This window comes from Priestia sp. 40, assembly GCF_049368575.1.
GTDB classification, from domain to species: domain Bacteria; phylum Bacillota; class Bacilli; order Bacillales; family Bacillaceae_H; genus Priestia; species Priestia zanthoxyli.
Genome location: NZ_JBMPZA010000023.1, coordinates 1 through 57671 on the forward strand (window position 1 = coordinate 1; position 57671 = coordinate 57671).

Annotated in this window: 52 protein-coding genes, 13 tRNA genes, 4 rRNA genes and 2 riboswitches (1 of these 71 running past the window's edge); of the genes, 9 read left to right on the top strand and 60 right to left on the bottom strand. The window is 39.6% G+C overall.

The features are described 5' to 3' along the window. The 8 genes from ACO1DI_RS23300 to groES form a co-directional block, all read right to left on the bottom strand. Positions 1-929: ribosomal RNA gene (locus tag ACO1DI_RS23300) — 16S ribosomal RNA — on the bottom strand; the annotation flags it as partial. A 371-nt stretch (positions 930-1300) separates the two neighbouring features. Beyond that, positions 1301-2626, bottom strand: a complete 1326-nt coding sequence (locus ACO1DI_RS23305) for an NCS2 family permease (protein ID WP_013055032.1) — start codon at positions 2624-2626, stop codon at positions 1301-1303. 133 nt (positions 2627-2759) lie between these two features. Continuing rightward, a riboswitch (purine riboswitch) is annotated at positions 2760-2861 on the bottom strand. Between the two features lie 97 nt (positions 2862-2958). Next, the gene (gene guaA / locus ACO1DI_RS23310; protein ID WP_028412703.1) at positions 2959-4488 is read right to left on the bottom strand and encodes a glutamine-hydrolyzing GMP synthase; all 1530 of its coding nucleotides are present in this window, start codon (positions 4486-4488) and stop codon (positions 2959-2961) included. A gap of 123 nt (positions 4489-4611) precedes the next feature. Next, positions 4612-4713: riboswitch (purine riboswitch) on the bottom strand. A gap of 76 nt (positions 4714-4789) precedes the next feature. Beyond that, complete coding sequence (locus ACO1DI_RS23315; RefSeq protein WP_423145645.1) at positions 4790-6946, bottom strand: transglutaminase TgpA family protein; 2157 nt, start codon at positions 6944-6946, stop codon at positions 4790-4792. Next, positions 6943-8133, bottom strand: coding sequence for a DUF58 domain-containing protein (locus ACO1DI_RS23320; RefSeq protein WP_423145646.1), 1191 nt, complete (start codon positions 8131-8133; stop codon positions 6943-6945). Before ACO1DI_RS23320 ends, ACO1DI_RS23315 begins: the two co-directional genes overlap by 4 nt. Positions 8134-8143: 10 nt before the next feature. Continuing rightward, entirely contained in the window at positions 8144-9094 is a 951-nt protein-coding gene (locus tag ACO1DI_RS23325) for an AAA family ATPase (RefSeq protein WP_423145647.1), read from the bottom strand. Between the two features lie 158 nt (positions 9095-9252). Then, positions 9253-10884: a chaperonin GroEL gene (gene groL, locus ACO1DI_RS23330; protein ID WP_013081432.1), complete on the bottom strand. Its 1632-nt coding sequence runs from the start codon at positions 10882-10884 to the stop codon at positions 9253-9255. A gap of 67 nt (positions 10885-10951) precedes the next feature. Then, positions 10952-11236 carry a co-chaperone GroES gene (gene groES, locus ACO1DI_RS23335; protein ID WP_013055026.1) on the bottom strand — a complete coding sequence of 95 codons (285 nt, stop codon included), beginning with the start codon at positions 11234-11236 and terminating at the stop codon, positions 10952-10954. A 299-nt stretch (positions 11237-11535) separates the two neighbouring features. Between groES and ACO1DI_RS23340 the strand changes: the two genes are divergently transcribed. Further along, positions 11536-12264, top strand: a complete 729-nt coding sequence (locus tag ACO1DI_RS23340) for a CPBP family intramembrane glutamic endopeptidase (protein ID WP_014461957.1) — start codon at positions 11536-11538, stop codon at positions 12262-12264. Next, on the top strand, positions 12261-12488 hold the full coding sequence (locus tag ACO1DI_RS23345) for a YdiK family protein (RefSeq protein ID WP_013055024.1): 228 nt from the start codon (positions 12261-12263) through the stop codon (positions 12486-12488). Before ACO1DI_RS23340 ends, ACO1DI_RS23345 begins: the two co-directional genes overlap by 4 nt. A 26-nt stretch (positions 12489-12514) precedes the next feature. On the opposite strand, the gene tatC is transcribed toward ACO1DI_RS23345, so the two are convergent. The 3 genes from tatC to ACO1DI_RS23360 are packed head-to-tail and all read right to left on the bottom strand — an operon-like array spanning position 12515 to position 14163. Further along, positions 12515-13270 carry a twin-arginine translocase subunit TatC gene (gene tatC, locus ACO1DI_RS23350; protein ID WP_014461958.1) on the bottom strand — a complete coding sequence of 252 codons (756 nt, stop codon included), beginning with the start codon at positions 13268-13270 and terminating at the stop codon, positions 12515-12517. Between the two features lie 15 nt (positions 13271-13285). Beyond that, on the bottom strand, positions 13286-13471 hold the full coding sequence (gene tatA, locus ACO1DI_RS23355) for a twin-arginine translocase TatA/TatE family subunit (RefSeq protein WP_014461959.1): 186 nt from the start codon (positions 13469-13471) through the stop codon (positions 13286-13288). A gap of 53 nt (positions 13472-13524) precedes the next feature. Further along, on the bottom strand, positions 13525-14163 hold the full coding sequence (locus ACO1DI_RS23360) for a redox-sensing transcriptional repressor Rex (protein WP_013055021.1): 639 nt from the start codon (positions 14161-14163) through the stop codon (positions 13525-13527). Positions 14164-14621: 458 nt separating this feature from the next. Here ACO1DI_RS23360 and ACO1DI_RS23365 point away from each other — a divergent pair, with 458 nt between their 5' ends. After that, entirely contained in the window at positions 14622-16556 is a 1935-nt protein-coding gene (locus tag ACO1DI_RS23365; RefSeq protein WP_014461960.1) for an ABC-F family ATP-binding cassette domain-containing protein, read from the top strand. 255 nt (positions 16557-16811) lie between these two features. Here the strand turns inward: ACO1DI_RS23365 and tsaD are convergent, their stop codons facing one another. The 21 genes from tsaD to ACO1DI_RS23470 all read right to left on the bottom strand — a co-directional run bounded on the left by tsaD (position 16812) and on the right by ACO1DI_RS23470 (position 26486). Further along, positions 16812-17828, bottom strand: coding sequence for a tRNA (adenosine(37)-N6)-threonylcarbamoyltransferase complex transferase subunit TsaD (tsaD, locus tag ACO1DI_RS23370; protein WP_423145648.1), 1017 nt, complete (start codon positions 17826-17828; stop codon positions 16812-16814). Beyond that, entirely contained in the window at positions 17825-18274 is a 450-nt protein-coding gene (rimI, locus tag ACO1DI_RS23375) for a ribosomal protein S18-alanine N-acetyltransferase (protein ID WP_013055018.1), read from the bottom strand. The genes tsaD and rimI overlap by 4 nt, the downstream gene beginning before the upstream one ends. 14 nt (positions 18275-18288) lie before the next feature. Further along, a complete protein-coding gene (gene tsaB, locus ACO1DI_RS23380) occupies positions 18289-18987 on the bottom strand; it encodes a tRNA (adenosine(37)-N6)-threonylcarbamoyltransferase complex dimerization subunit type 1 TsaB (RefSeq protein WP_014461962.1) in 699 nt (232 codons plus the stop codon). Further along, positions 18984-19454 carry a tRNA (adenosine(37)-N6)-threonylcarbamoyltransferase complex ATPase subunit type 1 TsaE gene (gene tsaE, locus ACO1DI_RS23385; RefSeq protein ID WP_014461963.1) on the bottom strand — a complete coding sequence of 157 codons (471 nt, stop codon included), beginning with the start codon at positions 19452-19454 and terminating at the stop codon, positions 18984-18986. Before tsaE ends, tsaB begins: the two co-directional genes overlap by 4 nt. Before the next feature lie 220 nt (positions 19455-19674). Then, a tRNA-Asp gene (locus ACO1DI_RS23390) sits at positions 19675-19750 on the bottom strand. 4 nt (positions 19751-19754) lie between these two features. Next, positions 19755-19831 (bottom strand) — tRNA-Met (locus ACO1DI_RS23395). 24 nt (positions 19832-19855) lie between these two features. Beyond that, a 5S ribosomal RNA gene (rrf, locus tag ACO1DI_RS23400) occupies positions 19856-19971 on the bottom strand. Positions 19972-20040: 69 nt separating this feature from the next. Beyond that, positions 20041-22976, bottom strand: a 23S ribosomal RNA gene (locus ACO1DI_RS23405). A 225-nt stretch (positions 22977-23201) separates the two neighbouring features. Next, positions 23202-24753: ribosomal RNA gene (locus ACO1DI_RS23410) — 16S ribosomal RNA — on the bottom strand. A gap of 81 nt (positions 24754-24834) precedes the next feature. Next, positions 24835-24908 (bottom strand) — tRNA-Gly (locus tag ACO1DI_RS23415). A gap of 4 nt (positions 24909-24912) precedes the next feature. Then, positions 24913-24989, bottom strand: a tRNA-Arg gene (locus ACO1DI_RS23420). A 90-nt stretch (positions 24990-25079) separates the two neighbouring features. Next, positions 25080-25165, bottom strand: a tRNA-Leu gene (locus ACO1DI_RS23425). Positions 25166-25187: 22 nt separating this feature from the next. Further along, a tRNA-Leu gene (locus ACO1DI_RS23430) sits at positions 25188-25270 on the bottom strand. Positions 25271-25282: 12 nt separating this feature from the next. Continuing rightward, positions 25283-25355, bottom strand: a tRNA-Lys gene (locus ACO1DI_RS23435). 4 nt (positions 25356-25359) lie between these two features. Next, positions 25360-25434: transfer RNA gene (locus tag ACO1DI_RS23440), tRNA-Gln, on the bottom strand. Between the two features lie 11 nt (positions 25435-25445). Continuing rightward, positions 25446-25521: transfer RNA gene (locus tag ACO1DI_RS23445), tRNA-Asp, on the bottom strand. A 28-nt stretch (positions 25522-25549) separates the two neighbouring features. Beyond that, positions 25550-25625 (bottom strand) — tRNA-Val (locus ACO1DI_RS23450). A 24-nt stretch (positions 25626-25649) separates the two neighbouring features. Beyond that, positions 25650-25724, bottom strand: a tRNA-Glu gene (locus ACO1DI_RS23455). Positions 25725-25733: 9 nt separating this feature from the next. Beyond that, positions 25734-25824: transfer RNA gene (locus ACO1DI_RS23460), tRNA-Ser, on the bottom strand. Between the two features lie 3 nt (positions 25825-25827). Then, positions 25828-25902 (bottom strand) — tRNA-Asn (locus ACO1DI_RS23465). 134 nt (positions 25903-26036) lie between these two features. Next, the gene (locus ACO1DI_RS23470) at positions 26037-26486 is read right to left on the bottom strand and encodes a SprT family protein (protein WP_115652917.1); all 450 of its coding nucleotides are present in this window, start codon (positions 26484-26486) and stop codon (positions 26037-26039) included. A gap of 109 nt (positions 26487-26595) precedes the next feature. On the opposite strand from ACO1DI_RS23470, the gene cmpA reads away from it, so the two are divergent. Then, positions 26596-26712 (top strand): cortex morphogenetic protein CmpA, encoded by a 117-nt coding sequence (gene cmpA, locus ACO1DI_RS23475; protein ID WP_013055014.1) that lies wholly within the window; start codon positions 26596-26598, stop codon positions 26710-26712. Positions 26713-26769: 57 nt separating this feature from the next. Here cmpA and ACO1DI_RS23480 read toward each other — a convergent pair whose 3' ends face one another. From ACO1DI_RS23480 to acpS, 14 genes are all read right to left on the bottom strand, one after another. Then, positions 26770-28944, bottom strand: coding sequence for a Tex family protein (locus tag ACO1DI_RS23480; RefSeq protein ID WP_115652916.1), 2175 nt, complete (start codon positions 28942-28944; stop codon positions 26770-26772). 84 nt (positions 28945-29028) lie between these two features. Then, positions 29029-29634 (bottom strand): PP2C family serine/threonine-protein phosphatase, encoded by a 606-nt coding sequence (locus ACO1DI_RS23485; RefSeq protein WP_014461966.1) that lies wholly within the window; start codon positions 29632-29634, stop codon positions 29029-29031. Further along, a complete protein-coding gene (gene sigB / locus ACO1DI_RS23490; protein ID WP_013055011.1) occupies positions 29634-30428 on the bottom strand; it encodes an RNA polymerase sigma factor SigB in 795 nt (264 codons plus the stop codon). Before sigB ends, ACO1DI_RS23485 begins: the two co-directional genes overlap by 1 nt. After that, positions 30394-30879, bottom strand: coding sequence for an anti-sigma B factor RsbW (gene rsbW / locus ACO1DI_RS23495; protein ID WP_014461967.1), 486 nt, complete (start codon positions 30877-30879; stop codon positions 30394-30396). The genes sigB and rsbW overlap by 35 nt, the downstream gene beginning before the upstream one ends. Beyond that, on the bottom strand, positions 30876-31208 hold the full coding sequence (locus ACO1DI_RS23500; RefSeq protein WP_014461968.1) for an anti-sigma factor antagonist: 333 nt from the start codon (positions 31206-31208) through the stop codon (positions 30876-30878). Before ACO1DI_RS23500 ends, rsbW begins: the two co-directional genes overlap by 4 nt. 59 nt (positions 31209-31267) lie before the next feature. Further along, on the bottom strand, positions 31268-32278 hold the full coding sequence (locus tag ACO1DI_RS23505) for a PP2C family protein-serine/threonine phosphatase (RefSeq protein ID WP_013055008.1): 1011 nt from the start codon (positions 32276-32278) through the stop codon (positions 31268-31270). Positions 32279-32291: 13 nt separating this feature from the next. Next, positions 32292-32693: an anti-sigma regulatory factor gene (locus ACO1DI_RS23510; protein ID WP_013055007.1), complete on the bottom strand. Its 402-nt coding sequence runs from the start codon at positions 32691-32693 to the stop codon at positions 32292-32294. Positions 32694-32696: 3 nt separating this feature from the next. Continuing rightward, a complete protein-coding gene (locus tag ACO1DI_RS23515) occupies positions 32697-33053 on the bottom strand; it encodes an STAS domain-containing protein (RefSeq protein WP_013055006.1) in 357 nt (118 codons plus the stop codon). A gap of 2 nt (positions 33054-33055) precedes the next feature. After that, complete coding sequence (locus ACO1DI_RS23520; RefSeq protein WP_014461969.1) at positions 33056-33892, bottom strand: RsbT co-antagonist protein RsbRA; 837 nt, start codon at positions 33890-33892, stop codon at positions 33056-33058. Between the two features lie 157 nt (positions 33893-34049). Continuing rightward, positions 34050-34400, bottom strand: coding sequence for a type II toxin-antitoxin system endoribonuclease NdoA (ndoA, locus tag ACO1DI_RS23525; protein WP_013055004.1), 351 nt, complete (start codon positions 34398-34400; stop codon positions 34050-34052). 4 nt (positions 34401-34404) lie between these two features. Then, the gene (locus ACO1DI_RS23530) at positions 34405-34686 is read right to left on the bottom strand and encodes a CopG family ribbon-helix-helix protein (RefSeq protein WP_013055003.1); all 282 of its coding nucleotides are present in this window, start codon (positions 34684-34686) and stop codon (positions 34405-34407) included. A 200-nt stretch (positions 34687-34886) separates the two neighbouring features. Continuing rightward, positions 34887-36128, bottom strand: a complete 1242-nt coding sequence (gene alr, locus ACO1DI_RS23535) for an alanine racemase (RefSeq protein WP_372462488.1) — start codon at positions 36126-36128, stop codon at positions 34887-34889. Between the two features lie 62 nt (positions 36129-36190). Beyond that, the gene (locus ACO1DI_RS23540; RefSeq protein WP_014461972.1) at positions 36191-37249 is read right to left on the bottom strand and encodes a LolA family protein; all 1059 of its coding nucleotides are present in this window, start codon (positions 37247-37249) and stop codon (positions 36191-36193) included. Between the two features lie 58 nt (positions 37250-37307). Beyond that, positions 37308-37673: a holo-ACP synthase gene (gene acpS / locus ACO1DI_RS23545; protein WP_042992604.1), complete on the bottom strand. Its 366-nt coding sequence runs from the start codon at positions 37671-37673 to the stop codon at positions 37308-37310. A 64-nt stretch (positions 37674-37737) separates the two neighbouring features. Here acpS and ACO1DI_RS23550 point away from each other — a divergent pair, with 64 nt between their 5' ends. Then, positions 37738-38340, top strand: a complete 603-nt coding sequence (locus tag ACO1DI_RS23550) for a rhomboid family intramembrane serine protease (RefSeq protein ID WP_014461974.1) — start codon at positions 37738-37740, stop codon at positions 38338-38340. Between the two features lie 8 nt (positions 38341-38348). Here ACO1DI_RS23550 and uvsE read toward each other — a convergent pair whose 3' ends face one another. The 4 genes from uvsE to ACO1DI_RS23570 form a co-directional block, all read right to left on the bottom strand. Next, positions 38349-39320 (bottom strand): UV DNA damage repair endonuclease UvsE, encoded by a 972-nt coding sequence (gene uvsE, locus ACO1DI_RS23555; protein WP_042992385.1) that lies wholly within the window; start codon positions 39318-39320, stop codon positions 38349-38351. Between the two features lie 95 nt (positions 39321-39415). Continuing rightward, a complete protein-coding gene (locus ACO1DI_RS23560; protein ID WP_042992387.1) occupies positions 39416-40927 on the bottom strand; it encodes a DEAD/DEAH box helicase in 1512 nt (503 codons plus the stop codon). Positions 40928-41123: 196 nt separating this feature from the next. Continuing rightward, positions 41124-42506, bottom strand: a complete 1383-nt coding sequence (locus ACO1DI_RS23565) for a UDP-N-acetylmuramoyl-tripeptide--D-alanyl-D-alanine ligase (RefSeq protein WP_243550134.1) — start codon at positions 42504-42506, stop codon at positions 41124-41126. Positions 42507-42602: 96 nt separating this feature from the next. Beyond that, positions 42603-43685, bottom strand: coding sequence for a D-alanine--D-alanine ligase (locus ACO1DI_RS23570; protein ID WP_013054995.1), 1083 nt, complete (start codon positions 43683-43685; stop codon positions 42603-42605). 293 nt (positions 43686-43978) lie between these two features. On the opposite strand from ACO1DI_RS23570, the gene ACO1DI_RS23575 reads away from it, so the two are divergent. The 3 genes from ACO1DI_RS23575 to ACO1DI_RS23585 are packed head-to-tail and all read left to right on the top strand — an operon-like array spanning position 43979 to position 46306. After that, positions 43979-44491: an FMN-binding protein gene (locus tag ACO1DI_RS23575; RefSeq protein WP_208732796.1), complete on the top strand. Its 513-nt coding sequence runs from the start codon at positions 43979-43981 to the stop codon at positions 44489-44491. Positions 44492-44505: 14 nt separating this feature from the next. After that, on the top strand, positions 44506-45435 hold the full coding sequence (locus ACO1DI_RS23580; protein ID WP_316911705.1) for an FAD:protein FMN transferase: 930 nt from the start codon (positions 44506-44508) through the stop codon (positions 45433-45435). Beyond that, positions 45419-46306: an RnfABCDGE type electron transport complex subunit D gene (locus tag ACO1DI_RS23585; RefSeq protein WP_014461981.1), complete on the top strand. Its 888-nt coding sequence runs from the start codon at positions 45419-45421 to the stop codon at positions 46304-46306. The genes ACO1DI_RS23580 and ACO1DI_RS23585 overlap by 17 nt, the downstream gene beginning before the upstream one ends. Before the next feature lie 16 nt (positions 46307-46322). Here the strand turns inward: ACO1DI_RS23585 and ACO1DI_RS23590 are convergent, their stop codons facing one another. From ACO1DI_RS23590 to mscL, 10 genes are all read right to left on the bottom strand, one after another. Beyond that, entirely contained in the window at positions 46323-47558 is a 1236-nt protein-coding gene (locus ACO1DI_RS23590; RefSeq protein ID WP_209368126.1) for a sensor histidine kinase, read from the bottom strand. Next, positions 47551-48228, bottom strand: coding sequence for a response regulator transcription factor (locus tag ACO1DI_RS23595; RefSeq protein WP_013054991.1), 678 nt, complete (start codon positions 48226-48228; stop codon positions 47551-47553). The genes ACO1DI_RS23590 and ACO1DI_RS23595 overlap by 8 nt, the downstream gene beginning before the upstream one ends. 145 nt (positions 48229-48373) lie before the next feature. After that, the gene (locus ACO1DI_RS23600; RefSeq protein WP_042992388.1) at positions 48374-49486 is read right to left on the bottom strand and encodes an acyltransferase; all 1113 of its coding nucleotides are present in this window, start codon (positions 49484-49486) and stop codon (positions 48374-48376) included. Positions 49487-49704: 218 nt separating this feature from the next. Next, entirely contained in the window at positions 49705-50778 is a 1074-nt protein-coding gene (locus ACO1DI_RS23605) for an ABC transporter substrate-binding protein (protein WP_042992389.1), read from the bottom strand. After that, positions 50775-51581: an ABC transporter permease gene (locus ACO1DI_RS23610; protein ID WP_014461984.1), complete on the bottom strand. Its 807-nt coding sequence runs from the start codon at positions 51579-51581 to the stop codon at positions 50775-50777. Before ACO1DI_RS23610 ends, ACO1DI_RS23605 begins: the two co-directional genes overlap by 4 nt. 1 nt (position 51582) lies before the next feature. Then, positions 51583-52383, bottom strand: coding sequence for an ABC transporter permease (locus ACO1DI_RS23615; protein ID WP_013054987.1), 801 nt, complete (start codon positions 52381-52383; stop codon positions 51583-51585). After that, entirely contained in the window at positions 52373-53482 is a 1110-nt protein-coding gene (locus ACO1DI_RS23620) for an ABC transporter ATP-binding protein (protein ID WP_014461986.1), read from the bottom strand. Before ACO1DI_RS23620 ends, ACO1DI_RS23615 begins: the two co-directional genes overlap by 11 nt. 20 nt (positions 53483-53502) lie before the next feature. Continuing rightward, positions 53503-54045 (bottom strand): helix-turn-helix domain-containing protein, encoded by a 543-nt coding sequence (locus ACO1DI_RS23625; RefSeq protein ID WP_013054985.1) that lies wholly within the window; start codon positions 54043-54045, stop codon positions 53503-53505. A 195-nt stretch (positions 54046-54240) separates the two neighbouring features. Next, complete coding sequence (locus tag ACO1DI_RS23630) at positions 54241-56310, bottom strand: LTA synthase family protein (RefSeq protein ID WP_423145649.1); 2070 nt, start codon at positions 56308-56310, stop codon at positions 54241-54243. Positions 56311-56505: 195 nt separating this feature from the next. Further along, the gene (gene mscL, locus ACO1DI_RS23635) at positions 56506-56901 is read right to left on the bottom strand and encodes a large conductance mechanosensitive channel protein MscL (protein ID WP_013081402.1); all 396 of its coding nucleotides are present in this window, start codon (positions 56899-56901) and stop codon (positions 56506-56508) included. 281 nt (positions 56902-57182) lie between these two features. Here mscL and ACO1DI_RS23640 point away from each other — a divergent pair, with 281 nt between their 5' ends. Then, positions 57183-57671 carry the 5' portion of a L,D-transpeptidase gene (locus ACO1DI_RS23640; RefSeq protein ID WP_423145650.1) on the top strand. The gene runs 48 nt beyond the window's last position, so the window shows 489 of its 537 coding nt (coding positions 1-489); it begins with the start codon at positions 57183-57185; its stop codon lies off the right edge, out of view.

Genomic DNA, 57671 nt, shown 5'->3' on the forward strand with positions numbered 1-57671 from the left:
ATTCCTTTGAGTTTCAGTCTTGCGACCGTACTCCCCAGGCGGAGTGCTTAATGCGTTAGCTGCAGCACTAAAGGGCGGAAACCCTCTAACACTTAGCACTCATCGTTTACGGCGTGGACTACCAGGGTATCTAATCCTGTTTGCTCCCCACGCTTTCGCGCCTCAGCGTCAGTTACAGACCAAAAAGCCGCCTTCGCCACTGGTGTTCCTCCACATCTCTACGCATTTCACCGCTACACGTGGAATTCCGCTTTTCTCTTCTGCACTCAAGTTCCCCAGTTTCCAATGACCCTCCACGGTTGAGCCGTGGGCTTTCACATCAGACTTAAGAAACCGCCTGCGCGCGCTTTACGCCCAATAATTCCGGATAACGCTTGCCACCTACGTATTACCGCGGCTGCTGGCACGTAGTTAGCCGTGGCTTTCTGGTTAGGTACCGTCAAGGTACGAGCAGTTACTCTCGTACTTGTTCTTCCCTAACAACAGAGTTTTACGACCCGAAAGCCTTCATCACTCACGCGGCGTTGCTCCGTCAGACTTTCGTCCATTGCGGAAGATTCCCTACTGCTGCCTCCCGTAGGAGTCTGGGCCGTGTCTCAGTCCCAGTGTGGCCGATCACCCTCTCAGGTCGGCTATGCATCGTTGCCTTGGTGAGCCGTTACCTCACCAACTAGCTAATGCACCGCGGGCCCATCTGTAAGTGGTAGCCGAAACCATCTTTCAATCGTCTCCTATGAAGGAGAAGATCCTATCCGGTATTAGCTTCGGTTTCCCGAAGTTATCCCAGTCTTACAGGCAGGTTGCCCACGTGTTACTCACCCGTCCGCCGCTAACGTCATAGAAGCAAGCTTCTAATCAGTTCGCTCGACTTGCATGTATTAGGCACGCCGCCAGCGTTCATCCTGAGCCAGGATCAAACTCTCCGAAGAAATGTTTGACTTGCTCATTTAAAAATAAAAATTAACGTTGACGTTTGTCGCTTTGTTCAGTTTTCAAAGTTCAACCGTTGCTCTCAAGCAACTTTATTAGTATAACATTCTATCATTTTGATGTCAACATCTTTTTTAAGATGTTTCTCTCAACCGCGCTGTTCATCAGCGACATTTAATAATTTACCATATATAACATACGGAGTCAATCGTTTTTCTAAAAAACTTTATAAACAAAAAAGTTAATGAAGTAAACCTTCAGTAAAGTAACCAATTAACCTCTATTACAATAGCAATCTAGCAGCTATAGAGTTTTCTTATCTTACCATAAAAAAAAAGCCCAGTCATTAAACTGAGCTTTTTTATTTAAACTATTCTGCTAAGAATGCAAAATAGAGTATGAAGATAATACAGAGAGCATACATAATTGGATGAACTTCTTTTCCACGCTTGCTGCATAACATTGTAATAGGATAAAAGATAAAGCCAACCGCAATACCTGTTGCAATACTGTATGTTAATGGCATCATAATTACGGTGAAAAATGCAGGAACTGCTACTTCGAACTCTTTCCAATTAATTTCTCCTAAATTTGACACCATCAGAGCTCCTACCGTAATTAAAGCTGGCGCAGTAACAGCTGGTGTTACAACCGCTAATAATGGAGAAAAGAACAGTGCAACTAAGAAAAACGCCGCCGTTACGATTGCAGTGAATCCTGAACGTCCCCCCGCTGCTACTCCAGCTGTAGACTCTACATAAGCTGTTGTTGATGAGGTACCAAGAACAGCACCAACTACAATCGCACTAGAATCTGCCAATAACGCTCTGCCCGCTCGCGGAAGCTTATTATCTTTCATAAGTCCAGCTTGACTCGCTACAGCAACCATCGTACCTGCTGTATCGAAGAAATCAACAAATAAGAACGTTAAAATGACGACTAGCATCTTTACAGTAAAGATATCACCGATATTTTGAAAAGCTGCCCCAAACGTCGGGTCAAGACTAGGAACTGATGAAACAACTGCTTTAGGTGTATCAATTAAACCAAAAGCCATACCTGCTACAGCCGTTACAATCATACCGATAAATACAGCTGCATTTACTCGAAGCACCATTAATACAATAGTAATAACAATACCAAAAACCGCAAGTAACGTTGTTGGGTTCGTTAAATCACCCAGTCCAACAAATGTGGCATCATCTTTGACGATGATTCCGGCACCTTTCATACCTATAAAACTAATAAATAAACCAATACCTGCTCCAACAGCCATTTTTAATTCAATAGGAATAGAATTAATAATTTTTTCTCGCAGGCTTGTTAATGTTAAAAGAATAAAAATAACACCTGATATCATAACACCCGTTAAAGCCGTCTGCCATGGAATTCCCATTGTCAGAACAACTGTATAAGCAAAAAATGCGTTTAATCCCATACCTGGAGCTAATGAAATTGGATATCTACCAAGCACTCCCATAACAATTGATCCCAAAGCTGCCGCTAAAGCAGTAGCTGTAAATACAGCCCCTTGGTCCATTCTCATACTGTCAGGTAGATCCTTTACATCACTTAGTGATAGCACAGATGGATTAACAAATAAAATGTAAGCCATAGATAGAAAAGTTGTAAGGCCAGCTATAAACTCTTTTCGATAGCTAGTACCCAACTCTTCAAAACGAAAATACTTCTTCACGTTTTTTCCTCCCTTTATAGAAGCCGCATGCACTTAGGCAAACCACAAAAAATGCCTCTACACTATGGCGCGTAAAGGCATAAAATCGACTAAAAGAGAGATGTATGAACAAAAAAACAAAAGATTTTTACACATACATGTATTACTTTCTCGTAGTCAAGCCATTTACGGTAGCTCGGTAGAAACTTTTGGGCCTTATCCCCAAGATTATACGACATTAAAGCTATATCTCGCTGTTTTATGTTACTATCCTACCATTAACTTTTTTAAAAAGTCAACAAAAAACGAACATTCTTATAAAAGAATGTTCGTTTGTTCGGTTTTCTTACATATTATTCCCATTCAATTGTTGCAGGTGGCTTACTTGTAATATCATACACTACGCGGTTAATATGCTTAACTTCGTTTACAATACGCGTTGAGATAACTTCAAGCACATCCCAAGGAATACGCGCCCAGTCAGAAGTCATACCATCAATCGATGTAACAGCACGAATACCGATTGTGTAATCATACGTACGAGCATCTCCCATTACACCTACACTGCGGATGTCAGGAAGAACCGTAAAGTATTGCCAGATATCGCGCTCTAAGTCAGCTTTTGCAATCTCTTCACGTAAAATAGCATCCGACTCACGTACAATTTCTAACTTCTCTTCCGTAATTGCACCAAGTACACGAATACCTAGACCTGGTCCTGGGAAAGGCTGACGCCACACGATATTATCAGGGATACCTAATTCAGAACCTAATGCACGTACTTCATCTTTGAATAGCGTGTTTAACGGTTCGATTAGTTTGAACTGCATATCTTCTGGTAATCCACCTACGTTGTGGTGAGATTTGATCGTTTGAGCTGTAGCTGTCCCACTCTCGATAATATCTGTGTATAGCGTACCTTGAGCTAGGAAATCAAACCCTTTTAATTTAGCAGCTTCGTCATCGAATACATAAATAAATTCATTACCGATGATTTTACGCTTTTGTTCAGGATCTGATACACCGCTTAATTTTTCTAAGAAGCGATCTTTTGCATCGATTTTAATTACGTTCATATTAAAGCCTTCGCTAAATGTTTCCATTACGCTTTCCGCTTCACCTTTACGTAATAAACCGTGATCTACGAACATACATGTTAACTGATCACCAATTGCTTTGTGAATTAATACAGCTACTACTGAAGAGTCTACTCCGCCGCTAAGTGCGCAAAGTACTTTTCTATCTCCAACTGTTTCACGGATTTTATCCATTTCAACTTCAATGAAGTTCTCAATTGACCAGTTCGCTTCAGCATGACATACTTCAAACACGAAGTTCTTTAAGATATGGTTACCGTGCACTGAATGGCGAACTTCTGGATGGAACTGCACTCCGTACATATTCTTTTCTTTGTTACTCATTGCGGCAATTGGACAAGATGGGCTAGTTGCGTCCACTTCAAAACCAGCTGGTGTTTCTACAACTAAATCACCGTGACTCATCCAAACAACTTGTTCTTTTGGCAACTCATGGTACATTAATGAATCGTTTTGTACGTTAATCGCTGCTTTACCATATTCACGATGGCTAGCACCTTCTACCTTCCCGCCAAAATGATGAGTCATTAATTGCATTCCATAACAAATACCTAAAACAGGAATACCTAATTCAAAAATGTTTTCATCGCAGTGAAATGCGTTTTCACCGTACACGCTGTTTGGGCCTCCAGAGAAAATAATTCCCTTTGGATTTAATGCTTTAATCTCTTCTGCTGTAATTGTGTGCGGATGCAATTCACTATATACTCCGAACTCGCGAATGCGACGCGTAATCAGTTGGTTATATTGACTACCAAAATCTAATACAACAATCATGCCTTCCATCTTGTTCACCTCTCCGAATGTGTAAATAATCACTTGTTATTATGCCCTAAAATATAAAAAAAACTAGACTTCTCCCTCAAAAAACAAAGGCAGAAGTCTAGTTGAGCACGACGTTTATCGTCAAATAGACTGTTCTGCCTTCATAGTCAGATCGTTTAAGGTGACCCGGTAGAGACTCTCGAACCATATTATCGAGGATATATGAAGGTATACGAAACATTTATAGTAAGTTCGAGAATATTCTATCAATCCGCGAAACAATGGTCAAGAACTCGTTTTTTTGATTAAATTTTCCCACAATTCAATCGACTCTTTCCATTCTTTTATGGAATCTGCATTTCGAATACAAAACTCGCTCGTATTTTTCCGTTAATTTTAGCATATTTACCGTATTTAATTTTTCGTCTACTTCTCCTGCAAAGTCGCGCAGCGTTTGATTTTCTTGCCGCTTTAGTCCATTTGCAGCGAGTCTTTTAAGTAAAAAAGCATACGCTGATTCAAAGGTTTCCGGTCTCTCTTTCTTTTTATAAAAAGAGATATAAAAAGGTAAAAACCATTTAAATCGATTGAGATATATTACTATTAACATAACTACAATCAGTCCGTAGAAAAGCACTTTCCACTTCATAGACAACTTAGCATTTTGAAAAGAAGCTGTTTTTTCTTTCGCTCTTTCTTCTTGTGCCGGAAGCTCTTTTTCCTTAGGCTGCTCCTTCACCTGCGTTTCTTGTTTCTCTTCTTCCCTTTGACTATTTTCACTAGAGTTGTTAGGTTGGCTATCTACAAAATCATAAGGATTAGAAAAACTTTTTGTTGGTTCAAAAGGTACCCAGCCCGCTCCTGGAAAATAGACTTCTACCCAAGAATGAGCATTATTTTGTGTAATTTCATAGGTTGTCCATTTACTACTTCCTGAAATAACGGTAGCATCACCTTCTGTATAGCCCTTTACCCACCGAGCAGGAATATCTAATGAACGAAGCAGCACGACCATAGAAGTAGAGAAGTTATCACAGTACCCTCTTTTTGTATCAAATAAAAATTGATCCACATAATCTTTATTTTTCGTAGGAATTGGAACATTTTCAGTATCATATACATATGGATTTGATCGGAAGTATTCTTCAACGGCTTTCGCTTTTTCATAGCGATTATTCTTATTTTTTGTTGCCTCACGAGCTAAATCTTTTACTCGTTTCGGCAAGTTAGCAGGAAGTTGTGTATACCTTGCTATAAATTCGTTATTATTCTCTAGACTCTCTGCCTTTTTTTCCTCTGCTTGCTGAAGAAGTTCAATATCAAATACAGGATATTTATACGTCAGCTCATACGATTGAACAGTAACAAGCTTGTCATTTTGATAAGGATATAATTTTTCATTTGTCGGTGTAACATCGGTTTGAATGCCATTTTTTAAGGTTAGCGACAGCAGTTGAGGAACATGCATAAGATGAACTGAAGGCTGCGAATAGGTAACTTCTGCTTTTCTTACTTGTCCTGCTACACTTGAGTCATATTGAGGGAGTAAGTTTTCATTTCCTTTAAAGGGCACTTTTTCTTCCTCTTTAGACAGCTCCCACCCCTTACCTGTATAAACATCCTTCGTTTCAATACGCCAATAGTGCTCATCCTCTACTTTGGCTGTAAACACAACCGTATCATCATTGACAAACGATCCCCCCAATTTAGAATCGTCCATATCATAGCCAATACGTTGACCGCTTGCAGATTCTCCCTGTCCTTGATTTGTTGTATGCGCTGTGATAAAAGGTACGGGATCTGGCCACTGCGGCCCTGGTTTAGGAGCGAGATAAGCCAGCACAATGACGATAGCTAAAAAGCTGCCTAGAAAAAGAAACGATCGTTTTCTATTTTCTAAACGCTCAGTGCTCGCAGCTTTTATACGTTCAGGATTGATGCGAAGCATAGCTACTAATAAAAACCCAATAATCGTCACACGGATAATAGCAGCTCCCGCATCGTAAGTAGAAAAGGTATCCAACACGGTAATATACAAAATGGTTAAGAAGAAAAAGAAGAAAATTCTTTTTTGATAAAAGATCCAATATCGAATTAAATAAGCCATAATCCAAAGGAGCACAAAAAATAAAGTGCTTCTCATTTCAAATGATAAATTCGCTATATCCCACTCCATGATACTTTGTGCATCTGACTGAAGAATCTCCAAAAGTCTCGGAAGCCAGTCTGAAGAAAAGAAGGCTCCTTGGAAATAGAGATTATGAAGCGAAAACAAAATAAACAACATGCTCCCTAACGTCATCACGATAAACGGTAAGCGAAACGTTAAACACAAAAAACAGTAAGCAACAAACAAGATAAAGTACTGAATTTGATTGGTATCCGTCACTTCATTTAAAGGAAGAAGCCATTCCACTAATAAAAAGAATGCTCCCGCGTACAATAAGATGTTTTTTACATACAAAGCTGATTTATTCACTTATTTCCGCCCTCACTTCCTTTAGATGATAGAGGAAGAGTAATATTAACGACTTCAATCGTTAAAGCAGAAGATTGTATTCCATTTACAATAACCGTCTCTTCGTCACTAAGCCCTGCTCCTTCATTTTTAACGACAATGAGTGAAGCCTTAGCATGAGGGCTCAGCTTAGATTGAATCTGCCCAATAAGAGTCCCTGTAACCTGACTGACTATTACCATAAAAGAACGCTGCTTTTGAATGGCAATACTCTTAAATTCTGTTTCGAATGCTCGGTTGTTAACAGGCTGGGCACGCGCTAAGTGATACAACAGGTTATCAGGCTCACTTTGTTCAGAGGTTTTTTGTGAAAAAAGTGCATTTCCAGCTAAAAGAAAATCGACTTTTTTACGCTTGGTTTCTTCATGAATGAGCATGGATGCCAGAAAGCTCATTCGCTCTTCAAAGTATAGAGAGCTCATAACATCTGCAATGATAATCATACTCCGTTCATGATAATGACCGAACTCTTTAGAAATCAACGTAGCTTTACGAGCCGTCGCCTTCCAATCAATAGATCCTAATCGGTCACCCGGCTGATATTCTCTAATGCCTGTCACTAACGTAGTAGATTGATTCCCCATCGAAACTTCATTTTTTCCTTCTTCTATTCCTGCTAAAAGAAACGGGATATCTATCTCATGGATTTGAGGATACACGACAAACCGCTGGTGCAGCGGATAATATGCCTTCTTTTTTACAATTCCTAATAAATCACTCATTTCAATCGAAATCGTAAAAAATTCATATTCTCCTCTTTCTACAAACGATCTTTCATACGGAATAACAGCGTTTCGTTGAAAAAGCGGATAAATTGTTCTTTCTTCTTGATCTAAAAGGTTACTCTCCTCTTTCACTGCTGCCATATAAACAGGAAAAGACGAGGAGCGTGTAATGTGAATGTCATACGAAAGATGATCTCCAGCGAATCGAGGCTGTAGCTTCACATCACGAGTAACATTCCACTTCTTTAACGGATAAAGCAAAACGGCTGCCGCATATAACCCAAAAGGTAAGAAGCTATAAAATAAAAACCAGCTGACAAAGCCCCCTTGAAACATCGCGTAAGAAAACGTAGCAGCAAAGATGCAGAATAAAACGAACCAGTCTCTACATTTATTCCATATCACTTTTATATACTGTTTCATAAAGTACCTCTTACCTTTTAACAGGTACTTTCGTATCAGCCATAATTTGCTTCATCACATCACTCGCTGTTAAGCCGCTGTACTGGGTATCAGGTCTTAGCGTTAATCGATGTTCACACACATACGAAGCAAGCTCTTGAACATCATCAGGAAGACAGTAATCTCTTCCCTTCACTAAAGCATATGCTTGAACGGCCTTCATAAAGGAAACCGTTCCACGAGGACTGATACCTAACGAAACATGTGGATGAGAGCGCGTTTTACGAATGATTTCGATGATATAGTGCTTGATCGCATCATCTACATAAATACTGCTTACAGTTTTTTGAGCCTGTACTAATTCTGGAATGCTCATGACGGGCTTGACATCCTCAAGATTAACTTGAGTCGATACGCCGTTTAAAATTTGAAGCTCCTCTTCCTGCGTAGGATACCCCATGCTTAATTTGAATAAAAATCGATCCAGCTGCGCTTCCGGCAAATGATAGGTCCCATCAAAATCAACAGGATTTTGAGTAGCCATCACAAAAAAAGGCGCTGGAATTTCCCGGGTGATACCATCGGTTGTTACATGATGCTCAGCCATTGCTTCTAAAAGCGCCGATTGTGTTTTAGGAGAAGTCCTGTTAATCTCATCAGCGAGCACAATGTGGCTCATGATAGGGCCTGGACGAAAATGAAATTCCATGTCTTTTGGACTGTAAATAGAAACACCTGTTACATCGGACGGCAGCAAATCAGGCGTGAATTGAATTCGTTTAAACTCGGCATCAATCGATTTGGCCAGTGCCTTCACAAGCATCGTTTTACCCACACCCGGCACATCTTCAAGCAAAATATGCCCCTTTGCAAGCAAAGCAACCAAACTCAACGTAGATACATGACGCTTTCCAATTACAATTTGATCGATGTTTTCTAATACTTGATTTAATTTATTATTAATATGATCCAGCTGAATCAACGAAGCTCCCCCTTAAAACTCAGTTAAGCCTTGAGTTTAGTATGTTTTTCAATAAACATAGTACTATCTTAACAAATTTTTAAAAAATCTGAAAATATTAATGCACACAAAAAAGCGACCAAGTGAGTACTTGGTCGCTTTTTTAGGTAGGGCACTGATTACATCATGCCGCCCATTCCACCCATGCCGCCCATGTCAGGCATTGCAGGTGCTCCGCCTTCTTCTGGCTTGTCAGCAACAACTGCTTCAGTTGTTAAGAACATAGCCGCTACAGAAGAAGCATTTTGAAGAGCTGAACGCGTTACTTTTGTTGGGTCAACGATACCAGTGTCTAGCATATTTACCCACTCGCCAGTCGCAGCGTTAAATCCAGTTCCAACTGCTTCGCCTTTTAGACGCTCAACGATTACTGATCCTTCTAAACCAGCGTTGTGAGCGATTTGACGTACAGGCTCTTCAATCGCACGTAATACGATGTTGATACCTGTAGCAGTGTCACCGTCAGCTTCGATGCTTGCTACTTTATTATAGATATTTACTAATGCAGTACCACCACCAGCTACGATACCTTCTTCAACCGCAGCACGCGTAGAGTTTAATGCATCTTCAATACGTAATTTACGTTCTTTTAACTCAGTTTCAGTTGCCGCACCAACTTTAATTACAGCTACGCCACCAGCAAGTTTTGCTAAGCGCTCTTGTAATTTTTCACGGTCAAACTCTGAAGTTGTTTCTTCAAGCTGAGCTTTGATTTGGTTTACGCGTGCTAGGATATCTTCTGCGTTTCCTGCACCGTTTACAACTGTTGTATTTTCTTTTGTTACAACAATTTTAGAAGCGCGACCTAATTGATCGATGCTTGCTGTTTTTAAGTCAAGACCAAGCTCTTCAGTGATTACTTCTCCGCCTGTTAGGATTGCAACATCTTGTAGCATTGCTTTACGACGATCACCAAAACCAGGAGCTTTAACAGCTACAGCTGTAAATGTACCACGAAGTTTGTTCACAACTAATGTTGCTAAAGCTTCGCCTTCTACGTCTTCAGCGATGATTAATAGCGGCTTGCCTTGTTGAACAACTTGCTCTAATACCGGTAAGATTTCTTGAATGTTACCGATTTTTTTGTCTGTGATTAAGATGTATGGATCATCTAATACAGCTTCCATTTTATCTGAATCAGTTACCATGTAAGGAGATGCATATCCACGGTCAAACTGCATACCTTCTACCACTTCTAATTCAGTTGTGAAACCTTTTGATTCTTCAAGCGTGATAACGCCGTCGTTACCAACGCGCTCCATTGCTTCAGCAATTAATTGACCTACTTCTTCGTCCGCTGCTGAGATAGCCGCTACTTGAGCAATTGAATCTTTACCTTGAATTGGTTTAGAGATTGCTTTTAGTTCTTCAACCGCTACAGCTACTGCTTTTTCCATACCTTTACGGATACCCATTGGGTTAGCACCAGCCGTTACGTTTTTAAGACCTTCTCTGATCATTGCTTGCGCTAAAACTGTTGCAGTAGTTGTACCGTCACCAGCAACGTCGTTTGTTTTGCTAGCAACTTCGGCTACTAATTTAGCACCCATATTTTCAAATGCGTCTTCTAATTCGATTTCTTTTGCAATTGTTACACCGTCATTTGTAATAAGCGGTGAACCGAATTTCTTTTCTAATACAACGTTACGACCTTTTGGTCCAAGCGTTACTTTTACAGCATTTGCTAATGTATCTACACCACGTAGCATTGCGCGACGTGCTTCTTCGCTAAATTTAATGTCTTTTGCCATGTTCTTTGACCTCCTCAAGATGTTCTTAATAATCTATTTTTTACGTATGATAAGTTTGTGGTTAAAATTAGCCGATTACAGCTAAAATATCGCTTTCGCGTAAAATTAAGTATTCAGTACCTTCGTATTTTACTTCAGTACCCGCATATTTTGAGAAGATGATACGATCGCCCGCAGCTACTTCTAAAGCTACACGCTCACCGCTTTCTAATACTCGGCCTGTACCCACAGCAACAATTTTACCCTCTTGTGGTTTTTCTTTTGCACTGTCCGGTAACACGATACCGCTTGCTGTTTTTTCCTCAGATTTTACAAGTTCAATCACTACGCGATCACCTAATGGCTTTAACAAGTGAAACAACCTCCTCAAATAATATGTTTGCATTTTTATTAGCACTCAACCTCAACGAGTGCTAACACAATTATTATATTAAAACAAAGTGGGTTTTTTTTGCAAGTATTAAACAAAAAAAATTTAAAATTTACAACAACTACATATAATAGTCTTAGATTTCGACGATTTTGAGAAATAAAGCATTCTTTTCTCTGTTCAATAATATGTATGTTACAATACGAGCAAGAAGAAATTACTAACTTTACAGTACTTCTTCGACATATATACATAAAAACCTTTTAAAGGAGTATAGAAGATTGGAAAAACGTTATTGGTATGTTATTCTCACCTACATCCTTATGCAGTTTTCAGGAGTTGTTGGTATACCGCTGTTAAAATTAACAGGAATGTTTGATCAATATCCAGTTCGAACAGCGAATATCATGCTTTTGACTTATTGGACCATCATCAGCTTTATCCTTGGTTTACTTATTGTCTTACTGCTGCTGCGCCGTGACATGTCCATGCGTATAGAACATGCTGGAAAAACGATTGCTGTTGTCTGGTCAGTCCTTGGGGTGTTTCTCGCTATGGCTGGTCAAGCTGTAGCAGGTATGATTGAGCACGCTCTTGGCATTACCCAAGTATCTGAAAACACACAAAATATTGTTAATCTTGTTAAAGCAACACCGTTCCTTATTGTCGTTACGTCTGTTATTGGACCAATACTAGAAGAGATTATTTTCCGAAAGATTATTTTCGGCTCGCTTCACAAACGATACAATTTCTTTATCTCTGCATTTATTAGTTCCCTTATTTTCGCCGCGGTACACTGGGATTTTAAACATTTACTTGTGTATACAGCTATGGGATTTGTATTTGCATTCCTTTATGCAAGGACGAGACTAATTGTTGTACCTATTATTGCTCACGTTTTGATGAATACAATCGTTATTTTATCTCAAACTATTTTTGCAGATAAAATTATAGAAATGCAAAAACAAGCAGAACAAATGCAGTTTATTTTTGGAGGCATGTTTTTATGAAGAATATCCCTTTAACACGAGGGTTTATTTATATTATTATGGGGATTTTATTCACCTACCTGGCTATTCAAAATGCTCAGGAAACCGTTTGGAACTTCCCCACAATCTTATTTGCACTCGTAGCCGCATTCGATTTCAGATTTGCGGTTCGCATTTTTATCTTGCACTATAAAATTAAAAAGTTGCAGCAGCAATATAAAAATCAAGATGATTCATCTAAATAAAAAAACCACTGTTTCAGTGGTTTTTTTTACATACTAACATCTTCTCTTTCTTGCTCTGCCCTTGCCTTTAACACTTTGCGATACGAAATGCGGGAAATAATGATGCTGATTTCATACAGTATTAAGAGCGGCACTGTCACCATCATGTGCGAGAGCAATTCCGGTGGTGTAATAAGTGCGGCAATAACTAGCAGTACGAAATAGGCATACTTTCGAATTTGAGATAAAAACATAGGCGTTATAATTCCTAATCGCGTCAAAAACATGACGACGACAGGAAGCTGAAACAACAGGCCAAAAGGCAGTGTGAGCTGCATTAAAAAAGAAAAGTATTCATTGATGCCAATCACTTGGTTTACATTCAGCTCATCGGAAACGCGCGTCATAAAATCAACGACAAATGGAAACAACACAAAATAAGAAAAAGAGACACCGCCGATAAAGAGAAAAATGGAAACAGGAATATATCCAAGCGTTACCTTACGCTCTTTTTCATATAAACCAGGACTAATAAATGCCCAAAGTTGATACAGTGCAACAGGAGCTGCAAGTACACAGCCGATAATAACAGCAAACTGCATATAAATCTTAACTGGGTCTGTTAGCCTAAATGCATTCATCGTTAAATTTTTTGCCTCATCAGCATGCTGTAAATAGACAATAACCTTATCCGCTATAAAAAAGCCGGCAACTGTGGCAATGACAAAGAAAAATAAAACAATTAAAATGCGTTTTCGCAGTTCTCCTATATGATCATATATTGACATTTCTTGTTCGGTCATACTATGATCACCCTTTTACTCTTTGTCATCTACTTGACGCTGTTTATCTTTTTCACGATCATCTGATGCCCCGCTAGCGGCATGCTTAAACTCTCTAAGCGTTTGCCCGACTGATCTTCCTAGCTCCGGTAACCGTTTCGGTCCAAAAATAAGCAGTGCTACAATCGCAATAATAATCCAACTGCCTGCTCCAATCCCCATATTCCCACTCTCCTTATTAATTTAGACTTAAGGAAATCGTAACACAGTCCACCTTATTCAACAGGATAATTTTTCAAAAAATAGACAAGCGACTGTAACTCTACAGCAAGATCAATATGATGCAGTCGAATCTCATCGGGTACGTTTAAGCGTGCAGGAGTGAAGTTTAGAATCCCTTTAATTCCGCAATTCACTAAACGATCGGTAATTTGCTGAGCAACAGTGGCAGGAACGGTTAAAATCGCTACTGAGATGTCATCACTCATATAATCTTCCAATTGGTCAAGGTGATAAACCGGCACGTCGCCCACTTTTGTACCGACTTTATCTTCTATCACATCAAAAGCGCACTCAATTTTGGTGTTATTATTTTTAATAAAATTATAATTTAAAAAGGCCGTTCCTAGATTCCCTACGCCAATCAGTGCTACTTTCGTTACTTCATCTTGGTCTAACGTTTTACGGAAAAATGTAAGTAAATAATTCACATTGTAGCCGTATCCCTTTTTTCCTAATGCTCCAAAGTAAGAAAAGTCCCGACGAATAGTAGCAGAATCCACTTTCACTGCCTCGCTTAACTCCGCTGACGACACACGCTGTTTACCAGAAGCATGCAAGTTTTTCAAAAAACGATAATAAAGCGGCAATCGTTTAGCCGTTGCTTGTGGTATTTTTAATTGTTCAGTGTTCACGTTGTACCCCCTCAGTTCATGTATGTCATTACTAACATTTTCAAGTCATATTGCATTACCTTTCACAAAGCATCAACCGCTTTGAGGTAGCGCTTCCAATTCTCTCTCTTTTCTCTTGTTTTATATATACTCCGCTTCACACCCCGACGGCTTTTGTCTATCCAGCACTACTTAAAGTCGGTAGCTAGAACGAAGTAATTAGCCCTTCAAAGGATTCGTTTGTTAGTCATGACGGGTTTTCTACATCCATCATATATAAGTTCAGAGATGCACTTATCTCTTATTTTAACATAGTATCCTGTATAAAATGTGCAGGTAAAATCATTTTATTTCATGAATCAAAACATTCGCTTCATCATTTGTCCTTGTCCCTCTACAAATTACAAACGCTTGTAGGAAGAACTTGTAGTTGAAAATATGTTAAAATACACTATGGATATACTACTAGAGGTGAAAAAATGATTATTCTACAATTGAACGGTATTACAAAATACTATGGGGCAGAACCCATTTTATCGAATATAAAGTTAGAAGTACAATCAAAAGACCGCATTGCCCTAGTGGGACGAAACGGTGCTGGTAAATCAACTTTATTAAAAATTATTGCTGAGCAGCTTTCTTATGACAGCGGAGAGATTATCAAACCTAAAGGTGTTTCCATTGATTATATGGGACAAGATACAGTTCTTGAGTCAACACTCTCCATATGGGAAGAAATGATGACTGTCTTTGCTCCGTTAAAGAAGATGGAAAAAGAATTACGTACGCTTGAAACGAAGATGGGCGATCCAGATATTTTTAATGATTCAGTTCAATACGAAAAACTAACCAAAGAGTACGATCAGCTTCAAGTAACGTTCAAAGATTTAGGCGGCTATCAATATGAAGCGGATACACGATCTATTCTTCACGGTTTCCGTTTTTCAAACTTTGACTATAGCACCCCTATTTCCTCCTTGAGCGGTGGGCAAAAAACGCGCCTGGCTCTTGCAAAACTGCTTTTAACAAAGCCAGACTTGCTTATTCTCGATGAGCCTACCAACCACTTAGATATTGAAACTTTAGCATGGCTTGAACAGTTTCTGCAAGGGTATGAAGGAGCTATTTTAATTGTTTCACACGATCGTTACTTCCTTGATAAAGTCGTAAATCAAGTGTATGAAGTCACACAAAAAACAACGGTGAAGTACACGGGTAACTACTCTAAATACCTTGTACAAAAAGCAGAGCGCTATGAAAAAGAGTTGCGTCAGTACGAAAAGCAGCAAGATGAAGTCGCAAAACTGAATGATTTTATTCAGCGAAACATCGCCCGCGCATCGACTACAAAACGTGCGCAAAGCAGACGTAAACAGCTCGATCGAATGGAGTTAATAAACCGACCTAATGAAGGTGAAAAATCAGCTAGTTTTTCGTTTGAAATTGAGCGTCAAAGCGGAAATGAAGTCTTAAATCTCGAAAACGTGTCTATCGGATATGATGAAAACAAATATGTCGTGCAAGAGGCAAACCTTCGAATTAAAAAAGGTGAAAGCCTTGCGTTGGTTGGCCCTAATGGAGTTGGGAAATCAACTTTATTAAAAGGTATTGTGGATAAGCTAAGCTTCAAGACTGGAACCATTTCTTTTGGCTCAAACGTAATGGTTGGTTATTACGACCAAGAGCAAGCCAATTTAACGTCTAATAAAACCGTTTTAAATGAGCTTTGGGATGACTACCCATCCAAACCTGAAAAAGAAATTCGTACAGCGCTTGGAAATTTTCTCTTTTCAGGTGATGATGTACTGAAAATCGTTTGCACGCTTAGCGGTGGTGAAAAAGCACGTTTGGCTCTTGCGAAGCTCATGCTTCAAAAGGCTAACTTCTTAATTTTAGATGAACCTACTAACCATCTTGATTTAGATAGTAAACAAGTACTGGAGAATGCGTTAATTGATTACCCGGGGACTCTATTATTTGTTTCACATGACCGTTATTTTATTAATCGTATTGCAAACAAAATAGCCGAGCTATCTCCTGAAGGGGTAGAAGAGTTTCTTGGAGATTATGACTATTATGTAGAAAAGAAAGCAGAAATAGAAGAAATCAAAGAATTAGAAAATGTAAAAGCAAACGAAGAACGTACGGTAAAAGTAGATAAACAGTCTTATAAACAAGATAAAGAACAAAAGAAATTGATGAGGCAGCGAACACGCCGCATTGAAGAAATTGAAACTGAAGTAAACAAATTAGAAGCCGCACAAGCGGCGAATGAAGAACTTCTTTGTGACCCTGAAATTTATCAAAATCACGAGGAAGTATCAAGATTAAACGGTGAAAATGAAAAAATTTCTTCACAGTTATCCACATTAATGGAAGAGTGGGAAGAATTGCAGCTGCTTCTAGAAGAATAGCCTATATTTTTTTGTATCTATTCATCCTATTTACTTGTTCATGCGCTTTAGGACAAGCTTTATCCACTCTGTGAATAAATAGTGGATATCTGTCTGATTTTCATAATTAAAACTTGTTGATAACAGGTCCGTGTACTGAGTGCACGGACTTTTCCACATAATTATCCACAGTCAATTCTAAATTTATTGAATATTGTTGATAAATCATTTTTATCCACAAAAAAAGACGAATGAGAAATAAATCTCATTCGTCACTTACTCTTCCAAGTCCAAACCGGGGTTTGCATTTAATGACATATCTGAACGTTTTCCTTGAGCAAATCGTACGCTTGCTGCTGCTCCAATCATTGCGGCATTATCCGTGCATAGAGATAGCGGCGGGATAATCAGCTCAATGTTTGATAATGGTGCGAACGCCTCTTCTAGCGCTGCTCTAAGTCCTTTATTAGCAGCAACTCCTCCTGCTAATAAAACTTGCTTAACGTTATATTCCTTTGCAGCTTTAACGGTTTTAGTTACTAACACATCAATGACACTCACTTGAAAGCTCGCAGCAAGCGTTTGTGGAAGAATTTCTTCACCTTTTTGCTTCGCGTTGTGGACAGTGTTAATAACTGCTGATTTTAATCCACTGAAACTAAAATCATAGGATCCTTCTTCTAGCCAAGCACGCGGCAAATCAATTAATGGCTCTCCTTCATGTGCAAGGCGGTCAATATGAGGTCCGCCTGGATATGGAAGGTTTAACGTGCGGGCTACTTTATCGTAGGCTTCTCCTGCTGCATCATCTCTCGTTTCACCAATCACTTTAAACTGACCGTGACTTTCCATGTATACAAGCTCCGTATGCCCTCCAGATACAACTAGCGATAAAAGGGGAAATTCTAATTTTTTGATTAGCTGATTCGCATAAATATGTCCTGCAATATGATGAACACCAATTAATGGCTTTTGATGTGCAAATGCTAGCGCTTTGGCTGCATTTACGCCAATAAGAAGTGCTCCCACAAGCCCTGGTCCTTCCGTTACAGCTATTGCATCAATATCTGCAAACGTCAAGTTCGCTTGATTTAAAGTTTCTTCAACTACTACCGTAATTTGTTCTACATGATGACGAGATGCAATTTCCGGTACGACACCGCCAAATCGTTTATGGCTTTCTATTTGAGAGGCCACCACATTGGCTACAATTTCATGACCGTTTCGAATCACGGCTGCTGCTGTCTCATCACAGCTTGTTTCTAATGCTAAAATTAATTGATTTTCACTCATAAATTCACCCACATAACTAATGCATCCTCATTGTTATCAGAATAATAATTCTTACGAATACCTCCAGGTTTAAAACCTAGCTTTTGATACAATGATTGTGCAATATGATTAGATACCCTAACTTCTAATGTCATTGACGTAGCACCTAGTTTTCGAAGAACGTCCATCACGTTGCGCAGCAGCAATTCACCGAGTCCCTTGCCTCGGTAGTCTGGCAATAGCGCAATGTTGGTTACATGTGCTTCGTCAATAACAATCCACGTTCCGCAATACCCAATAATATTTTCTCCTTCCTCCATCACAATGTAAGTTGAAAATTGATTATTGGTTAACTCATTTTGAAACGCTTCTGAACTCCAAGGTGTCGTAAAAGACTTCTCTTCGATTTTCACTACTTGATCAATATCTTTAACTTCCATTAAACGAAACTTAATTGTTAGTTTCATGTTTATACCTTCTTTTATCCTTTTTGCTGTGAAGCAAGCCAGTTGGCTTCGGCTTCAGCTAAACGAATGTAGTTCGGAACAAAAGTATGCACAGACTGCGGCTCTTTCTTCATTCCTAAGAAAGCCAATTCACTTGGTCTTGGATTAAACTGCTGAACATGGGCAAATACAGCTTGTTCACCCAACACTTCTTTTAACGCCTCTTCATGCATGGGAAGATCATTGCCTATGAATAAAATAGGTTTGTTGTATGACTTTAAATGTTCCGCCCAGTCTTTATTAATAACAAGTCGATCACTTTCAACTTCTAGAAGACCTCGTTCGTTATTCCATTCATATAGTCCTGTATAAAGCTGTTGACGGCGCGCATCAAATAACGGAGCAATATACCCATCAAAATAGCGACCGTTTGCTGCTAGTGCCTCAAGGCTAGATACACCTATTAAAGGAATATTTAAAGTCCAAGCAAGTGTCTTGGCAATGGTAACGCCAATGCGTACACCTGTATAAGATCCTGGACCGTGTGCCACTACAATACGGTCTAGCTCGCTTGGCGCAATATCACAATCCTTTAACAAAGATTCCACAGCGTTCATCACACGAACGGAGTGATTCTTTTTTAGATTCGTAATAATTTCTCCAATTACTTTGTTTTCTTCAACGACAGCAACACCCATGACAAAATTGGATGTATCAATGGCTAACATTTTCATCTTTTAAAAAGCTCCTTACATATTTCAACGTACCGACTGCCTATCGCTTTCACAAGGATTTTACGAGTCGTTTCGTTTTCATGGTAAATATTGATTTGAATATATTCATTAGGAAGCTGCTCTTCAATCAGATGAGCCCACTCCACGACCGTCACGCCATCTCCTTCAAAATACTCATCGAACCCTAGGTCTTCAAATTCATCCCCTAGACGGTACACATCCATATGATAAAGAGGAAGGCGACCGCTTTTGTATTCTTTAATGATCGTAAATGTCGGGCTATTCACATTGCGTTCAATTCCTAATCCTTTAGCTAAACTTTTTGTGAATGTTGTCTTTCCAGCTCCCAAATCGCCTTCAAGCAGCAGCAAGTCACCAGCTTCTAATAAAGTTGCTAGACGAGCAGCCAGCTGATTAGTTTCATCAGGAGACGTAGACATAAACGTAAATTCGTTAATCTCTGTCATTCATTCAGAACCTCATTTCAATCTGTATATATATATTGTAAACGTTGTGGACTATACATATCCAGTAAGAAATCCAACAATCTTTAACATCGCAATTCTATAAAGAAATTTCTTTGTATATAAAAAATTCCTTAGGATTGCTCCTAAGGACGGTAAAGTTTTATATAAAAATGGTTCAAACAATAAAAAAGACGAAACACATTGTTTCGTTTCTAAAACATGGCGGTCCCGACGGGAATCGAACCCGCGATCTCCTGCGTGACAGGCAGGCATGTTAACCGCTACACCACGGGACCATGTTGGTTGCGGGGACAGGATTTGAACCTGCGACCTTCGGGTTATGAGCCCGACGAGCTACCGAACTGCTCCACCCCGCGATGATAAAAAAGCAAAATAAAAATGCCTAGCGATGTCCTACTCTCACAGGGACAAAGTCCCAACTACCATCGGCGCTAAAGAGCTTAACTTCCGTGTTCGGTATGGGAACGGGTGTGACCTCTTTGCCATTATCACTAGACATTTATATGAGATTGTTCTCTCAAAACTAGGTAACAGTTTGCTGAGTAAAGCTTACGCTTTTAAAGTTTTGGTTAAGTCCTCGATCGATTAGTATCAGTCAGCTACACATGTCGCCACGCTTCCACCTCTGACCTATCAACCTGATCATCTTTCAGGGATCTTACTAGCTTGCGCTATGGGAAATCTCATCTTGAGGGGGGCTTCATGCTTAGATGCTTTCAGCACTTATCCCGTCCACACATAGCTACCCAGCGATGCCTTTGGCAAGACAACTGGTACACCAGCGGTGTGTCCATCCCGGTCCTCTCGTACTAAGGACAGCTCCTCTCAAATTTCCTACGCCCACGACGGATAGGGACCGAACTGTCTCACGACGTTCTGAACCCAGCTCGCGTACCGCTTTAATGGGCGAACAGCCCAACCCTTGGGACCGACTACAGCCCCAGGATGCGATGAGCCGACATCGAGGTGCCAAACCTCCCCGTCGATGTGGACTCTTGGGGGAGATAAGCCTGTTATCCCCGGGGTAGCTTTTATCCGTTGAGCGATGGCCCTTCCATGCGGAACCACCGGATCACTAAGCCCGACTTTCGTCCCTGCTCGACTTGTAGGTCTCGCAGTCAAGCTCCCTTGTGCCTTTACACTCTACGAATGATTTCCAACCATTCTGAGGGAACCTTTGGGCGCCTCCGTTACATTTTAGGAGGCGACCGCCCCAGTCAAACTGCCCACCTGACACTGTCTCCCGGCCCGATCAGGGCCGCGGGTTAGAATTTCAATACAGCCAGGGTAGTATCCCACCGACGCCTCCACCGAAGCTAGCGCTCCGGCTTCTCAGGCTCCTACCTATCCTGTACAAGCTGTACCAAAATTCAATATCAGGCTACAGTAAAGCTCCACGGGGTCTTTCCGTCCTGTCGCGGGTAACCTGCATCTTCACAGGTACTATAATTTCACCGAGTCTCTCGTTGAGACAGTGCCCAGATCGTTACGCCTTTCGTGCGGGTCGGAACTTACCCGACAAGGAATTTCGCTACCTTAGGACCGTTATAGTTACGGCCGCCGTTTACTGGGGCTTCGATTCAGAGCTTCTCCCAAAGGATAACCCCTCCTCTTAACCTTCCAGCACCGGGCAGGCGTCAGCCCCTATACTTCGCCTTGCGGCTTCGCAGAGACCTGTGTTTTTGCTAAACAGTCGCCTGGGCCTATTCACTGCGGCTCTCTCGGGCTATACACCCTACCAGAGCACCCCTTCTCCCGAAGTTACGGGGTCATTTTGCCGAGTTCCTTAACGAGAGTTCTCTCGATCACCTTAGGATTCTCTCCTCGCCTACCTGTGTCGGTTTGCGGTACGGGCACCTCCCGCCTCGCTAGAGGCTTTTCTTGGCAGTGTGGAATCAGGAACTTCGGTACTATAATTCCCTCGTCATCACAGCTCAGCCTTTATGATGAGCGGATTTGCCTACTCATCAGCCTAACTGCTTGAACGCGCATATCCAGCAGCGCGCTTACCCTATCCTACTGCGTCCCCCCATTACTCAAACGGCGGGGAGGTGGTACAGGAATATCAACCTGTTGGCCATCGCCTACGCTTTTCAGCCTCGGCTTAGGTCCCGACTAACCCTGAGCGGACGAGCCTTCCTCAGGAAACCTTAGGCATTCGGTGGACAAGATTCTCACTTGTCTTTCGCTACTCATACCGGCATTCTCACTTCTAAGCGCTCCACCAGTCCTTACGGTCTGACTTCACTGCACTTAGAACGCTCTCCTACCACTGACATCAAAGATGTCAATCCACAGCTTCGGTGATACGTTTAGCCCCGGTACATTTTCGGCGCAGAGTCACTCGACCAGTGAGCTATTACGCACTCTTTAAATGGTGGCTGCTTCTAAGCCAACATCCTGGTTGTCTAAGCAACTCCACATCCTTTTCCACTTAACGTATACTTGGGGACCTTAGCTGGTGGTCTGGGCTGTTTCCCTTTTGACTACGGATCTTATCACTCGCAGTCTGACTCCCATGGATAAGTCTTTGGCATTCGGAGTTTGACTGAATTCGGTAACCCGTTGGGGGCCCCTAGTCCAATCAGTGCTCTACCTCCAAGACTCTCACAACATGAGGCTAGCCCTAAAGCTATTTCGGAGAGAACCAGCTATCTCCAGGTTCGATTGGAATTTCTCCGCTACCCACACCTCATCCCCGCACTTTTCAACGTGCGTGGGTTCGGGCCTCCATTCAGTGTTACCTGAACTTCACCCTGGACATGGGTAGATCACCTGGTTTCGGGTCTACAACCACATACTAAACGCCCTATTCAGACTCGCTTTCGCTACGGCTCCGCCTTATCAGCTTAACCTTGCATGGGATCGTAACTCGCCGGTTCATTCTACAAAAGGCACGCCATCACCCGTTAACGGGCTCTGACTACTTGTAGGCACACGGTTTCAGGATCTCTTTCACTCCCCTTCCGGGGTGCTTTTCACCTTTCCCTCACGGTACTGGTTCACTATCGGTCACTAGGTAGTATTTAGCCTTGGGAGATGGTCCTCCCAGCTTCCGACGGAATTTCACGTGTTCCGCCGTACTCAGGATCCACTCAAGAGGGAACGAAGTTTCAACTACAGGGTTGTTACCTTCTTCGACGGACCTTTCCAGGTCGCTTCATTTACTTCGTTCCTTTGTAACTCCGTATAGAGTGTCCTACAACCCCAAGAGGCAAGCCTCTTGGTTTGGGCTAATTCCGTTTCGCTCGCCGCTACTCAGGAAATCGCATTTGCTTTCTCTTCCTCCGGGTACTTAGATGTTTCAGTTCCCCGGGTCTGCCTTCAATATCCTATGTATTCAGATAAAGATACTGTTCCATTACGAACAGTGGGTTTCCCCATTCGGAAATCTCCGGATCAAAGCTCACTTACAGCTCCCCGAAGCATATCGGTGTTAGTCCCGTCCTTCATCGGCTCCTAGTGCCAAGGCATTCACCGTGCGCCCTTTCTAACTTAACCATTAGCGAATAAATGGTACAACATATTGTTGTGTTATTTATTGGTTTGATTAAAGAAAAGTTTCACTTTTCCTCAGCAATTACTGTTATCTAGTTTTCAAAGAACAATCGCAACCAAAATTCTTCTTATCTAATAAGAAGAAAGTAGTGTGCTTTCTATAATTGAGAGATTGAACTCTCAAAACTGAACAAAGTGTCAAAACGCACGTCTTATAAAAATCCTTAGAAAGGAGGTGATCCAGCCGCACCTTCCGATACGGCTACCTTGTTACGACTTCACCCCAATCATCTGTCCCACCTTAGGCGGCTAGCTCCTTACGGTTACTCCACCGACTTCGGGTGTTACAAACTCTCGTGGTGTGACGGGCGGTGTGTACAAGGCCCGGGAACGTATTCACCGCGGCATGCTGATCCGCGATTACTAGCGATTCCAGCTTCATGTAGGCGAGTTGCAGCCTACAATCCGAACTGAGAATGGTTTTATGGGATTGGCTTGACCTCGCGGTCTTGCAGCCCTTTGTACCATCCATTGTAGCACGTGTGTAGCCCAGGTCATAAGGGGCATGATGATTTGACGTCATCCCCACCTTCCTCCGGTTTGTCACCGGCAGTCACCTTAGAGTGCCCAACTAAATGCTGGCAACTAAGATCAAGGGTTGCGCTCGTTGCGGGACTTAACCCAACATCTCACGACACGAGCTGACGACAACCATGCACCACCTGTCACTCTGTCCCCCGAAGGGGAACGCTCTATCTCTAGAGTTGTCAGAGGATGTCAAGACCTGGTAAGGTTCTTCGCGTTGCTTCGAATTAAACCACATGCTCCACCGCTTGTGCGGGCCCCCGTCAATTCCTTTGAGTTTCAGTCTTGCGACCGTACTCCCCAGGCGGAGTGCTTAATGCGTTAGCTGCAGCACTAAAGGGCGGAAACCCTCTAACACTTAGCACTCATCGTTTACGGCGTGGACTACCAGGGTATCTAATCCTGTTTGCTCCCCACGCTTTCGCGCCTCAGCGTCAGTTACAGACCAAAAAGCCGCCTTCGCCACTGGTGTTCCTCCACATCTCTACGCATTTCACCGCTACACGTGGAATTCCGCTTTTCTCTTCTGCACTCAAGTTCCCCAGTTTCCAATGACCCTCCACGGTTGAGCCGTGGGCTTTCACATCAGACTTAAGAAACCGCCTGCGCGCGCTTTACGCCCAATAATTCCGGATAACGCTTGCCACCTACGTATTACCGCGGCTGCTGGCACGTAGTTAGCCGTGGCTTTCTGGTTAGGTACCGTCAAGGTACGAGCAGTTACTCTCGTACTTGTTCTTCCCTAACAACAGAGTTTTACGACCCGAAAGCCTTCATCACTCACGCGGCGTTGCTCCGTCAGACTTTCGTCCATTGCGGAAGATTCCCTACTGCTGCCTCCCGTAGGAGTCTGGGCCGTGTCTCAGTCCCAGTGTGGCCGATCACCCTCTCAGGTCGGCTATGCATCGTTGCCTTGGTGAGCCGTTACCTCACCAACTAGCTAATGCACCGCGGGCCCATCTGTAAGTGATAGCCGAAACCATCTTTCAATCATCTCCCATGAAGGAGAAGATCCTATCCGGTATTAGCTTCGGTTTCCCGAAGTTATCCCAGTCTTACAGGCAGGTTGCCCACGTGTTACTCACCCGTCCGCCGCTAACGTCATAGAAGCAAGCTTCTAATCAGTTCGCTCGACTTGCATGTATTAGGCACGCCGCCAGCGTTCATCCTGAGCCAGGATCAAACTCTCCGAAGAAATGTTTGACTTGCTCATTTAAAAAATAAAAATTAACGTTGACGTTTGTCGCTTTGTTCAGTTTTCAAAGTTCAATATATTTGGAGCGGGTGATGAGAATCGAACTCACGACATCAGCTTGGAAGGCTGAGGTTTTACCACTAAACTACACCCGCAATATGGCGCGCCCGAGAGGAGTCGAACCCCTAACCTTTTGATCCGTAGTCAAACGCTCTATCCAATTGAGCTACGGGCGCTTCTTATGATGTTTACCGCCGTTGTTTTGGCGACTTTATTATAATATCATTTCTGGTTTCTTATGTCAACACTTTTTTAAAAAGTTTTTTTGGTGCGGCCGAGAGGACTTGAACCTCCACGGGGTCGCCCCCACTAGGCCCTCAACCTAGCGCGTCTGCCATTCCGCCACGACCGCTAAATACATAAAATGAATAAGATGCGGGTGAAGGGACTTGAACCCCCACGTCGTAAAGACACTAGATCCTAAGTCTAGCGCGTCTGCCAATTCCGCCACACCCGCAAGAAATGAAAATGAGCCATGAAGGACTCGAACCTTCGACCCTCTGATTAAAAGTCAGATGCTCTACCAACTGAGCTAATGGCTCTTTATGGCTGGGCTAGCTGGATTCGAACCAACGCATGACGGAATCAAAATCCGTTGCCTTACCGCTTGGCGATAGCCCAATAATTTAAAATGGCGGTCCCGACGGGAATCGAACCCGCGATCTCCTGCGTGACAGGCAGGCATGTTAACCGCTACACCACGGGACCATCCAAAATTATGTATAAAACAGTCAAATGGTGGAGGATGACGGGATCGAACCGCCGACCCCCTGCTTGTAAGGCAGGTGCTCTCCCAGCTGAGCTAATCCTCCACAGAATATGTAAATGAAAATCAATGGTGACCCGTACGGGATTCGAACCCGTGTTACCGCCGTGAAAGGGCGGTGTCTTAACCGCTTGACCAACGGGCCATTATAAAATGGCGGAGAAGGAGGGATTTGAACCCTCGCGCCGCTTACACGACCTACACCCTTAGCAGGGGCGCCTCTTCAGCCACTTGAGTACTTCTCCATATGGCTCCACAGGTAGGACTCGAACCTACGACCGATCGGTTAACAGCCGATAGCTCTACCACTGAGCTACTGTGGAATAATATTTATCAGACTTCTTACATTGTAATCGACATTATATGTAATGTCAATAAGTTTTTGTAATTTCTTTGCCGTTTATTTGAGACGGCTTTATTAATTTATCATAATCAATCTATTTTAGTCAAGCATCTTCTACATTTTTTTTAATTTACCTTTACACTTTCCACAAACATATTTAACCGTGTTCACTTTTCTTTTTCGAACATATTTTTGATCACACTGCATACATACATATATGTGCTCTTTTTTCTTTCCATCACTTTCTTTTTTCAATGCCTGACAAAATCGAGGGGCGCCTACTTCTTTCATTAGCCTTTTAAAGTCTTGATCTCCATGCTTATACCCTTTCCCCTCAATATGCAAATGATAATGACAGAGCTCATGTTTAATGATTGCTACTATTTCTTGCCTGCCATATTGTTCAAAGTATTTGTAGTTTACTTCTATATTAGATGTACTTAATAAATACCTTCCACCTGTCGTACGTAAACGAGAATTAAAAGTGGCTTCATGACGAAATGGTTTGTGAAACAGCTTCAATGAAATTTCTTCTACAAGTATTTGTAAATCTTTATCATTCATCTTATATACTCCTCTACTGTATGAAATCACCTGACTAGCTCTTTGGGCATACACTTCATTACATACTCACTATTCACCTTATCATAAATGAAAAGGAGTGATTGCCCTTATGCCAATGTGGCTACAAAAACAAATGAGGCGCGCTTATTCTGAGAAAGACCGCGCACAAATAAAATTGCTCAATCAATGTTGGTTTTTTTATCAAAAAAATAATTCCGCTTCTTAAATCACTTCTTTTTACAAATAAAATTGCCTTTTCAGAAAATCTGAAAAGGCAATTTTATTATTGATGGGGCGGAATCATCGTCAGTGCAACTCTTCCTTTTTTCATGTCTACGTCTTCTACCCACACATTCACCAAATCTCCTACTGAAACGACATCGAGGGGGTGCTTAACGTACCGATTCGTTAATTTAGAAATATGGACTAGACCGTCTTGCTTAACTCCTATATCGATGAACGCTCCGAAGTCTACGACGTTTCGCACTGTACCTTCAAGCTGAATACCTTTTGCTAGATCCTCTAGCTTCAAAATATCCTGACGTAGCAAAGGTTTTGGCAGTTCATCACGAGGATCTCTTTCCGGTCTTACGAGCGCTTCTATAATGTCTTTTAAAGTAAGCTCTCCTATACTTAGTTCTTCTGATATTTCGGGTAAAGAAATATGTTTTAATGCTTCTTTTACTTTCTCCGTTCCAAGCTCAGTCTCTTTCACTTCCGCTTTCTTTAAAAGCTTTTTAACGTCTCCATATGTTTCAGGATGGATACCCGTTCTGTCTAAAGGTTCTTCACCTTCTATAATACGTAAAAACCCAATACACTGCTCATAGGTTTTAGCACCTAGACGCGGAATTTTCTTCAACTGTTTTCGGTTAGAGAATTTTCCGTTTTCATCCCGATATTTTACAATGTTTTGAGCAACTGTCTTATTTAGACCAGCAACGTATTGTAGAAGCGAAGCAGAAGCCGTGTTTGCATTTACTCCTACTTGGTTTACTACTGTCTCTACAATAAAAGTCAGTGAATCATTTAATTGCTTTTGAGACACATCATGCTGATACTGCCCTACCCCTACCGACTTAGGATCAATTTTCACAAGTTCAGCCAGCGGATCTTGCAGCCTTCTGGCAATCGATACAGCGCTTCGCTCTTCTACTTGAAAATCAGGAAATTCCTCTCTAGCAACATCAGAAGCCGAATATACGCTTGCTCCCGCTTCATTCACAATCAAATAATAAACTGGGTTTTCAATTTCTTTAAGAACATCCGCTACAAATTGCTCCGTTTCGCGAGATGCCGTTCCGTTTCCAATTGCTACTACTTCAATAGGGTATTCAGCGAACATTCTCTTTAATTTATTTTGCGCTTCCGCTGCTTTTCTCACAGGAGGATGTGGATAAATAACATCAATTTTTAATACCTTGCCCGTTTCATCTACTACAGCTAATTTGCAGCCTGTTCGAAAAGCTGGATCTACCCCTAATACTACTTTCCCTTTCAATGGAGGTTGGAGAAGAAGTTTTCGTAAGTTTTCAGAAAAGATGTGAATGGCTCTTTCTTCCGCTTTTTCTGATAGCTCTTTACGGATTTCGCGTTCAATAGATGGTTCTATTAAGCGTTTATAAGCATCTTCTATAGCTGAGATGATATAACTTTCGGCTGAAGAATCCCTTTTTTTGATTACTTGTTTATGTAAATACGAAAGAATACGATCTGTAGGCGCATCAATATTCACTTTTAAAATACCGTCTTTTTCTCCTCTATTCATAGCTAAGATACGATGAGGAACGATTCGCTTTACCGCTTCTGTATATTCATAGTACATTTCATAGATGTTTTTTTCATCTTTTTCCGGATCTTTGACTGAAGTAACAATTATGCCATCTTTTACAGTGGTCGTACGAATCCATTGACGATAAGACGCTTCGTCAGAAATTTGTTCCGCTACAATGTCTAGAGCTCCCTGAATAGCTTCGTCAGAAGATTGAACTCCCACTTCTTCATTTATGTATGCTTGCGCTTCATTCTTCACGTCAGAACGTGGAAAGCTTAGTAGCCACTGTGCTAATGGTTCAAGACCTTTTTCTTTTGCTACAGTTGCTTTTGTACGTCGTTTTTGCTTAAAGGGGCGGTATAAATCTTCTACTTGCTGCAATTTCTTCGCTTGATGAATTTGAGCAGCCAGTTCCTCAGTTAATTTCCCTTGTTCTTCAATTAATCGAAGAACTTCCTCTTTACGCTCCTCTAAATTCATTAAGTAGTTCCAGGAATCTAAAATATTCCGGATTTGGACTTCATCCAAAGCACCAGTTTGTTCTTTTCTATATCGAGCAATAAAGGGAACTGTATTACCGTCTTCTACTAAAGCAATTACGTTTTGTACTTGCTTTTGTGAAATCTCCACCTCTTTACTTACACGTTGAACAATTTGATTATCTAATTTCGTTGCAACAGACACAGCTTATCCTCCTACCTAAATGAAACTTTGTCTCTATTGTAACAAAACTCACATGCAATAACACATGTGAGCTAAAAAGAAAGGCTATGCAGTTGGAAGATGACCAGCGATATACGTAATATCGTCATTATGAGATCGAATTGCTGCTTGTAGCCGTGTCGACAATTGATCTACATTCATCGAGTTAGCAAAAACAGATTTAATCTCTTTTAATTCTAAGCCATCTGTATGAATCAAAAATTTAGAACCGGAGTCATATGGGAAGGTTTGTGTGCGGAACTTTTGAATTTTCCCTGATAAAAAACCTTGAATTGGCAGAGGGTACGTTAATTTCCCCTCCGGAGAATACAGATAAAAGCGGATATTACCTACGTTTGTATAATGAAATTCGTTATGTTTTTTATCAATTTTCAAAATAGCTACTGCTGCGCCTCTTGTATGTCGAGTAGCTTTGTTGCACTTAGAAATGATCTCATCCACATCTAGATGATGATGATCTTTCGCTACATCCGTAACAGCTACAGAAGCGGCTCTGGCTTGTTCACCGCTTCCTAATCCATCTGCCACTGCACATAGAAAATAGTCATCCGTTTCTTTGACATAGTAACTGTCTCCACAACAAACGTTCCCTTGCTTCGGCTCTTGGTATATATGAGTTTGAATCGACTTTGTATTAGGGTCTACTGTCATCACGACATATACTCCGAATCGTTAGAATCTGAGCGAGCTGCAGTTCTTAGCTTATCAAGCGCTCTTCTTTGCAGTCGAGATACATGCATTTGAGAAATCCCTAACTTCTCACCGGCATCTTTTTGACTCAGATTTTCAATAAATGTATAGCGAATCACTTCTTTTTCTCTATCGCTTAAGACATGCAGAATCTTTTCTAACACTAAGCGCTGATCAGTTTTCTCATAACCCGACTCTTGTTCACCTACTAAATCAAGGATTGTAACAGTGCTTCCATCAGAGTCTGCTTCAATGGAATGATCAACAGACAACGCTTGATAACTTTGCCCCATCTCCATCGTTTCTAAAATTTCTTCCTCTGTCACTCCGATATGATCAGCAATTTCTTTCACTTGAGGAGATCGCTGTAAACGGGTTGTTAGCTCTTCGACAGCTGCTTTAATTTTAGGACCTAATTCTTTGATGCGGCGTGGCACGTGAACACTCCACGTTTTATCGCGTAAAAATCGCTTAATCTCTCCAATGATTGTAGGAACAGCAAACGATTCAAAGCTTCTTCCAAATGAAGCATCATACCTTCTAATAGCTCCTAACAGTCCTAGCATCCCTACCTGCACAATATCTTCATGTAAGCTTCTGCCTTTTGAATAACGACGTGCAATAGATTCAACAAGGTTCTTGTAATGTACTACTAGATCACTTTGTGCTTCTTCATCCTGCGTTTTTTGAAAGCGCTCAATTCGTTCCTGAACCTGTTCTTTAGTTAATTTCATAGGTTGAGACTGTGTTTTCATCACTCTCCACCTGCTCTCTTTGCACATACTTAGTCATCATTAGCGTTACACCTTTTGAATTGACCATTTTCACTTCGTCCATTAGTGTTTCAATTAAATATAAACCAAGTCCACCTTCAGGAAGAAATTCAACTTCTTTTGATGTTTCATAAGGTCCTATATGTTCCTTAAGCTCTTCAAAATTGAAGCTTTCACCTTTATCGACCACCATGATTTCTAAACGGTCATCAAATAAACCAAAACCTACTTTAACTTCACCATTTTCGTCGCTTTTATAAGCATGCTGCACGGCATTTGTACATGCCTCACTGACAGCAATTTTCATATCTTCAATTTCATCATAAGAAAAACCCATCCGGTTTGCTACACCAGATAGCGTCAGTCGAATAATCGCTACATAGTCCGGCTTAGCAGGAATCTTCATCTCAACAAAGTCATAAGGCTGTTTCATTTTACGCCACCTTCTACTTGTGAATTCACGTTTAAAATGTCTGTAAGGCCCGTAATATCAAATAAGCGCTTGATGCGCTCTGATACACCAACAAATTTCAAAGAGCCGTTATTTTTCTTATTGGCTTTTAACAATGCAATAAATACACCTAGTCCTGTACTATCCATGTATGATACATCGGTTAAATCGACTATAATTTCCGGTTCAGTATGTTCAGTAATTTCCATGAACTTTTCTTTTAGCTTAGGTGCTGTATATGCGTCAATCTCTCCAGCCAGCTTAATACGATATGCGTGACCGTCCTTTTGTATATCTATTTTTAAATTCATCGTATTAGTAGACCCCCTCTAATTTTGTGCTATCTTTTCTGTACCCTTATTTAGAATACTTAAACTAAACTCTTCAAAATAATCAATGTAAAATCATCCCTCAATTGAAAATGCTGTAGTTTTTCCAGCTCTTTATATACAGATTCTACAATTTCTTGAGGAGACAAATGCATGTATTTTCGAATTAATTTTATGATGTCCAATCTTTCAATAAATCCTTCTTCAGTTCTGCATTCTGTTACGCCATCTGTTAACAGAACAATCATATCGCCTTTTGAAAGCTGCTGCTCGTACTGAAGATATTTCACATGGCGATCGACTCCTAGCACGAGTCCTTTTGCTTCCAAATCTTCAAATGAATCAGCTTTAGCGTCATAATAAAAGCCTGGCTCATGCCCTGCAGATGCATAATCAAATAAGTTTGTCTCGGGATTATAGCTTCCATAGAACATCGTAATAAACATACTTGGATCTACGTTTCGCTCTACAATATTATTCAAGTTCTCTAATACGTAACTTGGGTTTTTTCTTGAGTCCGGTAAGCTGTCCATTGCATACTTGATCATAGACATACACATTGCAGCTGGAATTCCTTTTCCGATCACATCGGCAATGGCAATACTTAACCCACCGTGTTCTTCTTCTACAAAGTGAAAATAATCTCCGTTCATCTGTTTAGCCGGTACGCTAATCGCGCCAATTTCTAAAGTTGAACTAGCCGGAACCTTTGTCCCTAACAGCGTCTGCTGGACGTTAGCGGCAACTTCAATTTCAGAACGAAGTTCCCGCTGCTTATTTTTTAATGTTTGATGCTCACGAAGAGCAAGACCGTAGCTAATCATTACTTCAAGTAAAAAGTCCAGAGAATGCAGCACTTTTTCTGGAATATCAGAATAAATTTCTTCAATCACTTCTTTATGAATGCTCACAATATCTTCTGGTGATATTTCATTCTCTAAAGATTTTCTACTTAGTTTTTGTCCTTGATACAAAATTTGTTCATTTTGTGTTTGGATATAGTTCCCCAAAATATCTTTGTATAAATCTCTCATCTCTTTATCAAAAGACATTATCTATTTCCTCCTACCGGAGCCACTTAACTGCTTTAATCTCAGTACCTTCTCCGACATTTGTTTCGATGTCAAACTCATCCATCAATCGTTTCACCCCAGGAAGCCCAGCTCCTAGTCCACCCGATGTTGAGTATCCATCTTCCATTACTTTGCGAACGTCGGGGATACCTGGCCCTTCATCTGTTGCTACGACAAGAAGACCGTTTTTTCCTCCACGATTTAATTTCTCAATATAGATTTGACCCTTACCCGCATATAGGTAAATATTACGAGCTAATTCAGAAATGGCGGTTGTAATACGAGCTTGGTCAACTGTTCCAAACCCTAGCTCTTTCGACACATTTCTACCTAATTGGCGTGCCGCTACGATGTCCCATTCTGTTACGATTTTTACGCTGGATTGGAATTCCATATACTAATCCCCCAATTCCGATTGGAGTTTCTCAAGACCTTTTTCTAAATCGAGTGCAGTAAGAACATCATTTAGGCCAATCCCTAACTCAACAAGTGTAATAGCTACTGCAGGCTGGATACCTGTTAATACTACTCTAGCCCCCATCAAATTAGACATGCTAACCACGTCACCTAACACTTTTGCGATGAATGAATCGATCATATCAATTGAAGTTAAGTCGATTACCACTCCTTTTGCTCCAGTTTGATGAATTTTACTTAGCAAATCTTCTTGGAATTGAATAGCCGTTTGATCATCCAGCTCCCATTGAATGGATACCAATAAATAGTCGTACAATTTCAAAATGGGTATTCTCACGTTTATTCCTCCGATTCTATATCAACTATTTTCCGCTCAGTCATTTCTAACGCAAACTCTACACCTTTTTTTAATGAGTTTTTCGTAATAATTTCGTTTAAGTTAATACCTAAGTTCACAATAGTCTGAGCAATTTCCGGACGAATTCCTACTAACAAACACTTGGCTCCAACCAAACGTACGGCTTCAGCAGCTTGAATGATATGATGCGCAACCATCGTATCCACTACTGGTACTCCGGTAATATCTATTAATACGACCTCTGATCGGTGCTTTACGACACCTTGCAGTAAGTTTTCCATAATTTTCTTTGCACGATCAGTGTCAATTGTTCCTACAAGCGGCATTACTGTAATTTTATCAAATACCGGTATTAATGGAGCAGACAATTCTTGAAGTGCAACTTTTTGCAACATAACTGTATTTTCCCACGAGTTGGAGTATTGTTCTACTATTTTGTTATAAATAGGACTTAACCACTTGTCAAACCGATAGAATAATTCAGAATGAGTTTGGTCAGCCTTCGCATGTTCACTGTTTACATACCCTTCAACCACTACGTGACCCAAGTTACGTACACCCTGTGTCAAATAAGCAAGAGGCCATCCTAAACTCACAACTCGTCCTACTACTTCCTCTAGTTCCTCTGCAAAATTTTCCTGATCACGGAATGCTTTTGCCAAAAGTAAATTTACAAAATCAGAGCTTACATTTACGTACACTTGCTCAGATACAATGTTTTTAATCCGCTCTGTTTCCACATCATTCATTAACACTAGCCATCGATCAAAAATTTCTGATTTATGATTTTGTATATAATTGAATAAATCTTGATTCATGAGGTCCTCCTTGTGAGTCAATACACTCATTTATATCTATATATATATTATCATTTTTAAAACGTTTCTTATTACAATATACGTTTACTGATTATTCCTAGTCAAATTAAAAAAGTTGCTCATAAAGGAGCAACTTAGCATAAATGGAAGTATAATTCTAAAAGTCGATAAGTCCTACACTGATTTGCAAGGCTTCATCCACTCTGTCCATCATTTCATCATCTAAATGGGTAATCTTGTCTGTTAGCCTCTGTTTATCAATAGTACGAATTTGTTCTAGTAAAATAACTGAATCTCGCTCAAATCCATAGCGCTTTGCATCAATTTCAACATGCGTAGGTAACTTTGCCTTTTGAATTTGAGCAGTGATCGCAGCTACAATAACAGTTGGGCTAAAACGATTGCCTATATCATTTTGAATGACAAGTACAGGGCGAACGCCTCCTTGTTCTGAGCCAACAACAGGAGATAGGTCAGCAAAATAAACGTCGCCACGTTTGACTACCAAGTCATTACCCCCCGCTTACTAAACGATCCACAGTATGATCAGCTTCATACTCTGCTAGAAAAGCCTCGGAAGCAATATTTAAGTTTATCTTTGCCATCTCCATATATCCACGTCTCATTGATTCGCGAATATGGCGTTTTTTTCGCTCACGAAGGTACAATTTTGTTGCTTGGTGAATAAAATCACTTCGGTTGCCATTTTCTTGTTTAACCATAAGATCGAGCTCCGATACTAAATTTTTCGGTAATCTTACTAGGATTTCTGTAGTTGCGCTCGCTTCAGACACAAACATACACCTCCAACATCAATACACACACCAATAGTCTCATCTTTCCTTATCATAACATTGATTAGCTTTAATGGAAAGTTAATTCTGTCAATTTCTACACTATTATCGTCAATTGATACCCTCTTTTATGCATGGAAGTTATTATTTTATTGTCTTTTGTTCACAGGCTTTTTATGTTGACTCAGGAAGATGTATATTCAGCGCAAGATATAATTATTAACATCAATATGCTGCGAATCTCTTGTATAAACCCTCGGAACCCTTGCTGCAACCATGCAAGGGATTTCATAATTAATTGTTTCAAGATGCTTCGCTACTTCATCAATTGTAATTTCAGCACCTTTTTGTTTTCCAATAAATGTGACTTTCGTGCCCGTTTTATACATTTTAGGCAATTTAATCATCAATTGATCCATGCATATTCTACCAACAATTGGCACTTTAACTCCATCTACTAACACTTCAAAATTACTTAATTTACGAATCCAGCCGTCTGCATATCCTACTGGAATAGTAGCAATCCATTCATCTTCTTTAGCTTCATAAGTAGCTCCGTAACTGATATGACTCCCTTTTTTGACTTTTTTAACATGCACAATACGGCTGTGCAGCGAAAAAGCTTGTTTTAACGGAATTGGCAAAACTTCTTTTAATTCCTCAGAAGGGCTCAAGCCATACATAGAGATACCTAAGCGTACGCCATTAAAGATATCGTTCGGACGACGAAGCAAGGCTGCGCTATTTGCACAGTGAATCATCGGAGGTGTAAAATTATGTTCTTTCACAATTCCAACCATTTCTTCAAAGAATGTGTATTGTTCTTCAAAATAAGACGAATTTAGCTCGTCTGCTGTTGCAAAGTGTGTAAACACTCCATCCAGCACAAATCCCGAATGAGAAGCGATGATCTTCATCGTTTTGTGTAATTCTTCTTTTGTTCTAATTCCTAAGCGACCCATGCCTGTATCTATTTTTAAGTGCATATGCAGCTGACTGTTTTCACCTAGAATGGACGCTGCTTCTTCAATCCAAGCTTTGCTATAAGCAGTGACCGTTACATCCCACTCCAATGCGGTTTGAATGTGTAGGGTAGGCACGGCTCCTAATACTAAAATGGATTCCTTTATTCCTTTTTTTCGAAGAGCAATAGCTTCATCCAGAAAAGCTACAGCTAGCATATCAGCGCCAGCTTGAAGCGCAATCTCTGCTACTTCTTTATCTCCATGCCCGTACGCATTCGCTTTTACTACGGCCATTAACATTTTATGCCCCGGTATCAGTTCTCTTACATGATTCACATTTTGAAAAATGGCTTCTACATCAATTTCTGCCCATGTTTCTCTATAAAATGCATCCATTACTACGACACTTCCTTTTTTCAGAACCATTCTAAACGTACTTTCCTCTGTTAGTATAATACATCTATAGCCAAACTTCATCTCGATCTTTATTCAAATCAAGCAAGAACAAGCCTACATATATGCAGGCTTGTAAGCTTCTCTTATTTTCCCATCTGACTTTGCACAGATCTAGCAACTGTACTCAATTCATCTGGTGTTAGCTGATCAGAAGCCAGCATAAAGTCTACTCCATTATATGTCCAAGATAGACTTTTATTCGTTAAAGCTCCCACAGTAAAACCTAAATCAAACGGCTCTCCGGCAGTAACTGTAGATGTTGCTGTTTTAGCTACTTGAGCTTTTTCTTGTACAAGCGTAAACGGCTTTTCTCCCTTGTACATTAAAACGACTCTCTCGCCATTTTCCGTCTCAATTTTCTTTTCCTTGGACAGCTTTGTACCTTTTGGAACATCCTTAGGGTAAAGAACGCTAAATGATTTTTGCTGAGCTAATGTCGGAATGTCAATCTTTGCACTTGTCATGTTTCTTTTTGTATCAAAAGCCCCTTTATCAAACTTAGAATCGAATTTCACCTTAGAGAAATCAACTTTTATTAACACTTTATTATCCGTATCCATAATTTTAACCGACACAGGCGCTAAGTCACTTTTGTTCACCGTAATTTCTTGTTTAGGAAGCATTGTGCTATTTTGATAGTTGGTTTTTGTTTCAAAAATATAATGCTTATCCGTTGATTTAAAACTTGCCTTTTCATCCTTCACAATATCTTGGACAAGGGATTCATACAAATAAGCTTGACTGCTATTTTGCGGCCAGTCACTTTGAAAACGAAAGCTTTTATTTAAGGCCGGCGTTAAAACAAAAACCCCTTCATCATTACGCAAAATCATTTGGCTTTGATCTTTCTTTGTATTTTTCAAATTCACTCGATAATACATAGGCTTACTATGCCAAATCTCTACATCGTATACTTGAGCATCTTTCCCTGTATTCAATGTCATCTTAGCATCTGATTTATACCCCGCCATTTCTTGTACCTTGGCATCCAATGCATCTGTTACATCCTGCTGACTTTTTTCACCGCATGCTGATAAGGCTAAGAGAAAAAAGGCGCAAACAAATAAGCCAATCCATTTTTTATGCATTTCCCCAACTCCTTTATTTCGTATATTCACAGCTAAACGGAGAAGCAAGAACATATCTTGTCTCCCCTATCCACACTATGAATATATGAACAAGAAATAGTGAATATGCAGACTAGCTTGACAAGCGTTCAATAATTACTTGAGCAATCGCATAGTGCGCACTGTGCGAAATAGATACGTGTACAGACGCTTCCAGTGGTTGTTTTGTAACAATGTGGGGTTTTCCTCTTTCATCATTCACAACTTCGATATCTTGGAAGCTGAAATCTTTTCCTATTCCTGTTCCAAGAGCTTTCGAATATGCTTCCTTCACAGCAAATCTTCCTGCTAAAAATTCGACCTTACGTCGGCTTGATAGCTTTTCATAGCGTTCTTTTTCATTTTTTGTTAAAATCCGAGTAATAAAAGCGCTTTGCCGTTGCACCATTTTTTCAATCCGGTCTAACTCTGTAATATCAATTCCAGTTCCTATAATCATTTTCATTTAATCCTCTCTTACAGAATAGTATATAAAAATGCCTTTATAAAAAGGAGTGACAAATATGTTCGTACGCACAGAAAATGCAGCTGAATTTAAACGTTTTTACCCTGTTACCTTCACGCTTATCTGCATCCACATTGCGCTATGGTTACTTGCCGCTCTTCCCTCACACCTTGCAGAATCTTTTATACATCAACTTATTGGTGTGAATAGCTTAATTTCTCAAGGAGACTACTGGCGACTTTTCACACCTATCTTTTTGCATCTAAGCTTTTCACACCTTCTTTTTAACTCATTTTCCTTGTTCTTGTTAGGACCAGGTGCTGAGCGTATTCTTTCTTCTTATAAGTTTCTTCTATTCTACCTTACGTGTGGATTGCTTGGAAATATTGTTACATTTCTAATCCAATCTTCTTTTTACAGCCATGTGGGTGCATCCGGTGCCATTTTCGGGCTGCTTGGGTTTTACCTCTATCTTGTCATAAAACAAAAGCATATGCTTTCTAAAAGCAACCAGCAAATCATTGTCGTCTTTTTAATTATTGGATTACTTTCAGGTCTGCTAACACCAGGAACCAACAACACAGCTCATTTCGCTGGAGGTATTGCTGGATTTCTTCTCGCTTTTCTTGCGTTCAAACAGAAAAACAAGCCACAGATATGAGGCCTGCTTTAGGATTTAATATAAAAAGTGGATGAGTTAATAAATTCCACATCTTCATAAGACTTTAAATCTCTTACTAACTGAAAGAGCGCTTCATCTTTTTTCTTAGCTTCAATCATGCAATCAATTTGCGGTATCGTTCCATTTATTTCTTTTAAAAAGCTGTAAAACCCATTAACATCGATATAATCTGCATGGGCTCTAAATTCTTTATCACTTTTAGGACTAGATATATGCATTTTAAGAGGAAGCGTTTCATGTTCCCATGTTCTAATGATACGGCCCCAATGCTCTTGCCATGAAGTTTCATCGTTGTTTGCCTGATGATGATGAAGATCAAAAATGATTGGGACATTTAGTTTTTCACATAAATATAAGACGTCCTTTATATGAAAGGTTGTATCGTCGTTTTCCAACATAATCATTTGCTGAATGGATTGAGGTACAAGCCCCCAATTGTGAATAAACTGCTCCAGTGCTTTTTCTTTATCATTATAAGCTCCTCCAACATGTAAAACACAGCGATTTTGAAGCGGAACATCCATTCCTTTCAGCAACTTTTGATGCATGCGAAGAGTTTGGATAGAATGCTTAAAAACCTCTTTATCCGTTGAGTTTAAAACAACAAAATGATCCGGATGAAAATCTACTCGCATTGGATGTTCCTTCAAAAATACAGAAATACGCTGAAGAGCATCCTTTAAAGGAGCTATGTAGTTCCACTCTTTTAGCGCGTCATGGTTAGCTAATGGAATTAGCTTAGAACTGAATCGAAAAAACTCAATTTCACTCCATGCATTATGTTTTAATAACCGTAAGCAGTTTTCTAAGTTGGATATTGCAATACGTTCGAGCTTGCGAATGGCCGCTTCATGATCTTTCACACGCTGAAATTGTGCAAAAGTCATTGTTTGAGAAGGAGAACTATTTTCCAAATGAACGCTCATCGCCACATAACCTAACCGAACAATGGTCGACATCAGTGAACACCCCATTTTATTTTACTCATAGTGTGCACCAATAAAATAGCAATTAACACATAAAAAAAACGAGCCTGTTAAGGCTCGTTTTTGTTTTACGCTTTGCTGCGAGAATCTTTACGATTACTGCTGCTATTGCGATTTCTATTATCACTGCCGTTGCTTCCACCGCGACGCTTGTCACCAAAACGCTTTGAGTTTCCACGACGATTTTGCTGTGAGTAGTTTTTAGAATTAGAACGTGAGCGACCTCCGCCATTTCCACGTTTGTTTTTATCACCTTTTGCAATTACCGGTGGTTCCGCAGTTAATTGAATTGGTGATTCGTTTGGCTCTTTTGTAAATAATTTAATTGCAGCTGCCACTAATGAAACTGAATCGTGCTCTTCAAGTAACTCTTCTGCCAACTGTTTGTAGTAAGATAAGTTGCCTTGTGTCACAGATTCTGTTAATTTGTCAGCCGCAATACGCTGTTGACCTTCCATTGCTTCATCAAGCGTTGGAGGCGTCATACGCTCCATTTTACGTTTTGTTGTACGCTCAATGTTGTGTAACTGTCCAGTTTCTCTTGGCGTTACAAATGTCATAGCAGCACCCATTTTACCAGCACGTCCTGTACGTCCGATACGGTGTACATAGCTCTCTGGATCTTGAGGGATATCAAAGTTGTATACATGAGTAACACCAGAGATATCAAGTCCGCGTGCAGCTACGTCAGTCGCAACTAATACATCAATAGAACCTTCTTTAAATTGACGTAGTACAGATAGACGTTTCGATTGCGTCAAGTCACCATGGATACCTTGAGCAGAATAACCACGCATATTTAATGCTTCTGATAACTCATCAACACGGCGTTTTGTACGACCAAAGATGATAGCTAATTCAGGTGATTGCATATCTAAAAGACGAGTAAGGATATCAAATTTACGCTTTTCTTGCACTTCTAAATAGTACTGCGTAATGTTTGGCATCGTTACTTCTTTTGCTTTTACTTTTACCACTTTTGGTTCGTTCATGAATTTTTCAGCAATGCGACGAATTGGAGTAGGCATTGTTGCTGAGAATAAAAGTGTTTGGTGGTTCTCAGGTACGTTTGATAAGATTTTTTCAATGTCTTCGATGAATCCCATGTTTAACATTTCATCTGCTTCATCTAATATAACTGTATGAACGTCTTGTAGACGAAGTGTACGACGATTAATATGATCTAGCATACGTCCTGGTGTTCCTACGATAATATGAGGGTGCTTTTTCAATGCACGAATTTGACGACTGATATCTTGACCACCATAAATTGATAGTACGCGTACACGCTTTGTTTGACCAATTTTGTAAAGTTCTTCAGATACCTGTACAGCAAGTTCACGAGTAGGAGCAATAATTAATCCTTGAATTGCATCTACGTTTACATCAACTTTTTCGATAAGAGGAATACCAAATGCCGCTGTTTTCCCTGTTCCTGTTTGTGCTTGTCCGATCAAATCGTGACCTTCTAGTGCCAATGGGATAGTTTCTGATTGAATTGGTGTTGCTTCTTCAAAACCCATTTTACTCACAGCTTTATTAAGCTGTTGACTTAATCCTAAATCTTGAAATAATGCCAAGTTTTTCAAACTCCTTTTATATTTAGACTATCTATATTTTACAAAAAAAAGCATTCTCCGAGGAAACGGAAAATGCTCTAAACGACTACTTCAATAAATTCAACGTTTAGAGTATAAGCGCCTCAAGACACTCAGACTACATCATAACACTATGGCTTTCCGTTTGCAATAGAGCTTACTTATACTCTTTTTAATATCAAGGTAATTTATGCATCATTTTTGAGATAACTTCCTCAAGCTTCATCCCTCGAGATGCTTTCACTAAAACCACATCTTCTCTTGTTGTAATCGCTGTTAATTTTTTAACAAGCTCATCTTTCTCCTCAAAGTGCATTGCCTTATCTTCTGCAAAATTATTTTTTGCTCCTTGCTCAATTTCAACAGATAAGGGGCCGTATGTGAGAACATAATCAATTTTTTCTGCTTGAATAAACTCTCCCACTTCTTTATGAAACTCTTTTTCCTGATCGCCTAACTCCAGCATATCCCCGAGAACAAGAATTTTTTGCTTATAGCCTTCTAAATCATGCATCAACGTGATAGCAGCTTTAACGGACGTTGGGCTTGCGTTATATGCGTCATTAATGAAGGTCAGGCCATCTGTTCGTTTCACGAGCTCCATACGCATATTGGTTAGCTTTAATTCTTTTAATCCCTTAGCGATTGTTTTATTGTCTAGTCCAAAATAATGACCTACCGCAATCGCAGAAAGCGCATTGTGAACATTATGTTTACCTAATACCGGGATAAAGAATGAATATGTTGTTTCACGTGAAACAGTGAATGTTGTTCCTAACTCTTCAGCTGAAATAGCACTTGGATACAAATCGTTTTGTTCTGAGCTGCCAAATGTCACCGTTTCAAATACTGGATTAACTACGCGCGACGTTAAAAGCGGCTCATCACCATTATAGACAAGCTGACCTGTTGGTGCTAAGCCGCTTGTAATTTCTAATTTTGCCTCCGCGATTCCATCACGGCTTCCTAAGTCTTGAAGGTGCGATTCTCCGATATTTGTAATAATGGCCACATCAGGCTCCGCTAAATTAGAAAGAAACTCAATCTCACCTCGGCTGCTCATGCCCATTTCTAAAACTGCAATATCATGAGTTTCATCTAAACGCAAAATAGTAAGCGGCATGCCGATATGATTATTAAAGTTTCCATCTGTTTTCAGAACACGGTAAGTTGTATCAAGCACAGCTTTCACCATGTCTTTTGCCGTTGTTTTTCCGTTACTTCCTGTAATGCCCACTACTTTAATATCTAACTCGTGACGATAGGATTTCGCTAATTGCTGAAGAGCTTCTAGCGTATCATCGACTAAAATAACGCTAATGTCTGTCGGTGGGTTTTCTTCATCCTTGTTCCACAGAGTAGCGACCGCTCCGTTTTCAATTGCTTTATCGACAAATGCATGCCCGTTAAAACGTTCCCCTTTAATTGGGATATATAAATTGCCTTGCTGAATGGTTCTCGTATCAATTGAGACTCCCTCAATTACAGCTGCTTCGTTCCCGCTATGAAATACACTTCCTGGAATCATTGCAGCTAGCTGTTTAAGCGTACGTTTAATCATTGTTGGTTTGCTCCTCTCGATATAAAGTAAATTATGGATAACATTAATTGAAACGAAACACAGAAACACTATTCATAATGAATAGTGTTGTGTGAGTTACATTGTGTGTTTAATTTGCTGCTTTTCAGTATGACGTTCAATTGCTAGTGATACAAGTTTTTCAATTAAATCTGGATATTCAACCCCTGCGTGTTTCCACAATAACGGGAACATACTGAAAGGTGTAAAACCAGGCATCGTATTCACTTCATTAATAATGAATTTACCTTCTGATGTTAAGAAGAAATCTGCACGTACAAGACCAGATCCATCAATTGCTTTAAATGCTTTGATTGCTAGTGCTGACATTTCTTGATGCTGTTCTTCTGTAATTTCAGCTGGAATAATAAGACCTGTATCGCCGTCTTCATATTTGGCTTTGTAATCGTAAAACGCTTTTTTAGGTAAGATTTCTCCAACTACTGAACAAGCTGCTTCATCATTCCCTAACACACCAATTTCAACTTCACGACCAACTGCTGCTGCTTCTACAATGATTTTTCGATCGAATAAGAAGGCTTCAACAAATGCCGCTTCTAACTCTTCGCGGTTATCACATTTGCTAATCCCAACGCTTGAACCCAAGTTTGCTGGTTTAACAAAGCAAGGGTATCCAAGTGTTTCTACTTTTTCATAAGCAGCCGTTCGATCTGCTTCCCACTCGCGGCGGATAAATGATACGTACTCTACTTGAGGCAGACCTGCCTGTGCAAACAGCTGCTTCATTACAACTTTATCCATACCAGCCGCTGAAGCTAATACACCATTTCCAACATAAGGAATATTCAATAATTCTAATAATCCTTGTACCGTACCATCTTCTCCATTTGGACCATGAAGAAGTGGGAAAATAACATCTAGCTGATCATCTGTTTTTGAATCTGTTAATGCAAACATTTCCGTATTCAATGAAACTGGTGAAATAGCAGTTCCGTTATCTTGAATTTCTAATTGAGCAACTGTTTCAAGCGGACCAGTCAGCTGTGTGCCGCGAATCCACTTTCCTGTTTCTGTAATGTAAATTGGATGCACTTCATATTTATCGTGATTAATTGCTTTTGAAACTGCTAGAGCTGTTTGTAAAGATACTTTATGTTCAGCGGATTTTCCTCCGTATAAAAGGCCAAGCTTAATTTTCACTGATGTTCCTCCTAACACATATTCATCTTTTCTATTTTATCATGCACGTTTAGATAGTAAACAGAAATATTAACTATTATTACGTATGTCAAAATAGCTAGGCTTGTGAAAGAAATTCCAGCTTCTCCTTTCATTATTTAAAATGACCTTTTCACTTAGATCATTTATTTTTAAAAAAACTTTTTTGATTTTAAATCTTTTTTAAAAGTTTATTTGTAAAGTTTATCTATGCTAAAGATCACCATCAATAATCGAACTTATAGTTCTGGTATAAATCAGGAGGTTCAACAATCATGAGTAAAATGGGAAAAACGATGATTGCTGCCTGCAGCGTAGCCATTGGAAGTATTTATGCAACCGGTTATATAAACACTCTATCTGACGCGCAAGCTGTTCAAGTCACGCCGGCTCGTCATCAGAAAAACACGACCGATCAGACAGACAATCAAACGATTGTTAATGACAACTGGGGAGAAGATATAGCTTCTTCTAATAAGAACCCTTCATCAGCGAGTACCGAAAGTTCTGCTCCTAAAACAAAATACAAAGATGGAACGTATGCTGGACAAGGAAGCAACCGTATCGGAACTGTTTACGTATCGGTGACCATTAAAAACGATCGAATTGATATAGTTGAAATTACAGAAGCGGATACTCACTATTCTGAGAGTTACATTGAGAATCTTCCGTCTCAAGTGGTACAAAGACAAAGCTCAGATGTCGACGTCGTGAGCGGAGCAACGCTTAGTACAGAAGATTTTCAAAATGCCGTGGACGACGCACTTCAGCAAGCAATGAATGCATAAAGGAGAAACGAATGATGTCCATAAAAACGTATAGCCGCTCTGTCTTATGTATGGGAACAACCGTGTCCATTCAAGTAATTGCTCCGCAATCAGAGGAAGCAAATGTCCTTCACCACATCTCAAAGGCATTTACTATTTTTAAAACCGTTGAAACGATATGCAGTCGATTTGATACCAAAAGCGAAGTTATGAAACTAATGAGACATGTCAAAGAACCGGTTTCTGTTAGTCCTCTATTATTTGAAGCCCTTCATTTCGCTGTCTTAGTAGCAAATGAAACGAATGGCATCTTTGACCCAACGGTAGGAAAACAATTAGAAAACCGCGGTTTTAACGAACACTACTTATATGGAAAGCCCGTACAAGTGAACGAAGCAGTCAATTCTGGAAGTTATAAAGACATCGTATTGGATACACATAAAAAAACGGTTCTCTTACAAAAACCGATGATTATAGATCTTGGAGCGGTCGCCAAAGGATTGGCAATTGATTTAGCTGCCCGCTCCATTCCTTATCAGCATTTTATGATTAATGCGGGAGGAGACATCCTAGTTAAAGGCCTCAATCAACACGGAGAATTGTGGAAAGTCGGGATTCAGCACCCTGCGATTCAAACGCAGTCATTACTCACTTTGCGTGTAACAGATACGGCTGTCTGCACATCAGGAAATTATGCTAGAAAAAATAAGACGCATCCATCAACGCATCATTTGGTTAATCCCTTATCTCCATCCACTCGAAGCAGTCTACTGAGTTGTACAGCTATTGCTCCTTCTGCCATGCTGGCCGATGCGTTATCTACGTCAGCTTTTATTTTAGGAGCAGAAAAAGGAGTAAATTTATTGAATGATGCCGACATACGCGGCGTGCTCTTCGATTCTAGTTTCACTCCTTTTTTCACATCAGATATGGAGGAATTAATGAATTATGACCACACGTTCTGAACGAAGAAGCGGTGTTAAATATATTAGTACACCAAAAGGTTATATTATTGTAGATGAAAACAAACCAAAGGAAGTAAGTCGATGGGCGCAGCTAGTTAAAACACCTAAAAGATATGTAATCGCTATGCTGCTGCTTTTAACTTTATTAGGTGAATTCAACTCTTCTGCCTTTCAAGGGTTAGGACACCTACTGCTTGCCGTATCTTCGGCGGCCGCCTTAGATTTAGGATTTTCTTTTGCTTATAAAAAGAAAATTCAGCTTCCTGACGGCGGAATTATTACTGGATTAATTATTGCCTTAGTGCTCAGCACCTCTACACCTGCTTGGGTCACATTTTGCACTGTAGCTGTTGCGATTTTATCGAAGCACTTAGTAAAAGTTAAAAAGAAGCCGATTTTTAACCCTGCCGCTTTTGGTCTTCTCTTTTCACTTATTGTCTTTTCAAGCGGCCAAAGCTGGTGGGGAAGCTTATCTTTACTACCTGTATGGCTCATTGTGTTTGTGTTTGTGACGGGGTACCTTGTGACAAGCAAAGTAAATAAATTCCCTCAAGTATTTGCATTTTCAGGCGTGTATTTTGCTATTTTTACGATTATGTCATTAATAGGAATAGGAGATGTAGCGGATGCTTTACGAGCTCCTTTTGTCAATTCCGCTTTATTTTTAGCCTTCTTCATGGTGACGGATCCGCCAACTTCTCCTGCAAAGTATAAAGACCAAATAAAATTTGGACTGCTTGCGGGGGCGATTAGCGCTGTAGATTACTTAGTTTTTGGCGGCCTTGCCTATTTATTAATCGGCCTGTTACTTGCTAATGCATGGAAAGCGTGGAAGACTGCCAACAAAAAAGTGATGAAAAAAGCTGCCTGATGATAGGCAGCTTTTTTCATAGCGGAATTTTCACATGAAATTCCGTACCCACGTTTTTTTGGCTAAAAACCTTAATTTCTCCGTCATGAGCTTGTACAATCCATTTGGCAATCGCGAGACCTAAACCTGACCCTCCTTCAGCACGTGCTCGGCTCTTATCACTTCGATAAAAGCGATCAAACACATATGGAAGGTCTTTCGCTTCAATTCCAACGCCTGTGTCTCTAACGATTAACGTCATAGAGTGATGATGTTTCTTTAGACTGATGTGAATGCTTTCTCCAGAGGGCGTGTATTTAAAAGCGTTATCTAATAAAATCATACATAGCTGATGAAGTCTTTCTTGATCTCCTCCGCACATTAACGATTCAATCTCCCTTGTGAAATGAAGCTCCTTTAGTTCAAATATGGGCTCAAATTGATTAGCTACTTTATCAACCAGCTCGCCCATATTAAAGACCGTTTTGTTTAGCAGCTGTGCACTTGAATCAGATCTAGCCAGTGTTAGTAAGTTACCCACCAGCTTCGTCATCCGCTTCACTTCGTTTAAGCTTTGATAAATATTTTCGCTTTCTTGCTCAATCGTATGATTTGGTCGTCTAAACAATAGCTCGAGATGCGTTTGCATCACGGAAAGAGGCGTTCTTAACTCATGGGAAGCATCTGCAATAAATTCGACCTGTTTGTTCCACGACTTTTGTATAGGTACAAGCGCTCGATTAGCTAAAAACAAGCCGGCTACAAGCGAAAGAAGCAGTCCAATAAACGCTGAAATGATAAGAAGAAAAGCAAGATGCTCTAAGGTTTGAGTTTCTGGATCTACGTTTAAGACAAGTTGAATCGTTGAAACGTCTTGGTCTTTTATATACCCTTCGTTTTTCACATTCATCACTCGATAAGCATGACCGTTTACCTCTTGCGACGTTTGGATTTTCCCTTCTGAGAGCGCGGGCTTAAAGTCGTCAATATCGTTTGTATATAACCCTTTTTTAGGTGTGATTTTAATTAACTTTTTATCACTGCTCCAAAGTAAAAACGCAACGCGCCTTTCTGTTTCTCTTTCATTATTTTCTTGAATTTCATGTAGGTTTCTTTTTTTTACTTGCTCCCTCATCTCACTTAACCGATTGTCTGGATTTAAAAAAATAACATGCTGCATATAAAAATATAAAACTAAACTAAAAATGCTCAAAATAACCATCAGCACCATTGTGTTAAATAACACAAGCCTGATTCTTGTCTTTTTAAACATGCTCTTCCCCTTTTAACATAAAGCCTACGCCTCTGACTGTACGTACATAACCGTCACAATTAAAAGGCTGAAGCTTCTTTCTTAAATGGTGAACATAGACGTCTACTACACCCACTCCTACATCAGATGTAAATCCCCATACCCGATTAAAAATTTGATCTCGAATCAGGATTTGTTCTTTATTTCGAATAAAGTATTCCAAAAGCTGAAATTCTTTAATCGTTAACGTTAGGGCACTCCCATTTATCATAACTTCATGATTGGCTTCTCGTATAGAAATGGGACCATATGAAATCATGCCTTCTTCTGCCTGCAAGTCTCTGAGCATCACCCTTAACCTCGCAAAAAGTTCAGCCATGGCAAAAGGCTTAACCAAATAATCATCAGCTCCATAATCGAGTCCTTTCACTCGATCTTCTACACTATCTTTTGCAGTGAGAAAAATAACTTTCGTCAGCACCTTTTGTTTTCTTAGCTTTTTTAGTATGTCAAGCCCTGTCATACCCGGTAGCATAATATCTAAAATCAAGGCATCATAAATATTCTGCTCTGCTAAAAACAAACCTTCATCTCCTTCAGACGCACAATCAACTTCATATCCTTCTTCTTTTAAGCCTTCTACGATACCGTGTAATAATGAAGCATCGTCTTCTACCACAAGTACACGCATATCAAATTCCCCCTTTTGTCATTACCTAAGTAAGCATTATCTTAGCATGTCACTTTTAAAAATATTTTAAAACTAGCGTGTTATCATCTCTTATACTTTATAAAAAAAGTTATGCCTGCAAGCAGACATAACTTTTAACTAAACGCTATTTATGATCCGGACGTCGGTAAATGAACACTGCTTCTTTTGGCAGTTTACCAAACAGAAAGCTAGCAAACGGTAAAAGACGATGACATCCCCAAATGATGAGGTAACAGCCCGCTAATGTTAAAACATAGCGTGCCACGATTTCAAAGTGAAACATGTAATTTCCTTGTATTGGTACTGCTTTTGCCACAAAGTTTAAAACCATTGGGTGAATCAAGTAAAATCCAAACGAGTACATGGCAATATTTTTAACGGTCGTCACGGACTTCACAGAAAGCTTTTCAGCTAATATCTCTGCAATTCGGAAGAAGAAATAACTTCCAGCGACCAAATAAAGCGTATTAACAGCCTCATACGTAAAGCCAGAAATTCGGATTGTCTTCATTGTGTACAAGTGATAATTTAACAGTGAAATAGCTATTCCCGATCCGAGCGTCACCAGAAATAATACAACATTCGATCGACTGTACTTTTTATCCACTTGCTCGCGATAATAAATGCCAATCCAACCGCCGAGTAAAAACGTAGCCATTGTATTTAAAAATAAATTAAATGAAGTGATATGATACGTATTGTTAAGCATTAAATAACCAAGCTGAATGATAATGCCAAACAGCCACATGTATTTTTTAAAAATGGTTATTTTTTGTGCTAGCCATACAAAAACCGGCAGCACGAGATAGACTTGTACAATTAAAAAGATAAAATGAAGCTGATAGTAGGACTCTCCGCGTAAAATACGTTTCACAATATCAGATGCATTTAATTCTGTTGCTCCTACATAGTACGAATAAAATTCATAAATAAGTGCCCAAATAATATAGGGAACCAAAATATATGTCACTCTTCGAGCATAATACGTTTTCCATAAAGTCTTTGTTAAAGGCTTATTAATATAACTATAAAAGAAAACCAAACCTGTGATCACAATAAAGATTCCTGCTTCAATTCGAACAATTCGGTTAAGAAAATGATATTTCTGATAAGCTTCGCTTGCAAATGGCAGTACCGTTGCATACGCTGCTGTTACATGTACGAGCACAACCATCATCATAGCGAATAATCGTAAAAAATAAATGGATTGAATATGCTGCTTTTGTTTTTGCTTCACTTTTTCTCTCCTATATAATGTGAAATATAAATTCTAGATGAATAATAGAACATTCAATTTTCTCTTATCTTTCCCGTTTTACAAATAAAAAAGCTAATAACATAAAATAAATGTTATTAGCTTTACTCGTTTGTATTTTATCTTTCCTCTTGTTATCATGCAACTGAATTTACAAAAACAATAAAGAACTTACGTATAAAGACCTAATTAAGTTCCTTTTATTTACGGTGCATTTTAAATTCTAAAAATAACTCATTGTAATAAGCAAGCATTCGTTTGCCTAAGTTATTATATACTTCAAGCTTTTTTGTTAGTTCTTCCTCTGGGTAAAAACGTTCATCTTCAGCTACTTCTTTCGGCAAATAATCTAACGCTTTTTTATTAGGCGTAGAATACCCTACATATTCCGCATTCTGAGCAGCGTGTTTAGGATCTAGCATAAAATTCATGAATTTATGTGCGCCTTCTACGTTTTTAGCCGTTTTTGGAATAACCATGTTATCAAACCATAAATTCGAACCTTCTTCTGGAACAACGTAATTCAGCTTATCGTTTTCACTCATAATTTCAGAAGCATCGCCTGACCAAACAACGCCAATTGCCGCTTCTTCATTTGCTAGGAGCATCTTAATCTCGTCTCCTACAATGGCTTTGACATTTGGTGTTAATGTATCAAGCTTTCTTTTTGCTTCTTGAAGATGGGCTTTATTCGTATCATTTAATGAATAATTTAAGCTATTTAGCCCCATTCCCATCACTTCTCTAGCGCCATCTGCAAGTAAAATTTGATTTTTCAGCTTAGGATCCCATAAATCATTCCAACTTTTTATCTTCTTACCATGAATCATATCGGAATTATAAACAATACCCACAGTTCCCCAAAAATAAGGAATAGAGTACTTATTGCCAGGATCAAAAGATAAGTCTAAAAAACGCGGATTAATGTATTTTAAATTAGGCAGCTTCGAATGATCAATTGGCAATAGTAAATTTTCTTCACGCATCTTGCTAATCGCGTACTCAGAAGGCACAGCAATATCAAATGTCGTACCGCCTTGTTCAATTTTGGTCATCATTGCTTCATTCGAATCAAAGGTCTGATAAATGACTTTAATTCCGGTTTCTTTTTCAAACTGATTCACTAAATCAGGATCAATATAATCTCCCCAATTATAGACGGTCAGCGTATCTCCTCCAGAGTATCCTTCGGCATTGTTCAAATGGTGAACCACGTACATAAGAACGAAAGAAAGGATGACGATGAAGATAAACGGCTTTGCTAATTGCTTCATTTTCCAGTCGCCACCCCTTTCACTTTATTGCTATATCGCTGACTGATAAAGTAATAACCGATTACAATCAGCACGGTAAACATGAAAATAAGAGTAGAAAGAGCATTGATTTTCAGCGAGACCCCTCTTCTTGCTAACGAGTAAATTTCTACTGAAAGCGTGGAAAAACCATTCCCGGTCACAAAGAACGTAACCGCAAAGTCATCCAAAGAGTAAGTTAAAGCCATAAAAAAGCCTGCAAAGATACCCGGACGAATAAATGGCAATACCACTTTCGAAAGTACTTCAAAGCGGCTTGCGCCCAAATCACGGGCTGCATCAAGCAGTGTCGGACTCATTTCCTGCAGCTTAGGCAGAACCATGATGACCACAATCGGTACACTGAATGCAATATGCGCTAATAATACCGATATAAATCCGAGCTTTACACCAATAATGGTAAATAGGATTAAAAACGATGCGCCAATAATAACATCTGGACTCACAATTAACACATTATTAAATGTTAACAGCGTATTTTGAACACGTCTGCGCTTCACGTATACGATAGCAAGTGCCCCTACCACGCCAATAATCGTTGAAATAACCGAAGACAATAGAGCAATAATTAAGGTATTCAAGACAATGATAAGCAAACGTGTGTCTTGAAACACTTCTTTGTACCAATCTAACGTAAACCCTTCAAATTCACGCATGTTTCCCCCGCTGTTAAAAGAGTAATACATTAAATAAAAAATGGGCGCGTATAAAATGAAAAATACAAAAAATAAATAAAGGTGGCTGAACTTCCACTTTCTCTTCATTTTACACACCTCTCTTTCCAGTGCCTGTTATGAGCATCATAACGGCCATCGCAATAATTAAAAAGACGGCTATTGTGGCGCCCATGCCCCAATCCTGCGTCACTAAAAAATGTTGTTCAATCGCTGTTCCAAGTGTAATGACGCGGTTTCCAGCAATTAAACGCGTAATCATAAAGAGTGATAGTGCGGGAATAAAAACAGCCTGACAACCTGATTTAACCCCTTCTAGCGTTAGCGGAAATACCACTCGCTTAAATGTCACCCATGAAGATGCCCCCAAGTCTCGCGAAGCGTAGATAAGCGAGGGATTAAGTTCTTCTAAAGAGTTAAAGATCGGCAAAATCATAAAGGGGATAAAAATATATACCGATACAAATACAAAACTAAAGTCAGTAAATAAAATTTGATGAGTACCAAGTCCCAGAAATTCAGTAAACTTATTAACCGTACCGTACGTGCCGAATATACCTAAAAAAGCATAGGCTTTTAATAATAGGTTAATCCACGTCGGTAAAATAATCAGTAGAAGCCAAAGCTGCTTATGCTTAAGCTTCGTTAGTAAATAAGCTGTGGGATAAGAAAAAACCAAGGAAAATAACGTAATTAAAAAGGCATACCAAAATGAGCTCAGCGTCATCTGTAAATAAACAGGGGTAAAAAATTTCTTATAGTTTTCAAGCGTCAGCTCATTATCAATGCTGAAAAAAGAATAATAGACAACTAATACAATGGGAGCAACTACAAAAAGCAAAATCCATAACACGTACGGGACTAAATAAATATTTCTTGATTTAGTTTGCATGGTAATCCTCTTCATAACCTTCGAGTCGCTTATCAAATTCTTCTTCCGTTTCATTAAATCGCATAACATGAATAGCTTCAGGTTCAAAATATAAACCAATTTCTTCGCCAACCGTTGCCTTTTTCGTAGAGTGAACGAGCCACTCATTCCCTGCATGGTCATAGCCTAAAATTTCATAATGGACTCCTCTAAACAGCTGTGAATCTACACGAACCTGCAGCTTTCCTTGATCTGAGCTTGTAATGGCTAAATCTTCAGGACGAATCACAATTTCAACTTGCTCATTGCGGTTTAATCCTTGATCGACACATTCAAATTGCTGGCCGCCAAACTCCACTAAAAAGTCAGCAATCATTTTACCTGGTACAATATTTGATTCACCAATAAAATCGGCAACAAAACGATTAATTGGCTCATCATAAATATCTGTAGGTTCCCCGCTCTGCTGGATTCTTCCTTTATTCAAAACAAAGATTTCATCGGACATCGCAAGCGCTTCTTCTTGATCGTGCGTAACAAAAATGAACGTAATACCTAGACGACGCTGTAATTCTCTTAACTCGTATTGCATTTCCGTACGCAATTTTAGATCAAGAGCTGAAAGCGGCTCGTCCAGCAAAATGACTTCGGGCTGATTTACAATTGCTCGTGCAATGGCTACGCGCTGTCTTTGGCCGCCCGACATTTCCTTTATTTCTCTGTTTTCATATCCTTCTAAGTTAACAAAACGAAGGGCTTCTTTAACTTTTATTGCAATATCAGCATTTTTTATCTTCTTGATTCGAAGACCAAATGCTACATTTTCAAATACATTCAAATGGGGGAAAAGTGCGTAGTCTTGAAAAACCGTATTAACCTGACGTTTGTTAGCCGGGACATCATTAATTCTTTTCCCATTAAAATAAATCGTTCCGCTTGAGGCTTCCGTAAAGCCTGCAATTAATCGTAAAATCGTTGTCTTTCCACATCCCGATGGACCTAAGAGGGTATAAAACTTCCCTTTTTCAATTTCAAAGCTTACATGATCCAATACAACTGAATCATTATCATATTGCTTGGTCACATTTTCAAATTGAATAATTGTATTCGTAGATGTCATTTCACTTCACCTCTTTTGTTCTATAAATAAGACTCTGTCGCCACGATAATTAACTCTGTTATTCCGTCATGAGCATTTAAAATCTGATGTTCTTCAGAAGCTTGAAAATAAATGGTTTCTCCTTGTTTGGCTTCATATATTCTGCCCCCAAGCTTCACCTTCACACACCCGCGCAAAATGTAGCCAAACGTTTCTGAAAGGGAAGGCTCAAATCTCTTAAATGCACCTTTTTCATGAAGAATAAGACGAATTGGCTCCATTTCTTTTTCATTTGATTCATGTACAAGCCACTGAATATGGTAACCTTTTTCATCTTCGCAATAACTCGTGTAGTCTTCCTCTCTGTATACAACCTTTTGAACATGCGTATCAATTTCGAAGAATTCTTTCGGCTCGCACCCTAGCACTTCCAAAATACTAAAAAACGTTTCTAAAGACGGCGAACTTAAATCGCGCTCTAGCTGCGAAATATAGCCTTTGCTTAAATCAGTACGTTCTCCTAACTCTTCTTGTGTTAAACCTTTTTTTAATCGTAAATTTTTAATTTTCTTTCCTATTTCCATACTCTCGATCCTCAACTGTATTTAAAATTAGCAAACAGCATGAATGATTGTTCATGCTGTTCCAAACTCAGGTTTTGTTTTACTTAACTTAAAGTTTACTTTTAACCTTAAAATATTATACATGAATTATTTTTTAGTACAACCTTAAACACTTAAAAAATAAAAACTCCTTTTATTTAAAAGGAGTTTTTATTTTTATTTATACAACTTATGCGTTTCATACTGTTTCCCGGATAATGTATCAAACTCAACTTCATGGTAATCTTGAAGGTCTTTTGCAGCCTTTTTAGAGAGCGCTGCCGGATCATCCACTAGCTTTCCTTTTGAATCTATATACATATTTGAACGAAAAGCCGGCACTTCTGTTTTCATTTGATTCAACTGATCGTAGAACAGATTACTTTTGTAACCAAGAGATTGAACAAGCGTCGGAGCAATATAAATAGGACTCATCGTACCGAGATTTTTATCTATTTTCGTATCGTAATTAGATAAAAATAAGAGTGGCGTCTCATAAAATTTTTGAGATGTTTGCTGCGTTTTCTCGTTTCCAAAGCCCGTTTCTTTGTAAGCTTGAAGATTTTGTCCAAGTGCTGGCAAATGATCTCCCCAAAATACTACAATTGTCGGCTCGTCCAGCTTTTGAATTTCATCGTTCAATCGTTTTAAAGCAGCATCTGAACGTTTAATTCCTTCAGCATAAATTTCAATTTCCTTTTGCATTTCCGGTGACAACCCTTTACCGGTTACTTTAATTGTTTCCTGACCATTATACTTATCGGGTGAGTAAGGAAGATGATTTGCAATCGTTACAGCATGCACAAATGCAGGCTTTTTCGACTGACGAAGCGTATCGAGCACTTCATCAACTACCGCTTCATCGGAAACAAATTCTTTGTTATCTTTTTGGGTATGCTTCATTTCATCGATAAACTTCACTTGATCAAACCCCAAATTTGGATACACATTTTGTCTCATATAGAGCATGCCGCTATTTGGATGCATAGCTGTTGTAACATAGCCTTGTTTTTCTAAATAAGAAACAAAAGACGGATACTCTTTTTTACTCAATACATGCTGATAAGGAAGGCCTCCAGGGTTAAAGAAAGACAAAGAGTAGCTCGTTAGCGCTTCAAACTCCACATTAGCTGTCTCTCCGCCAAACGAAGGGCTTAAAGACCATCCAGAAGGATATTTCTTTTGAAGTTCTCTTGTATTTTTCATTGGATCTTCAGAGAACGTCACGTTAAGCTTTGTTGGATCCCAAAACGTTTCGTTCATCACAAACACGACGTTTGGTTTGACTTCAGCCTTGCTTTCTTGTGTTTTCTCTTCCTGTGACTGAATGCGCTTTGCCACTTTGGCCATTACTTCCTGTGAGTAGTCATCCGGCTCTTGTAGCACATCTGTTTTCACATTTGAAATCATCCCAATAACAGGTCCATTATAGTAATAATTATTTTGCTGATTCCAAGGCATCAGCGCAGCATATTGATCATAATATTTTTGAGCAAACGAGTGTTCAAAGAATAAAAATGATTTCATTAAAAAGATAAGTGGCAAAATCATAATAATTCGAAGAAACCATCGAATTTTGATTTTCGGCAAGAAAAACCAAAGAGCGATCAGTACAACGATTGATCCAATAACTCCTATTACAATAGGAATTGAAATCGAATCTTTAATCATCGGAATAACTTCTTTTAACTGACTCGCTTGAATAAAATCGTTCGGAAACAACGGTTCATTTCGAAAGATTTTTTTGTAATAGTTTACGAGAGCCAAAATAAAATACAGAACGAAGGTAATTCCAGACCCTAAATAAACTTCCCCCACTAGCATAATGATCGCTAGTGTTAACAGCGAAAGTAAAAATACCGTAAAAAGATAGCGTTCGGGGTATGCTTGCATCCACTCTATTGTTTTGCCTGGATTATGTATATCAATATGATATATAACAAAAACCATAGCAGAAACGGCTGCTACCGCAATTGAAAACACAATTGCCGTAAAAATGGCGTACCACTGTGAACCTTGTATTCTCTCTATCTGATTAAATCGAATTAGCAAATAGAAAGTGAGCGCCCATAAGACAAGTGAGCATCCCCCTATTAATACGACGAACCCAGCTGTATGGATTTGGGCCCAGTCAAACAATATCTTTGTGTCATTTGATACATTAAGCATCACAACACTGTATAAAAAAACGCTAAGCAGCCCATACGCCACCAGCATTGGCAAAGAACGATACAAATGTTTAAACATAACCTTAAGCCTCCTATTTACAATATCTTAACACTTTTAATATGATTTTAACATTCCTATCTCTCTCGCTTTCACGCCTAATTTTCCCATGATCATACCACTAACATTTCCCGAGAAATTTCACACGAAAAAAGCCCGCTTTTCTTATGAAAAGACGGGCCTCTTAGCCGTTTTATACGTATGTAAAAATTGCTGCTATGAACGTTCTTTCACTGCTTCTGCTTTTAGCAAATCACGAATTTCTGTTAAAATCTCTTCTTCTTTTGACAGAACAGCCACTTCTTCCTCTACTTTCTCTTCTTCTTTTCTCTTAAAACGATTAAAGAAACGAATAAATAAGAAAATCGAGAATGCGACAATTAAAAAATCAACAATTGTTTGAATAAAAGACCCATATAATACCGTAGCTTTCCCAACTGTAAAGGATAAATCTTTAAAGTCTATCCCTGCTAACAACAAACCAATCAGCGGCATAATAATATCATTTACAAGAGACGTGACAATTTTTCCAAATGCCGCCCCAATAATAACACCGACTGCTAAATCTAATACGTTCCCTCGCAAAGCAAACTCTTTAAATTCTTTAAGCATCTGTTTGTTCCACCTCCTGCCCTTCATTTCAAACTTTCATGATAATACATCCTAAATTAAACAGACAAGGTGCATTTTCATTTTTCTCTTTTTCATGAGATATGTACCAGACCTTTAGTTGTATTTCTGCCCAGATTTTTACTTTATATTCGCGCATAAATAAAAACGGACTTTCAGTTTTCATTCAGATAAGGTTCATGTTCAGTCCATTTTTCTTTTATACACTAATAGCATGTAATTCATCAAATATATAAAAGAACAATAGAGGAGATGGCTAGAACGTGAGAAAAATTCTACTGCGAGCAGCGGCTTTGTGTCTCGCAGCTATTATCAGTATTTCATATACAGCAAGTACGGCGGACGCAAGTGAAAACACAGCAAGTGAAGATTTAATTATTATTAATAAAAAAACAAATCAGCTTGCGTATTTTCATAACGGAAAGTTAGAAAAGACGTATTCAGTAGCTACGGGAAAAACATGGAGGGATACGCCAGTAGGTTTTTTTAAGATCGTTAACAAAATTAAAAATCGTCCTTACTATACCGGGCATATTGCAGGAGGCGCGCCTAATAATCCGCTTGGCTCCCGCTGGCTAGGGCTTAATGCAAGCGGAACAACCGGCGACACATACGCTATTCACGGCAATAACTCAGAAGATAGCATCGGCAACTATGTAAGCCATGGCTGCGTACGAATGCACAATGCGGATGTGGAAGAATTATTCAATAAAGTGGCAGTAGGAACATCTGTAACCATTACGTATTCATCA

Excerpts from the sequence above, each read along its gene's own strand:
- ACO1DI_RS23520 (WP_014461969.1), bottom strand. The coding sequence starts at position 33,892 with ATGAATCAAGATTTATTCAATTATATACAAAATCATAAATCAGAAATT.
- tatC (WP_014461958.1), bottom strand. The coding sequence starts at position 13,270 with ATGACCGAACAAGAAATGTCAATATATGATCATATAGGAGAACTGCGA.
- tatA (WP_014461959.1), bottom strand. The coding sequence starts at position 13,471 with ATGGGGATTGGAGCAGGCAGTTGGATTATTATTGCGATTGTAGCACTG.
- sigB (WP_013055011.1), bottom strand. The coding sequence starts at position 30,428 with ATGAAAACACAGTCTCAACCTATGAAATTAACTAAAGAACAGGTTCAG.
- alr (WP_372462488.1), bottom strand. The coding sequence starts at position 36,128 with ATGAAGTTTGGCTATAGATGTATTATACTAACAGAGGAAAGTACGTTT.
- tsaB (WP_014461962.1), bottom strand. The coding sequence starts at position 18,987 with ATGAAAATGTTAGCCATTGATACATCCAATTTTGTCATGGGTGTTGCT.
- rimI (WP_013055018.1), bottom strand. The coding sequence starts at position 18,274 with ATGAAACTAACAATTAAGTTTCGTTTAATGGAAGTTAAAGATATTGAT.
- ACO1DI_RS23345 (WP_013055024.1), top strand. The coding sequence starts at position 12,261 with ATGAAGAATATCCCTTTAACACGAGGGTTTATTTATATTATTATGGGG.
- ACO1DI_RS23565 (WP_243550134.1), bottom strand. The coding sequence starts at position 42,506 with ATGATTAAACGTACGCTTAAACAGCTAGCTGCAATGATTCCAGGAAGT.
- ACO1DI_RS23505 (WP_013055008.1), bottom strand. The coding sequence starts at position 32,278 with ATGTCTTTTGATAAAGAGATGAGAGATTTATACAAAGATATTTTGGGG.
- ACO1DI_RS23625 (WP_013054985.1), bottom strand. The coding sequence starts at position 54,045 with ATGGAAATAGGAAAGAAAATTAAAAATTTACGATTAAAAAAAGGTTTA.
- uvsE (WP_042992385.1), bottom strand. The coding sequence starts at position 39,320 with ATGTCGACCATTGTTCGGTTAGGTTATGTGGCGATGAGCGTTCATTTG.
- ACO1DI_RS23610 (WP_014461984.1), bottom strand. The coding sequence starts at position 51,581 with ATGAAGAGAAAGTGGAAGTTCAGCCACCTTTATTTATTTTTTGTATTT.
- ACO1DI_RS23580 (WP_316911705.1), top strand. The coding sequence starts at position 44,506 with ATGTCCATAAAAACGTATAGCCGCTCTGTCTTATGTATGGGAACAACC.
- ACO1DI_RS23590 (WP_209368126.1), bottom strand. The coding sequence starts at position 47,558 with ATGTTTAAAAAGACAAGAATCAGGCTTGTGTTATTTAACACAATGGTG.
- ACO1DI_RS23595 (WP_013054991.1), bottom strand. The coding sequence starts at position 48,228 with ATGCGTGTACTTGTGGTAGAAGACGATGCTTCATTATTACACGGTATC.
- ACO1DI_RS23540 (WP_014461972.1), bottom strand. The coding sequence starts at position 37,249 with ATGTTCTTGCTTCTCCGTTTAGCTGTGAATATACGAAATAAAGGAGTT.
- ACO1DI_RS23605 (WP_042992389.1), bottom strand. The coding sequence starts at position 50,778 with ATGAAGCAATTAGCAAAGCCGTTTATCTTCATCGTCATCCTTTCTTTC.
- acpS (WP_042992604.1), bottom strand. The coding sequence starts at position 37,673 with ATGATTATAGGAACTGGAATTGATATTACAGAGTTAGACCGGATTGAA.
- groL (WP_013081432.1), bottom strand. The coding sequence starts at position 10,884 with ATGGCAAAAGACATTAAATTTAGCGAAGAAGCACGTCGCGCAATGCTA.
- ACO1DI_RS23620 (WP_014461986.1), bottom strand. The coding sequence starts at position 53,482 with ATGACATCTACGAATACAATTATTCAATTTGAAAATGTGACCAAGCAA.
- ACO1DI_RS23630 (WP_423145649.1), bottom strand. The coding sequence starts at position 56,310 with ATGTTTAAACATTTGTATCGTTCTTTGCCAATGCTGGTGGCGTATGGG.
- cmpA (WP_013055014.1), top strand. The coding sequence starts at position 26,596 with ATGCCAATGTGGCTACAAAAACAAATGAGGCGCGCTTATTCTGAGAAA.
- rsbW (WP_014461967.1), bottom strand. The coding sequence starts at position 30,879 with ATGAAACAGCCTTATGACTTTGTTGAGATGAAGATTCCTGCTAAGCCG.
- mscL (WP_013081402.1), bottom strand. The coding sequence starts at position 56,901 with ATGCTTAAAGAATTTAAAGAGTTTGCTTTGCGAGGGAACGTATTAGAT.
- tsaE (WP_014461963.1), bottom strand. The coding sequence starts at position 19,454 with ATGACAGAGATTAACGAATTTACGTTTATGTCTACGTCTCCTGATGAA.
- guaA (WP_028412703.1), bottom strand. The coding sequence starts at position 4,488 with ATGGAAGGCATGATTGTTGTATTAGATTTTGGTAGTCAATATAACCAA.
- ACO1DI_RS23510 (WP_013055007.1), bottom strand. The coding sequence starts at position 32,693 with ATGGAATTCCAATCCAGCGTAAAAATCGTAACAGAATGGGACATCGTA.
- ACO1DI_RS23470 (WP_115652917.1), bottom strand. The coding sequence starts at position 26,486 with ATGAATGATAAAGATTTACAAATACTTGTAGAAGAAATTTCATTGAAG.
- tsaD (WP_423145648.1), bottom strand. The coding sequence starts at position 17,828 with ATGAGTGAAAATCAATTAATTTTAGCATTAGAAACAAGCTGTGATGAG.
- ACO1DI_RS23500 (WP_014461968.1), bottom strand. The coding sequence starts at position 31,208 with ATGAATTTAAAAATAGATATACAAAAGGACGGTCACGCATATCGTATT.
- ACO1DI_RS23585 (WP_014461981.1), top strand. The coding sequence starts at position 45,419 with ATGACCACACGTTCTGAACGAAGAAGCGGTGTTAAATATATTAGTACA.
- ACO1DI_RS23550 (WP_014461974.1), top strand. The coding sequence starts at position 37,738 with ATGTTCGTACGCACAGAAAATGCAGCTGAATTTAAACGTTTTTACCCT.
- ACO1DI_RS23485 (WP_014461966.1), bottom strand. The coding sequence starts at position 29,634 with ATGACAGTAGACCCTAATACAAAGTCGATTCAAACTCATATATACCAA.
- ACO1DI_RS23575 (WP_208732796.1), top strand. The coding sequence starts at position 43,979 with ATGAGTAAAATGGGAAAAACGATGATTGCTGCCTGCAGCGTAGCCATT.
- ACO1DI_RS23365 (WP_014461960.1), top strand. The coding sequence starts at position 14,622 with ATGATTATTCTACAATTGAACGGTATTACAAAATACTATGGGGCAGAA.
- ACO1DI_RS23320 (WP_423145646.1), bottom strand. The coding sequence starts at position 8,133 with ATGAAACAGTATATAAAAGTGATATGGAATAAATGTAGAGACTGGTTC.
- ACO1DI_RS23615 (WP_013054987.1), bottom strand. The coding sequence starts at position 52,383 with ATGCAAACTAAATCAAGAAATATTTATTTAGTCCCGTACGTGTTATGG.